Annotated in this window: 45 protein-coding genes (2 of these 45 running past the window's edge); 17 read left to right on the top strand and 28 right to left on the bottom strand. The window is 36.7% G+C overall.

The features are described 5' to 3' along the window. The 6 genes from EG346_RS12205 to EG346_RS12180 all read right to left on the bottom strand — a co-directional run. Nucleotides 1-2,389, bottom strand: partial view of a type I restriction endonuclease subunit R gene (locus EG346_RS12205; RefSeq protein ID WP_123878927.1) — the 5' portion only. 665 nt of this gene lie to the left of the window's left edge; 2,389 of the gene's 3,054 nt are visible here — the first part of the coding sequence; it begins with the start codon at nt 2,387-2,389; its stop codon lies beyond the left edge, outside the window. Next, entirely contained in the window at nt 2,389-4,809 is a 2,421-nt protein-coding gene (locus tag EG346_RS12200) for a GmrSD restriction endonuclease domain-containing protein (RefSeq protein WP_123878925.1), read from the bottom strand. The genes EG346_RS12205 and EG346_RS12200 overlap by 1 nt, the downstream gene beginning before the upstream one ends. Then, nucleotides 4,806-6,611, bottom strand: a complete 1,806-nt coding sequence (locus tag EG346_RS12195; RefSeq protein ID WP_123878923.1) for a DUF262 domain-containing protein — start codon at nt 6,609-6,611, stop codon at nt 4,806-4,808. Before EG346_RS12195 ends, EG346_RS12200 begins: the two co-directional genes overlap by 4 nt. A gap of 20 nt (nt 6,612-6,631) precedes the next feature. Beyond that, on the bottom strand, nt 6,632-7,810 hold the full coding sequence (locus tag EG346_RS12190; RefSeq protein ID WP_123878921.1) for a restriction endonuclease subunit S: 1,179 nt from the start codon (nt 7,808-7,810) through the stop codon (nt 6,632-6,634). Beyond that, nucleotides 7,804-10,242, bottom strand: coding sequence for a type I restriction-modification system subunit M (locus EG346_RS12185; RefSeq protein ID WP_123878919.1), 2,439 nt, complete (start codon nt 10,240-10,242; stop codon nt 7,804-7,806). The genes EG346_RS12190 and EG346_RS12185 overlap by 7 nt, the downstream gene beginning before the upstream one ends. Nucleotides 10,243-10,688: 446 nt before the next feature. Then, complete coding sequence (locus tag EG346_RS12180; protein ID WP_123878917.1) at nt 10,689-10,976, bottom strand: helix-turn-helix domain-containing protein; 288 nt, start codon at nt 10,974-10,976, stop codon at nt 10,689-10,691. Between the two features lie 137 nt (nt 10,977-11,113). On the opposite strand from EG346_RS12180, the gene EG346_RS12175 reads away from it, so the two are divergent. After that, on the top strand, nt 11,114-11,929 hold the full coding sequence (locus tag EG346_RS12175) for an RNA polymerase sigma factor (protein WP_123878915.1): 816 nt from the start codon (nt 11,114-11,116) through the stop codon (nt 11,927-11,929). 1 nt (nt 11,930) lies between these two features. After that, entirely contained in the window at nt 11,931-13,025 is a 1,095-nt protein-coding gene (locus EG346_RS12170; RefSeq protein WP_123878913.1) for a hypothetical protein, read from the top strand. A gap of 348 nt (nt 13,026-13,373) precedes the next feature. Here the strand turns inward: EG346_RS12170 and EG346_RS12165 are convergent, their stop codons facing one another. From EG346_RS12165 to dnaK, 11 genes are all read right to left on the bottom strand, one after another. Continuing rightward, the gene (locus tag EG346_RS12165) at nt 13,374-14,477 is read right to left on the bottom strand and encodes a Fic family protein (RefSeq protein WP_123878911.1); all 1,104 of its coding nucleotides are present in this window, start codon (nt 14,475-14,477) and stop codon (nt 13,374-13,376) included. Nucleotides 14,478-14,636: 159 nt separating this feature from the next. Next, nucleotides 14,637-15,248 (bottom strand): hypothetical protein, encoded by a 612-nt coding sequence (locus EG346_RS12160; RefSeq protein ID WP_123878909.1) that lies wholly within the window; start codon nt 15,246-15,248, stop codon nt 14,637-14,639. 23 nt (nt 15,249-15,271) lie between these two features. Next, nucleotides 15,272-16,420, bottom strand: a complete 1,149-nt coding sequence (locus tag EG346_RS12155) for a relaxase/mobilization nuclease domain-containing protein (RefSeq protein ID WP_123878907.1) — start codon at nt 16,418-16,420, stop codon at nt 15,272-15,274. Continuing rightward, nucleotides 16,413-16,862, bottom strand: a complete 450-nt coding sequence (locus EG346_RS12150) for a plasmid mobilization protein (protein ID WP_123878905.1) — start codon at nt 16,860-16,862, stop codon at nt 16,413-16,415. Before EG346_RS12150 ends, EG346_RS12155 begins: the two co-directional genes overlap by 8 nt. Nucleotides 16,863-17,009: 147 nt before the next feature. Further along, on the bottom strand, nt 17,010-17,888 hold the full coding sequence (locus EG346_RS12145) for a DUF8464 domain-containing protein (RefSeq protein ID WP_123878903.1): 879 nt from the start codon (nt 17,886-17,888) through the stop codon (nt 17,010-17,012). Nucleotides 17,889-18,109: 221 nt separating this feature from the next. Further along, nucleotides 18,110-19,339, bottom strand: a complete 1,230-nt coding sequence (locus EG346_RS12140; RefSeq protein WP_123878901.1) for a primase-helicase family protein — start codon at nt 19,337-19,339, stop codon at nt 18,110-18,112. After that, nucleotides 19,336-19,713, bottom strand: coding sequence for a helix-turn-helix domain-containing protein (locus EG346_RS12135; RefSeq protein ID WP_123878899.1), 378 nt, complete (start codon nt 19,711-19,713; stop codon nt 19,336-19,338). The genes EG346_RS12140 and EG346_RS12135 overlap by 4 nt, the downstream gene beginning before the upstream one ends. Nucleotides 19,714-19,825: 112 nt before the next feature. Beyond that, entirely contained in the window at nt 19,826-20,617 is a 792-nt protein-coding gene (locus EG346_RS12130; RefSeq protein WP_123878897.1) for a DUF2214 family protein, read from the bottom strand. Nucleotide 20,618: 1 nt separating this feature from the next. Beyond that, a complete protein-coding gene (locus tag EG346_RS12125) occupies nt 20,619-21,860 on the bottom strand; it encodes a site-specific integrase (protein ID WP_123878895.1) in 1,242 nt (413 codons plus the stop codon). After that, nucleotides 21,857-22,486: a helix-turn-helix transcriptional regulator gene (locus tag EG346_RS12120; RefSeq protein WP_228425844.1), complete on the bottom strand. Its 630-nt coding sequence runs from the start codon at nt 22,484-22,486 to the stop codon at nt 21,857-21,859. Before EG346_RS12120 ends, EG346_RS12125 begins: the two co-directional genes overlap by 4 nt. Nucleotides 22,487-22,664: 178 nt before the next feature. Beyond that, the gene (gene dnaK / locus EG346_RS12115; RefSeq protein ID WP_073336136.1) at nt 22,665-24,569 is read right to left on the bottom strand and encodes a molecular chaperone DnaK; all 1,905 of its coding nucleotides are present in this window, start codon (nt 24,567-24,569) and stop codon (nt 22,665-22,667) included. 256 nt (nt 24,570-24,825) lie between these two features. Here dnaK and ppk1 point away from each other — a divergent pair, with 256 nt between their 5' ends. From ppk1 to EG346_RS12090, 6 genes are all read left to right on the top strand, one after another. Continuing rightward, nucleotides 24,826-26,898: a polyphosphate kinase 1 gene (gene ppk1 / locus EG346_RS12110; RefSeq protein ID WP_123878893.1), complete on the top strand. Its 2,073-nt coding sequence runs from the start codon at nt 24,826-24,828 to the stop codon at nt 26,896-26,898. Beyond that, nucleotides 26,895-27,779, top strand: a complete 885-nt coding sequence (locus EG346_RS12105) for a Ppx/GppA phosphatase family protein (protein WP_073336132.1) — start codon at nt 26,895-26,897, stop codon at nt 27,777-27,779. Before ppk1 ends, EG346_RS12105 begins: the two co-directional genes overlap by 4 nt. Before the next feature lie 276 nt (nt 27,780-28,055). Beyond that, nucleotides 28,056-28,709, top strand: coding sequence for an NAD-dependent epimerase/dehydratase family protein (locus EG346_RS12100; protein WP_123878891.1), 654 nt, complete (start codon nt 28,056-28,058; stop codon nt 28,707-28,709). Further along, entirely contained in the window at nt 28,706-28,858 is a 153-nt protein-coding gene (locus EG346_RS24810) for a hypothetical protein (protein ID WP_164466118.1), read from the top strand. Before EG346_RS12100 ends, EG346_RS24810 begins: the two co-directional genes overlap by 4 nt. A 201-nt stretch (nt 28,859-29,059) precedes the next feature. Beyond that, nucleotides 29,060-32,098, top strand: a complete 3,039-nt coding sequence (locus EG346_RS12095) for a choice-of-anchor I family protein (RefSeq protein ID WP_123878889.1) — start codon at nt 29,060-29,062, stop codon at nt 32,096-32,098. A gap of 110 nt (nt 32,099-32,208) precedes the next feature. Then, nucleotides 32,209-32,601, top strand: a complete 393-nt coding sequence (locus tag EG346_RS12090) for a hypothetical protein (protein WP_073336127.1) — start codon at nt 32,209-32,211, stop codon at nt 32,599-32,601. 57 nt (nt 32,602-32,658) lie between these two features. Here EG346_RS12090 and EG346_RS12085 read toward each other — a convergent pair whose 3' ends face one another. Continuing rightward, nucleotides 32,659-34,227: a flotillin family protein gene (locus EG346_RS12085; RefSeq protein ID WP_073336125.1), complete on the bottom strand. Its 1,569-nt coding sequence runs from the start codon at nt 34,225-34,227 to the stop codon at nt 32,659-32,661. A gap of 31 nt (nt 34,228-34,258) precedes the next feature. After that, nucleotides 34,259-34,825 (bottom strand): NfeD family protein, encoded by a 567-nt coding sequence (locus EG346_RS12080; protein ID WP_073336123.1) that lies wholly within the window; start codon nt 34,823-34,825, stop codon nt 34,259-34,261. 172 nt (nt 34,826-34,997) lie between these two features. Between EG346_RS12080 and EG346_RS12075 the strand changes: the two genes are divergently transcribed. After that, nucleotides 34,998-36,383 (top strand): T9SS type A sorting domain-containing protein, encoded by a 1,386-nt coding sequence (locus EG346_RS12075; RefSeq protein ID WP_123878887.1) that lies wholly within the window; start codon nt 34,998-35,000, stop codon nt 36,381-36,383. Nucleotides 36,384-36,719: 336 nt separating this feature from the next. Here the strand turns inward: EG346_RS12075 and EG346_RS12070 are convergent, their stop codons facing one another. Together EG346_RS12070 and EG346_RS12065 are read right to left on the bottom strand one after the other, a co-directional pair. Then, on the bottom strand, nt 36,720-36,968 hold the full coding sequence (locus tag EG346_RS12070) for a NifU family protein (protein ID WP_073336119.1): 249 nt from the start codon (nt 36,966-36,968) through the stop codon (nt 36,720-36,722). Between the two features lie 47 nt (nt 36,969-37,015). Continuing rightward, a complete protein-coding gene (locus tag EG346_RS12065) occupies nt 37,016-38,125 on the bottom strand; it encodes an Mrp/NBP35 family ATP-binding protein (RefSeq protein ID WP_123878885.1) in 1,110 nt (369 codons plus the stop codon). Nucleotides 38,126-38,282: 157 nt separating this feature from the next. On the opposite strand from EG346_RS12065, the gene EG346_RS12060 reads away from it, so the two are divergent. Together EG346_RS12060 and EG346_RS12055 are read left to right on the top strand one after the other, a co-directional pair. Next, nucleotides 38,283-38,738, top strand: a complete 456-nt coding sequence (locus tag EG346_RS12060; RefSeq protein WP_123878883.1) for a hypothetical protein — start codon at nt 38,283-38,285, stop codon at nt 38,736-38,738. A gap of 163 nt (nt 38,739-38,901) precedes the next feature. Further along, on the top strand, nt 38,902-41,724 hold the full coding sequence (locus EG346_RS12055) for a GH92 family glycosyl hydrolase (protein ID WP_123878881.1): 2,823 nt from the start codon (nt 38,902-38,904) through the stop codon (nt 41,722-41,724). A gap of 61 nt (nt 41,725-41,785) precedes the next feature. On the opposite strand, the gene EG346_RS12050 is transcribed toward EG346_RS12055, so the two are convergent. Both EG346_RS12050 and EG346_RS12045 read right to left on the bottom strand, forming a co-directional pair. Beyond that, complete coding sequence (locus EG346_RS12050; RefSeq protein ID WP_123878880.1) at nt 41,786-42,508, bottom strand: phytanoyl-CoA dioxygenase family protein; 723 nt, start codon at nt 42,506-42,508, stop codon at nt 41,786-41,788. A gap of 7 nt (nt 42,509-42,515) precedes the next feature. Continuing rightward, the gene (locus EG346_RS12045; protein WP_073336109.1) at nt 42,516-43,766 is read right to left on the bottom strand and encodes a dicarboxylate/amino acid:cation symporter; all 1,251 of its coding nucleotides are present in this window, start codon (nt 43,764-43,766) and stop codon (nt 42,516-42,518) included. A gap of 221 nt (nt 43,767-43,987) precedes the next feature. On the opposite strand from EG346_RS12045, the gene EG346_RS12040 reads away from it, so the two are divergent. The 4 genes from EG346_RS12040 to EG346_RS12025 all read left to right on the top strand — a co-directional run bounded on the left by EG346_RS12040 (nt 43,988) and on the right by EG346_RS12025 (nt 49,757). Beyond that, a complete protein-coding gene (locus tag EG346_RS12040; RefSeq protein WP_073336107.1) occupies nt 43,988-44,473 on the top strand; it encodes a BON domain-containing protein in 486 nt (161 codons plus the stop codon). Between the two features lie 8 nt (nt 44,474-44,481). Beyond that, entirely contained in the window at nt 44,482-44,901 is a 420-nt protein-coding gene (locus EG346_RS12035; RefSeq protein WP_073336105.1) for an SH3 domain-containing protein, read from the top strand. Between the two features lie 94 nt (nt 44,902-44,995). Next, entirely contained in the window at nt 44,996-47,731 is a 2,736-nt protein-coding gene (locus EG346_RS12030; protein WP_123878878.1) for an outer membrane beta-barrel protein, read from the top strand. A gap of 166 nt (nt 47,732-47,897) precedes the next feature. Beyond that, entirely contained in the window at nt 47,898-49,757 is a 1,860-nt protein-coding gene (locus tag EG346_RS12025; RefSeq protein WP_123878876.1) for a CocE/NonD family hydrolase, read from the top strand. Nucleotides 49,758-49,974: 217 nt separating this feature from the next. On the opposite strand, the gene EG346_RS12020 is transcribed toward EG346_RS12025, so the two are convergent. Both EG346_RS12020 and EG346_RS12015 read right to left on the bottom strand, forming a co-directional pair. Continuing rightward, nucleotides 49,975-50,586, bottom strand: coding sequence for an alpha-ketoglutarate-dependent dioxygenase AlkB family protein (locus EG346_RS12020; protein WP_123878874.1), 612 nt, complete (start codon nt 50,584-50,586; stop codon nt 49,975-49,977). Between the two features lie 371 nt (nt 50,587-50,957). Next, nucleotides 50,958-51,818 (bottom strand): bifunctional helix-turn-helix domain-containing protein/methylated-DNA--[protein]-cysteine S-methyltransferase, encoded by an 861-nt coding sequence (locus EG346_RS12015; protein ID WP_123878872.1) that lies wholly within the window; start codon nt 51,816-51,818, stop codon nt 50,958-50,960. 160 nt (nt 51,819-51,978) lie between these two features. Here EG346_RS12015 and EG346_RS12010 point away from each other — a divergent pair, with 160 nt between their 5' ends. Continuing rightward, on the top strand, nt 51,979-53,517 hold the full coding sequence (locus EG346_RS12010) for an IS1182 family transposase (protein ID WP_034751733.1): 1,539 nt from the start codon (nt 51,979-51,981) through the stop codon (nt 53,515-53,517). A 79-nt stretch (nt 53,518-53,596) separates the two neighbouring features. On the opposite strand, the gene speB is transcribed toward EG346_RS12010, so the two are convergent. Then, nucleotides 53,597-54,475 (bottom strand): agmatinase, encoded by an 879-nt coding sequence (speB, locus tag EG346_RS12005; RefSeq protein WP_123878870.1) that lies wholly within the window; start codon nt 54,473-54,475, stop codon nt 53,597-53,599. 328 nt (nt 54,476-54,803) lie between these two features. Between speB and EG346_RS12000 the strand changes: the two genes are divergently transcribed. Beyond that, nucleotides 54,804-55,463, top strand: coding sequence for an HAD family hydrolase (locus EG346_RS12000; protein ID WP_073336588.1), 660 nt, complete (start codon nt 54,804-54,806; stop codon nt 55,461-55,463). Between the two features lie 203 nt (nt 55,464-55,666). Here the strand turns inward: EG346_RS12000 and EG346_RS11995 are convergent, their stop codons facing one another. Next, nucleotides 55,667-57,061, bottom strand: a complete 1,395-nt coding sequence (locus EG346_RS11995; protein WP_123878868.1) for a type III PLP-dependent enzyme domain-containing protein — start codon at nt 57,059-57,061, stop codon at nt 55,667-55,669. A 107-nt stretch (nt 57,062-57,168) separates the two neighbouring features. After that, nucleotides 57,169-57,671: the 3' portion of a tyrosine-protein phosphatase gene (locus EG346_RS11990; RefSeq protein WP_228425835.1), read on the bottom strand. It continues 301 nt past the right edge of the window; 503 of the gene's 804 nt are visible here — the last part of the coding sequence; its start codon lies beyond the right edge, outside the window; the stop codon is at nt 57,169-57,171.

Here is a 57,671-nt window from a genome sequence, read left to right as displayed (position 1 = left end):
TGTCATTAAATCTTTTGATTTCAGCATCGGTAAATTCTGCCGCGATAAAATCTGCTTTCACGTTAGCATAAGCTCGAATGTATTCTACAATCGCTTTGTAGAGTGCCATTCTTTTATATTCTGTTGCTTTTAAATCTTCGGGATTTTCTGTATTTCCACAGAAATAATGAATGTATGCCAAATCATTTTTTGGTGAAGCCACATTTTCACAAATGCTTTCCACAGTTTCCAATGCTGTAAATAGGCGGTCTTTGGCTATTTTCAAACGGTCTTTCAATTGAATGCCAACTTCTTCTTTTGTAAAACCTTCGCTGTCTAATTCAGAAGTGTAAACATTAATGGCGTCTGTTACATTGCCAAACAACTCCATATAATCAATGATATAGCCAAAATCTTTATCATCTGTATCTAATCTGTTCACCCTGCAAATCGCTTGAAACAACGTGTGATCCTGCATTCTTTTGTCAATGTAAATATAGGTGCAAGGTGGCGCATCAAAACCTGTCAACAATTTAGAAACAACAATCAGCAATTTCATTCTTGCAGGTTCTTTACGGAAACTTTCTTTGGCATCAGCTTCGTAAGTTTCTGTTTTCGATTTATTACCTTTTACGCTTACTTCTTTTAGTAAATCGGTGTAGGTTTTAAAGATAAATTCTTTGTCGGTTTCATTGTCTGCACCTGTATCTTCCAAAGAGACATCGCTTGCATTTGGATTGTAGGAAGTGATGATGGCACATTTATTTTTCAGTTCTGTATTCAGAAACAGATTGTAATATTTCGCCGCTTCATAGATGCTGGAAGCAACCAATATAGCATTTCCATTTTGTGACCTTAAGCGTGGTTTCACGGAAAAGTCACCAACAACATCTGCAACAATCTTCTCCATCCTGCTTTTAGAACTGAGCACATTTTGCATTGTGCCCCATTTCTTCTTCAGTTCGTTCTTTTGGAAATCATTTAAGCCAGCTGTTTTAGCTTCAAACCATTGGTCAACTTTTGTTTGCGAAGTCAGATTCTGTTCTATGGAACGACCCTCATACATTAAGTCTTTTACGACACCATCTTCAACTGCTTCATTAAATTTATAGGTATGAATGTATCTACCAAATACATCCATCGTTGTTTTTTTATCCTCCTTTAATAAAGGTGTTCCGGTAAATCCAATAAACACTGCATTGTGTAAAACAGCTTTCATTACCTGATTTAATTTACCACTTTGAGTACGGTGACATTCATCTATAAAAACAAAAATCTCCCCTTGCGTTTGCACAGGATTGTTCTGCAATTCTTTGATGAAAGCGTCAAAATCGGTCTCTGTTTTATTACCGAATTTATGAATGAGCGAACAAACCAATCTCGGTCTTGATGAAGTTAAAAACTGCATCAATTCTTTTCCTGACCTTGTTTTAGCTACGTCGGTTTCACCCACATCTTTAAAGACCCTTTCTATCTGGTCATCTAATTCTGTTCGGTCAGTTAAGATGACAATTCGTGAATTGGCAACATTCTCCAAAATCCATTTGCCAAGCATTACCATCATTAATGACTTTCCGGAGCCTTGTGTATGCCAAATAATACCGCCTTCTTTTTTACGCACAAATTCCTGTGCTTCTTTCAAAGCAAAATACTGGTGCGGACGAGGCAATTTCTTTACACCTGCATCGAACACTACGCCGTTGTAAATGATATCAAGAATTCGCTCTTTATTACATAATTTTTTTAGATACTTATCTAATTTGTAACCTTCATTATCTATTTCATCTTCTTTCCACGACAAGTAATATTTTGACTGCGTTTCTATCGTTCCATATTTCAAACCCTGCGTATTGTTTCCCGCCATCAGCAACTGCACCGTGGTATAAAACCATTCGTTAAACAATACTTTTTGGTTGGAAATCGATTGATTGATGCTTTCCGAAATATCAGTCGTTCCTCTTTTCAATTCCAATACACCAATGGCAATCCCATTGATGTACAACACCACATCCGGACGGCGGTTATTTTCACCTTTCGTTAGCGTTACTTCTTCCGCAATACCAAATTCATTTTTATCAAAATCTTGCCAATCAATCGGGAAAATGGTATCGAATTGCTCACCCAAATCTGGTCTAGCTTTTACACCATAGCGTAATAACGAATACATCGCTTTGTTGCGGTGGTACAAATTACCGGAATTTGTAGTTGCCATATCATACACTTCTTTTACGGCTTTGTCTGCCAAAGTTTCTGAATAGCCACGTTTCATCAAATTTTGTTTTAGAATTTCTTCTTCTACATTGCTGTTGTGTTCTCTCTTTTCCCAATTGCCATAGTAGGTGTAACCCAATTCTTTTTTAAAGAGCTGGATAATGCGGTTTTGGGTTATGCGTTCTATGGGGTTAATCATTATGCTATTACTTTTATTAAATTAAGTGATTGGAAAACAACATCATCTATTACCTCTATCATTTTGTTATTATTATCTATCATAGACAATTTATTATCGTAACTATAAATTACTTCTTTATCTAATGTCAATCTATTATTTTTTACTATCCAATTTTCTTGTGAATGACCAAAGTCTTCAGAAATTTCACTTGCTCTCTTAAAAAGTGAAAACGTCCAAGACTTTAAACTAGGATTATAAACAAAATCTAAAGCGAATTCTCCTTCTAACGGTTTATTGAAAATGATTTGTTTTAACACTGAATCAAAGGTGAAATCAAGAACAGAACAATTGTTATCAGCAATCCATATATGTTTGTTTGGATAAGAAGCTTCTAATAAGGCACATTGAATTTCTTTTGATGCCTGCACACCATAATTTGTCTGTTTTAGCAACACAACCCTCTCTTCATTCTGATAGAGAAATTTGTTATTTGCGCAGTATTTCAGTAAAGCTGGATAATTTATAAGTGCTTCTCTATAATCTTGGGTTTGATTTACAGGGATAGCTTGAAGGAAAAGCACATCTAAATCTAATTCTTTTTCAGAATGTATCCAATTAAGAACATTGATGAAATCTACACTTTTAAATACTTCACGCCATTCTCTCAGAACATCCCAACCATTCCCCACACCAATTAATGAATACTTATCAATACCGTTTCCAGTACCAGAAGAAAGACTAAAGTCATAAAAAGATAATAAGAATCGTCTTAATTTATTGCTATCTTTTTTATTGAAAATTACTTGTTTAATAATTATTTTATATTGTTCAAGTAACTGAATTTTTTCTTCAACAGACGTTGTAGCGTCAATATCAATACATTTTAACAATACAGAACTTTCTCCCATTAAAAATTCACAAATCTTATCTTCAAGTGTAATGTCCCAAAAAAAATGTTCCCAACGAATTCGTTCTTCGACTAGTGAATTCTTTAATAATCTTAACTTTTCTATTTCATTATCGGTTCTAATTGAAGTACTTACATCCATTAATTCCAAAATTCCAGTCACATCAGAACTATCTCCATAAAGTTGATTAGTAACAACTATAAGGTCAATAACAAACGTGTCTGGATTTTTTGCTATAGCTTCGAAATAAGTAATATTTTTCAAAAACATCGCCATCCTTTCAATTTGTTGAATGTGAGCAATATCGTTATAGAAATTATTTTTCAAGCAATAGTTCAATACAGGAAGCAATGTAACATAATCTATCACTTTTGATTTCGTAGCCAACCATTCTTTTTTTAGTGGTATATATTTAGATTTTATGCTAAAAACAAAAGATACGACCTGAAATAACTGACTTAAAAAATCAGCGTCAACATAAGAGCTTAAGTAATTAATTATTGCATTTTTTTGTTTTGAGGTATCTGAGAATTGTCTTACAAATTGCTCTTTTAGCTCTTTGCTTTTATAATCTTTTTCTTTGTCTGTAAAATTTTCAATTTCTACGTTATCATTTGCTGATATGTGTACAATAACAGTCCATTTTAAAAATTCTTCAAAACCTAAATCTGCATTTTCATTTTCACCACGATGTATCCAGAAATAATTTTGCCAGCTCTCCCACGCTTTTCCCAATTCTATTTTTCCTTCTGCCGAACCAATCTTTTTCATCATTTCGGCTCTTACAATTTCTTGAAAAGACAGTTGTTCACCCCTGCTATTCATATAGATGTATAATTGTTCACCTTGTTCACTTAAATGGGTGTCAAAATAATTAACTTCTATAAAATCTTCAATGTATTCTAATAACTCATCTTTTTTGCTATTGTTATGCAAGTAATGTGAAATAACTTCATAGTTTCTGATTAAGCTTACAATGGTTGCATCTTTTAGATATTCTGTACTGTAAAATTTTTCTGAGTTCCGATAATCATTTCCTATTATTACTTCATTTACAAATAACTTTAAAAAATCGTGCGACTGTTCTCTAACTTTGTAATCAAGCTTTAATATTGAATTATTATAGTATAAGGTTCTAAATGTTTCTTTTTTTTCCGGAATATCACAGTATAGATTTAAAAGCAAGAGAAATAAAGTTGTAAGCCTTTGTTGACCGTCTATTAAAAAGAATTTTCCAGCATATTCTTTATCGTGGTACGCATAAATAAATCCTAATTTCTGATGGTGCTTTAACCGCTCGTATTCTTTTGTTAAAAATTGATTAACAGAAACATTTTTCTCAACTATACCATTAATTTTTATTTCAAGACTATGGTTTTGCTTTTGATTAAACTTTAAGATAATATCATCTAACAGCTTGGTCACGTTATCCTCTTCCCAAACATAGTCTCTTTGGATTTCAGGTATAATTATTTGCTCAATTTCATTATGAGTAAGCAACTCCTTTAAACTATAGCGGCCTGTTTTCATACTAATGCATTTTTTTTCAATTGAATTAGTCTTGCTTGTATCCACTGAGAATGAAAGCTGGCGTCATTTTGAGACCATAATATTAAATCTTTATCAAACTGAATTTCGTTACCATTCTCATCTTTTTTTAACTCTAACATTTTTGAAAAGACATCAACAGTATGTTTTGGAACAAAACTGCCTCTATTTATTTTATTTAACAAAATCTTTCTTTTCGTATTAAACAATCCGTTGCTCAATGCAGCATTTACTCGTCCAGAAAGCAATGCCATATTACCTAGAATATGCACGTCTGGAAAATTGTCGTAGATAAAAGATATTTCGTCACCTGAAATCTCTTGCCCTGCTTCTATTTTTTTTGCGATATTCTCCTTTCCGTTTTTCCTACACATACTAAGCAGCCAATCAATATCATCATTATAATCAATTGTATTATTGCCAGGATTCTGCGGAAATATATGTTCCAAAGTCCACCCTTCAGACGCATACGAGTAGAAGTCAAATCTATAATTTGAGTCTTTTTTATTCTCACTATTTTCGGGAAAGACACTAATTGCAAGTAAAATATTTTTTATCCTTTTATCTGGATATTCTAATTTTTGTACATTTTCTATCTCACCCAATTGCTTATTCAAATGTTTTTTTAGAATACTCAATGCATCCGTATTATTCAAATACAAAAACGATGAAAGTTTTAATCCCGTTGTAAGGCAATATCCAATTAGATTATACAAAGAATTGTCTTCATACCAATTTCTAAGTCTTAAGTAGAAATGTTTGATTTCGCTTAGATAATGTAAGGCATCAGTCGCAGTTATGGTGTGCTCGTGAAATTGATTAAAAAGTTCATATTGTCCTGCATTATTCTTATTCACCACAACCAATTGGTCTTTAAACATTTTTAATACATCAGATATTTTATCGGTTTCTTTATGCTTGATAAATGTTAATGCTGTATCCATACCTGCTTTATCATTTCCGAAGAAATATTTACCAACCTCTTTTCTAGCGAACCAGCTTTGCATTTCGTCCCAGTTTTTAGCCATTAGACTACGTTGGTCCATAATCTCTTTGAAATGTTTATTACCACCATCTCTAGATGCCTTTGTAAGTAACAAGCCCTTGATAAGATAGGTATCAGTTAGTGGAACTTTGTTGGCATTTAAACTTGAAAAAACCTCTTCTGCGGATGTAAATTCATTTTCTTTATTTAATATAATTTTTACATTATCTGCAATAAATGATATGAATGGTTGGAAAGCTTCTGTGTTGTTTTCCTTCAGTATATCAAAAAAACTCTTTATGCAATGTACTGCGTGCAACATATAAAACTTATCTTGTTCTCTTACTGTCTCAATAGAAAAATTTTCAGTGTTGCTTAATTGAAATATTTCATCAAATATATTTACATCATTAAACTCATAACGTGAATAACTTAATAGATAATTGTCTTTTGGCTTTGCAATATTCATCTGACTATAATACCAGTTCAAAACACAAAATAGCAGTGTAATTGTTGTAAGCCTTTGCTGACCATCAATTACTTCAAAATAAAAACCGCTGCTATGCTCTACTCTTTTTACAGTGATATATTGCAGATAATATTCGCTAATTTCCGCCTTAGTATTACTTTTGATAAAAGCATCATACAAATCACAAAGTAAAACAGGTACTTGTCCGTGAATGGTCTCAGATTTCCATTTATAACCACGCTGATAAGGACCAATATAATAACCTTTCACTTTGTGGTCTTCAAGACACAGAGAAAAGATTTCACTAACGGAAAATATAAAATTATTCATTCTTTCGTTTCAGTTTAAAATTACACAAACCTCACTCTCCCCGTCAGCAATTCCTGCATCATCCCTTGTTTTACCTTTCTTGCTTTGCCCAGTTGCGCTTCCAAGGCTTCCAGCTCCGCATCCATATCCGATAATATCGTGGCGATGCGGGTTTGCTCAGTGAGGGATGGAAATGAAAATTCAATTTTTTCCAGAATGCTCTTATTTAATTTTGCTCTTGTACCGCCAACAAGTACATTTTGGAAATCAATCGATTTTAACAAATAGGACAAAAATTTCGTACTCAATATTGAAAGAATACCTTGTAATACGTGTGCGTGATTGTTAACCCAAATTTTTCCACTGACATAATTTATTGGATAATTATTTAAATCATTTGCTCCATCTTCCGCAACTAGTACGTAATCACCATTATGAGTGAAACCCTCAATATAACCTTGAATACCATTGGCACCATAGTAAGGTGTATCTCCTTTTATTCGACTTGATTCCTTGATTGGAATTCTTAAATTATTTAAAATAGAGCAAACCTCCCCCAACTTCTTCACTTCCCAATCCTCCTTAGGCGACAACAATTCCTGCATTGCCCCTTGTTTGATGAGGCGTTTTTTGGCGATGAGTTGCTCCAGGCTTTCGATCCACGCATCGGCATCACTCAAGGCTTCCGCTATCGCTTCTTGTTCGGGTAAGGGAGGAAGAGGAATACTAAAATCTCTAATCTTAGCCATTGAAAGACTAGGTTGAGCTCCAACACTAATCCTATCGTCAATTTCTTTCCTAATAAATTCGCTCAAAAAATAATTAAAAATATAGTCTGTATTAACATCTTTATCTTCAATTTTAATCTTAGCCGTATTTGGTCCTAAGTGAAATCTATTATTTTCTTTAATAAGATAAATTGGTCCAATTGTTCCAACATAGGCAAAGACTAAATCACCTTTTGATAATTTGCTTCGATGTAAAAAGTCGGAAGTCTTTCTTGGAATATATTTAGTGTCTGATAAATCTAGCTTATTATTTGTAATATTTGTTCCCCTAACAACAATGATTTCGCCACCATCTTTGTAACTATTAAAGTATTTGGAATATTCAAACCCAGCTAACTTGGTTATGAAAGCAACACTTCCCAACTTCTTCAAATGCCAATCCACCGGCAACAAACCAATCTCCGTCTGCTTCATCGTATTTTCCTTTACCATACCAATCCCATTTTTTGCAGGTGAGCCAATACTTTTCGTGAAGCTTCCGCTGTTTTGGTTTCCAAAGTAGGCAAAGCTTGTTGGTAGCGGTCGGCCAGTTCCTTAATGCGTTGCGTAAGGTTTTGGCTCAGCTTTTCCTGTTCGCTTTGCAATGCCTGTTGCAATACGGGTGTCCATTTGTGGTTAATCACCATATCTTTTATTTCGGCTTCGGTTAATAAAGGATATTGTGCCACCACTTTTACTTCCAAATTCTCCTTTGCAATTTTTATCAGTTTGGTAATGCCACCCAAAGCTTCCTGCGTATCAATATAGTTTTTAATGTATTTCAATTCTTCCTTAGCCACATTATCGGCTTTACGTTCTTTGTAAAAGTCTTTTACATTTTTAAGATTGATTTTTTCCAAATCACTGAAAATGCCTTCCTCTCCGCTGTTTTCTTCTTCTATTTCCGCAAGGGCTTCCTGCGTAAGGTTCAGTTGGTTTTCTAAATCCTGTAAACTGTCATTTTGTTCCTTAAAGAAATAATGTATCATCATTTCCGGCGTTACCATTCTGCCTTCAATACCTGCCAAACCTGCAATCTCCTTGTCCTGTGCAGTTTTACCATCTTTTCCTTTTTTACCTTTGATGACCAATCGGGTGTATTCGTTTCCAGCCTTCCAGCCGTCTAAAGCAATCGAATAAAAATCATCCTGCATCACCTCGTTCCAATATTGCATCAGGTGTTGGTACATCGCATAACGGTTTACCAAAGCATTATCTTCAAAATGTTCTAAGATGCCTTGTGCCGATGTTTCAATGGCTTCTTTCACGGCAAAACCTTTATCTAAATTATTCCACTCCGTTTGTTGTTCGTGCAACCATTTATCAAAAGCAGTGTGCATTTTTGTATTAAAGGCTACAAATTCGGGATGGTTGAAAATGGTGGTTTTAATGGTTTCCGCAGGTACTTTCAATTCAAAATAACCTGCTCTTGCTGGATTGAACAAATCGGCTTTCAGCGAAGGGAACAAATCCCAATACGCCTGCAGACCAGCCACATCTTTCTGCGGAATGCCACCCGACAAATGCCCCGCCAAATCCTGAATATCTTCGGCTTCCTGCGTATCAATATACCGTGGAATGTTGAGGTTGTAATCGTTTTTAGGGTCGGCAATTTCTGTCATCGATACCATTCTGCTAAACTTTGGCACTTCAGCTAAAGCGTCAAATACATCGGTAATTTTACGAATATCCTGCTCTCGTAATCGGTTTTTGTTGCCGTCTTTCACAAAGCCCTTGCTCGCATCAATCATAAACAAACCTTTGCGGTGTTCGGCATTTTCTTTATCCAGCACAATAATACACGCCGGAATGCCCGTACCATAAAATAAGTTGGCAGGCAAACCGATAATGGCTTTAATATATCCTTTCTTCAAAATATTTTTACGGATTTCTCCCTCTGCATTACCCCGGAACAAAACGCCGTGAGGCAATACTACTGCACCTTTTCCATTAGCTTTTAAGGATTGTAAAATATGCAACAGAAAAGCATAATCACCATTCTTTTCCGGCGGAACGCCTAATGCAAAACGGTTGTGTTCATCGCTGTCCACATTCACACCATTGCTCCAGCTTTTTAACGAAAAAGGCGGATTGGCAACCACGTAATCAAACTTTTTGAGCGAACCATTATCTTCTTTATAAAACGGACGACTCAATGTATTATCTGCAATAATGGTGGCGGTTTCGGCACCGTGCAGAATCATATTCATATGCGCTAAGTTGGCAGTGGTGGTTTCTTTTTCCTGTCCGTAGAGGTCAATGTTTTTGCCCGCTTCATTCATCACTTTCAGCAACAGCGACCCCGAACCACAAGTTGGGTCATAAGCCATTGTCTGGTGCGAAGAATTGTTCTGATTAATGCCAATCACTTTTGCCAACACTCTCGAAACTTCGGCAGGCGTATAAAACTGTCCTTTCGATTTTCCGCTTTCGGTAGCGAAATGGCGCATTAAATATTCGTAAGCATCACCCAGAATATCATCACCTTCGGCAGAGTTACTGGAAAAATCCAGACTCGGATCGTTGAAAATACGCACCAGATTAGAAACCGTATCCACCAAATCTTTTCCCTTACCCAATTTACTTTCGTCATTAAAATCGGGAAATTCATTGAGTTTATTGGCTTCCTTAATCGGATTTAAAATTTGCTTGTTGATTTTATCGCCAATTTCCGGGGAACCCACCAAATCGACCATATCGTCAAAAGTCGCTCCCGCAGGAACGGTGATGGCACCAAACGGGTCGCCTTTGTATTTATCTGAAATGTACTTTACAAACAACATCGTAAGTACATAATCTTTATATTGAGAGGCGTCCATTCCGCCACGTAGTTCGTCACATGAAGCCCATAACGAGCTGTATAATTCTGATTTTTTGATTGCCATTAATTGTCTGATTCAATTTAATTGTTAAATATAATCAATAAACCGTTTTTTGAAACTTGTTTTTAAGATTAGTATTATTTTTTGGTGTTATTTATTATCTATCAAACACTTTCCAACCCTTAAAATTATTCCTACATCATTTGGAAGAATACATATATTGGCTAAAGTCATTGAATTTGTAAACCTTATGAATTTTGTATAATTTATAATTTTCGTTTTTCAAATGTAATTAAATAACAAATTTACTTATTACGGGATTCCGTATTTTACTTTATTTTTTTTAAAACAATACTAAAAAAAACTACCTTCGAGAAGGCAGTTAGTAAAACTAAAAAGTCAGGTTTTCACTTTTTATTAGTATAAGGAAAATTATTAGTTTTAAAATTAAAATCAATTTCAATAATTTCTTTTATAAATACAAAACCCTAACTTCAGTTGGGATAAATTTATTCTTCAATTTTATATTTTGTAATATCAAGATCGAAATCGTATAATTCTTTTGGATGTACTTCTAAGGCGATAGAAAACCTCGATATTGTTTTCAAGGTTAAATTGATTTTACCCGCCTCATATTTACTGATATCTGCGCTATCAATTCCTGTTATTAATCCTAAGGTTTCTTGAGTCAAAGCTTTTTGTTTTCTAATTGCCTTGATTCTTTTGCCTATACCGATTGTGAGATCCTTCAAAATGTCCATTGTAGCTTTATTTAAAGCAAAATGCAATAAATTCATAATATTTCCATTGGGATATATCCCAAGTATTTAATAATTTGTTATATTTGTATAATAGGTTACAATAGTGTAACTGTGCGATAGTTCTAAGAAATACAGAAGCTATTTCTTAGATTCTCAACTGGAAAACGCTGCTTATGAAAAGAACAAACTCTTTACCTAGAAAACTGTCCAATCTTCAGTTATACGAACTGCTGAAAAAGGGCAACCCGATCGCTCTGGAACACATTCACCTGCGCTACAAAAGACTTCTTTTCTGGGTTGGATGGCAGGAGCTGAAGGATGATTTCATAGTGGACACTATTGTTCAGGATACCTTTCTCAAATTGTGGCTGCACCGCGACACCATTGAATCGCCTGATCATATTACCGGCTTTTTACGCTTTGTGATGAAAAGGGATTGCATCGCGTATGTGACTGCTCCCAGAAATAAATTCACCCGCCTGATGGCTTCTCTTGACAGTTTTGAGAATTACCAGGAATATCTAGCAGGTTACGACCCTTTGAAAGATAAAGAGTATTTACATAGCCAGGAATCCGATCAAAACAAATTCGATGAAATCACAAAGGTGTTACCCGTTCTGAATCCCAAAAGAAAACACCTGATAGAACTTTGCCTGGAATATGGCTTCCAGTACAAACCGATTGCAGAAGCTATGGGAAGCAGCGTGACAGGCATCAGCACGGAGGTGAGCAAAGCCATAGATGATCTTCGGAAAATTCTTAAAGTCACTTCCTTTGAGCAGCCGGAGGAAAAAGCTGCACTTAAAAAAGATCAGTCAGAACAACTCAGCAGTCAGCAGCTCGAGATCATCAAAAAACGGTTTGAACAGAAATCTTCGTTTGCGCTGATTGCACAAGAACTTCAACTACCGGAAAAAGAAGTTCATCGGGAATTTCTGTATGCATATCAACATTTACAAAATCAAAACACTTCTGAAATACCTCTTTGAAATGGAAAAATCCACGATAACATTGACCCGAAGAATTCAGCTGCTGATCGATCTTCCTGCAAATGAACAAAAAGAGATGTGGGAAAAACTCTATCGGTATCAAAACCGCTGTTTCCGGGCAGCTAATTTAATTGTTTCTCATCTATATGTTCAGGAAATGATCAAAGATTTCTTTTACCTCACAGAAGATGTCCAATACAAACTAGCGGACGTAAACAAAGATGAAATGGGAATATTTACACGATCGAAAACACACACAACTGCACGTATGGTTTTTGATCGCTTCAAAGGAGAGATTCCTACTGACATTTTGGGAAGTCTGAACAATACGATTCAATCAACCTTTTCCAAAAACAAAGTGGATTACTGGCAGGGATCAAAATCATTGCGAAACTTTAAGAAAGATATTCCAATTCCGCTTCCAGTTAAATGCACTACTAAAATGAGATATGATGTCGAAAAGAAAGCATTTTGCTTCAATATGTTCGCGATTCCTGTTAAAACGTATTTAGGAAAAGACTTCTCAGATAAGCGGTTGATAATGGAACGCCTATTAAGAAAAGAGATCAAGGTTTGCACATCGCAAATCCAACTGAAAGCCGGGAAAATCTATTGGCTTGCCGTATTTGAATTTGAAAAAGAAGACCACCTTTTAAAACCTGAAATCATTGCTGAAGCATCTCTGTCATTAGAACATCCTATCGTGGTAAAAGCCAACAATGCGCGAATGAATATTGGTTCGAAAGAGGAATTCCTCTACCGCAGACTGGCGATCCAGGCCAGTAATAAAAGGATTAGAGCAGGAGTCGCTTATTCCCGTTCTGGAAATGGAACCAAACGGAAACAGAAGGCACTGCACAAAACTGAGAATCTGGAAAACCGTTTTGTCAGTCATCATCTTCATCTGTACAGTCGGCAGCTGATTGATTTCTGCATCCGGCAGCAGGCGGGAACGCTGATTCTTAAAGATCAGGAAGACAAAATAGGGATTGCAAAAGAACAAGAGTTTGTACTTCGCAACTGGAGCTATTATGAATTGCAGACCAAAATAAAATACAAAGCAGAAAAGGCCGGTATCGAATTGATCATCGGATAGCTAAAATAAATGAGGGTGCTTGTAAACCCGTAGGGTGAGGTTTTGAACGCTCACTAAATGCTGGAAACTAAATACTTTTTCTGGTATATACAATGGCGTGGGTTTCTTTTTTCACCTAAACTTTAGCACTAAAGTGTTGAACATCCAATGTCTGTTCTTTCAAAAACCTGTAAGTCTGTGAGTCTTACTCGCCTTCTTGCGAGCTTATAATTTTTTCCTATTTGCTGTAACAGTTGTTTGAACATCGGAAGGTTTATCTGTGGTTTAATAATACGAATGATTGCTATTTCATACAAAAACATCTATTTTGATTGACATAACGAACATCCAGAAATAACACTTGATTATTTACAAATTCAATTGATAAGAAATGGAACGGCCACCACCCGATTTTAGAAAAACTCCAATTTCGGAAAGATGTTGTAAATCTCTGGTTGCAGTAGCTTTAGAAATTTTGTTGATAGACATATACTTTTTCGCATTCATTCCGCCAACAAAAGAATTTTCTCCCATTTCTGTCATTTTCTGAATAGCCTTCAATTCTCTTTCATTAAGTTGGCTTTTAAATTGATCGAAAAACAAAGTTTTCTTCAAAGTAAAAAGTGCTTGATTTTTAGAATCGAGTAAAGCATCCTGCAATATTGAGCAAAAATAAAGCATCCAGCTGTTTACCTCAAGATTTCGCTGAGCCTGCTTTAATTCTTCGTAGTAACGGTTTTTATCCTTTTCAATAGATTTTGAAATGCTAATAAAAACAGGGGTTTCAAGTTTCTCGGACAAAGCTTTTTCCGCCAAAGCACGTCCTATTCTACCATTTCCATCTTCAAAAGGATGCAGCGTCTCAAAATATAGATGCCCTAATGCCGAAAGCACGACACCTTCTCCGATTTTCCCAATGTCGCTCATTTCAAAGTCATTATACCATTTCAAAAATTGCGGTACCATCAGTGGCAAATCCTCAGAAGGTGGTGCTTCATAATGGATGACGAAATCACCAAATTTACCAGAGACCACTTGCATAGGCTCTATTCCTGTTCGAAATTGTCCGGCATTAATTCCTTTTTCATTATCCATCAAGATATGGTGCCAGTCCAAAAGTATTTTTTCGGAAATTGGCTTGTGATAGCTGTTTTGAACTTCTATCATCAAATGTGCAATGGCATTTGCCTTTTTGTTCCGGTTGCTTTGATGGTAATCTTTGATGCCTAAATTGGCTTTCAGTGAGGACATCACATCTTCCCGACTAAAATATTCGCCTTCAATTTCTGATGTTTTTAGTGCTTCAGAAAGCATAATTTCAGCAAATAAATCTCGTTTATTTTCTTCAGAAAAGCCCATCACAATTCCAGATATTTCGCCCAAATCGTGCGCAAACTGTTGAATCAGCGGAACGATTTCTGGCTTATTAAATACGAATGTCGGGAAATTTTCTGATTGCCAAATATATTCCATGAGCTGATTAAATAATTTATTTGGCTCAAATATACTAAAAAATATGAGCCGATTAGCGTTTTTAATCGGCTCACTATTTTGCTTTTTTTGAAAGAATCAGCATTTTTAGAACTATATCTCTTGAGATTTATTTGGATTCGTTATCCACTTTTTATTAATTTATTTTGATTTCATACTCGCTTCATACCCATCTTTAAACCTCAGGAAATCTTCTGCTTTTTTAGGATTGTTTTTAATCCAGAATTGTACCACTTGAGTATTTTCTCTCAATAATCTGATCTCCTTTTCATCGTAGATTTTTTTTCCTTCCACAGCAATCTCATTTAAAATATCTTGGCGTAGTTCACTTTTGGCTTTGATGCTTTCTTTGTACCAATTGGTTGCGAAATTTATGGAGGCAATCAGCACTACAACAGAAAAGACAAAAATTCCAACTCCGCTCCAAATAAATATCTTCTTCCATTTTATATCCTTCTCAAAACCTTCCAAATCATCTTTAGTTTCTTTTGAAAGAACTGTCTCTACCTGAGAAGGAATACTGTCAAGAAATTCAGTTCTTTTGGCTTCCTCTAATTTTGAAAATCTAACTGCATCATCATAGATCGAATGCATCTCTTGCAAACTCATTTGTATCTCGTTCAGCAGATTCGTATGGTCTTCGATATCAGACTGAAGTTTGATATTTTGTTCAATATTTTCAATATTTGATTTGATTACATTTTCTAAAAGTTCCATTCCGTTACTTTTAGATTCTTTATTTTCATTTTCCATATTTATTTTTATTTAATTTTTGACTATCTTTTTATTTTCCGCTTCTTTTTCCAGAGTTCTTCTTCCTCCTGAGAAACATAGGTTGGATTAAGAAAGTCACCTAATAATCCACCTGCAATCTCTATTAAACTTTCATTTTTTTCTGTTTTCAAAAGATTACCTGCATCATTATTTACACTACTTTGACTTAATAATTTTCCCAAATCACCAAGATCAGAATCTATTGCCGACAGGGAGAATCCGACATTTTTCCGAAAAAAGAATCCGTTTTTCTGTTGATTACTATCAACTTTATTGATCCATATATCCTGAATTTCATTTTTTTGACCAGCTTTAAAGTCTCCATTATATTGGATCTTTAAAGAAAATCCTTTCTGTCGTAAATTTTCCCGAAATACCTTTAAGTTGTCAGCATTTCTTTGTACTTCCATAACCGCTTTTTTAACTTCAAACAGAGATTTTATCTCAGAAATTTTCAATTGATTTGAGATTTCAGATAATTTGTAACCAGCTTTATAAATCCTTTCGGTATGAAAATTTTTGTCTTTTTCCATCACAATCCGCATTCCCGAAATCCCGTCCTTGACATTTGAAGACAATTGAACTTCAAAACCTTTTTTCTTCATTCCTGAGATGAGATCGTCAAAATTATTTTCTAACCTAATGGCTTCGGTCAAGCTTTTCAGCATCTCAGCTTTTTTTTGAATTCCAATTTCAACATCGGTTAATAATCCTTTCTCTTTGCAAACTTCTCTGACAGCTTTACCAAATCTCTTTCCGATATCGTGTGCTTTCACAGTGCACTTTCCCGAAATATCAATCCTATTGGCGACAAAATGAATATGTTTATGTTTTGTACTGTTGTGAATATCCAGTCGATATTGATTTTTGTTTGTCAAACCTACTTTTGCAAGAGCTTCTATCGCAATTTGTTTGAATTCTTCATCCTTCAATTTTCTACTGATCTCGTCCGGTTGAGAAATATAACCAGTCAATGCCCATTTCTTTACTTTGGTATTTCTTTCAGCTACGGTTTTCATTTCGTTAAACTGACCTTCAGCAGTATCCCTTAGAAGATAATTCGAAGCCACCATCTCCGCTGTTCCTTTATCATTGCCATTGTATTCCAAAGCAATCTTTGTGATAGATCTTGTGGTTGCGGAATTATTCATTTTTCTGAGTTTTAGAATATAAATATTGATGAATCATTTCGATCAGATTTTCAATTCTAGCTAAAATTTCTTTCTTGTTTTCAAAAACATTCCATTCCCGATTTCGCAAAAGATTGGTTATCTTTTTGAAATTGTTTCCAAATTGAAGTAAGACTTCATCGGTTTGAAATTCATTGATTTTTAATTCTTTTTCGAACAAAATATTCCGGATATAAGTAGACAATTTTAGCGGATATTTTTTTTGTTTTTGAATTAGGGTTTCATATTCGGAATTCGTCATTCTGATTGAAATAACCTTATCCAATTTTTTATTTTCTTTGGTCTTCAAGCCACCTTTTCGACCTAATTCCTGGAAATATTTTTTTCTCTTTTCCTGAGCAATCTTTGCTTCATTTTCTTTGGCGACTTGCTGTATGAATTCTTGTAAAAAGTCTCTTTCCATTGTGTATATTTAATTGTGTTTCAAAACATTTCTGACGATAGGAAGAAATCAAAAATCCCAATTTTGCAATCAGCGGCTACGCTTATTGTAAACTTTGGGTACTTTTTGCACTAACATACCACCATATTTTACCTGTATTTATTTTACTCACCTTCGCCTTTGTTTCACTTGTCTTTCAGGTGATGGATTTTTATGAATCATCCAATCATTTAAGTCTTTGAAATCTGAATATAAAACCCGACAATCTTCTGCGTTTTTATTTTCATTTCTAATAATGTCAACTGCACGATTTCCAGCTTCATCATTGTCAAAATAAAGCTCAATATTTTCATAATTTAGTAGTGAACTTTTAATATTGTGAAGCATCGAAACGGAATTCAAAATGAGATAATCAGCAGGTTCTTTTTCTAAAAAATTCTCTACACTTTTAAATGAAAGAAAATCGAAAAAACCTTCGAAAATCCTAAGTGAATTCGAATCGTTTTTAATTGTTGAAATATCTTTTTTGCCCAAACAAATTTTAGAATATTTATTGCGGATTTCATAACCGCCAGAATCGTTCTTGAAACCAATTCCGAAATAGTTTTTATCATTCATTCGGTAATGAATTTCGTGTAAGAACTGAGTTTGATTTCCAACTTTTCTTTCTCTTAAATATTCCAAAAGTGCAGGATGGTGGATTCCATTCACGTCAAGTATCTCATAATTTTTAGTTGGGTTTTCGAACTTCTGATCAGGAATGTTTTGCTTTTGAAAAGAAGATAAATTCTGATCTTCAGCCCATAGTAAAACTTCATTGACTGAAGCGTTCAGATATTTCTTCATAAAGTCAGTATTGTTTCCACCGATTCCTTCTGAAAATAAGTACCACTTGTTTAAACTTTTATTGATTTTAAAAGATGCTTGGGATTCGGTGGCAAAGGGATTGAGATACCAAGCTTCTTTTTCATTTTGTTTCGTTGGAAGGTGTCCGAGAGAAAGGAGGACTTCTTCCAACGGGATTGTATTAAATTGTTTGCAATTCATAGCTGTAAATTTTCCGTGTTTTGAGTTAGAAATTTTTTGTTGAATTGTTGAGAAAACCTTGTAACTTATTGATTTAATAATATTTAGTTACTCAACAAATGCTCAACAATTCAACAAACTAGAGTTTTTCCGCTCAACAAACATTCAACAAAAAGTGAAGTTTAAAAGTTTGTTGAGGATTTTGTTGAGTTTAAAGTGTTTGATTTTCTATTCATTATCAATCAATTCAACATTTCAACACGTTTATTAAGAATAAAATCCTTTTTTATGGTGAAATAGCGACCAACTGAATTGTTTTGGTAAAATATTCCTGCAAAATCAAGGTCGTATCTGATGTAAGTCAAACCATTATTTTGTGGATTTAATTTCCAAGTTTCCTTTAATAGAGTTCGAATATCATTTCTCGTCCAATAAGTAAGTCTAAACATTCTGATTATCATATTCAGCAAGTCTTGCGGAACGACATTAATTTCTTCATCGTCATTGGTTTCAAAAAACTCATAAAGCAATTCTATTATTTTAGATTCGAGTTTATTGTTGTTTTTGAAAACTAATTTTTGAAGTGCTTTCGTTCTGATCTCATCGGCTGAAAACCACATTCTTGTTTTCTTCTCCGTTGAAAATGGTCTTTCGATTAAAAACCGAAGAAAGTTGGGGATTTCGGAAATGAGGTTATTCAAAAATTCAGTGTTTTCGGTTTTGATCGGATTGATTTTCAGAATCCAAAATCGAATTTCGTTTTCATCAATTTGAATAAAATTCTCCTCATTATTGGAACAAAGAATAAACTTGGCGAAAAAATCGATTTCTTCTCTGTCTTTTCCTTTGGCTTCTAGTTTATCTTTATTAGTTGTCGATAGATATTTCAATCTTTCTGTAATTTCTTTTTTATCAAAGAAAACTTCATCGATTGCCACCAACAACATTGCTGCCCAATCGGAATTGAATTGACTTCCGAATGAATCTCCTTTGATGTAAGTCATATTCAATCCGAAAATCTCTCTCAGCCACTTGATAAAAGTTGATTTCCCGGTTGCTCTTTCTTTGGACACCAAACATAAAATAGGTAAAATTTGTGTTGGAAATTGCAGGAGAATTTTCAAATAATCCAAACCCATTTCCAGTTGTTCACCGAAAATATGCGCTACAAAATTCAAAGAAAATGGAATTTTAGATTTCAAATCTTCCGTTTCAGATGAAGGATGAAATGGAATTTCATTGTAAATATTATAGAAACCTTGAACGATTTGTTGATAATTTAAATGCTCCGGAATGCAACAGAAACCATCAAATTTTGGCACAGTTGACACATATGTTTTTCCGTGATCACTTACGATTGTTTCTCGATTCCATCTAACCAAAACTGAAGTTTTATCTCCAGAAATTAATGGCTTTTCTATTACTTTATAATAGGTTGTTCCAACTCGGATGTAGGGGATTTTTTGGCTCATCTTTGTAGATTTTGGTTAGAATCCACATTTGCCTTTCTCGAATTTTTTCTGAAACTGGCTTCCGCTTCAGATTGGATTTCCTGTAATGTTTTCTTCTTTCCTTTCGAGATCCAATCCAATAGTTCATCCTCAAAAAAGTAGAGTTTCTTGCCATTTTTATAACAGGGAATCAATCTTTTCCGCACTAGAGTATAAACAGTAGGTTTTGCCTTACCTATAATTTGGCAAGCTTCTACAATATCAATCGGAATTCTTTTTACTGGAATTATCGGAGGTTCCTTCCTTTCTACCAGAAATTTAATTTCAGCTATTTCGCTAACCAGATGCGCTACTGCTCTTGGCAGGTTTTCAAATGAAATGTCATTGCTATCCATAACTATTGTTTTTAATTGTTATGATGCAAAGAAAAAAAGTGATTCCTCTGTGATCGCTATAAACACGCAATCACAGAGGAATCACTAAACATACACTTCATTTTGTGATTTTTTATGTTTTTTGGTAGTCTGTCAAGTCTTCTTGAATTTTGATATTACCTTTTTGAGGTTCATCTTTCAAATGTGACTTGATACTATCTAAATCAATATCATCAAGCGAAACAAATACAGTTTTTAATAATTTTGAAATTTCTTCCTGTTTTATTGGTCTAAAATAATTCCAAAGATTCCAACCGAAATGATAAAGGTCTAGATTAGATAATTCTTTGGTATGGACAGAAATACCGTTAGGAATCTCTTCTTTTTTTGAGTAAAAACATACGGCATTACAGAGTGTATCAAGATCTTCATCTGTTACATATAATGCAAATTGATTCCGAGTGTAATCTAGAGCGATTTGTAGTTTTACACTTTCATTCTGTTGCTTTTGCTGCAGTTGAGTTTTTCTTATAGATTCCAGATTTACGGATTCTGTAGTTTGATTCACAATGTTTTCCTCCGAATTTTCGACTAAATAGATTGGCGTATTTTCATCAATTATTTGTTTTTGCTTCTCCCCTACATTCTCAGGATTTTTAGATGGAAGCAAATCTTCAGTAGAATTTTCGGAACTACCTTTTTTAGGGAAAATCTTTCTGAATAAGACAATTATACCATCGAGAAATAAGATAATAAGTGCATAAAATAATATACTTAATGCTGTGATTGACCAAAATACAATATTTGCGGTATATTCGTCACCACCTTTTCCGAGAAAAGAAATTCTTGCTAACGCTCCCCCTATTACACATACTAATAGAACGGAAAGGTAGATGACAATATATTCGAAATATTTCAAGTGCATTTTATAAGTTTTTTAAATGAATAGCAGTCGAAGCTTTATTTTTCTTTTCATCAACAACCTTTGCGTAAACCTGCGTAGTTTTTACGTTCGTATGACCAAGCATTTTACTCACTGTGTAAATATCAGTTCCACTCGAAAGCTGAAGCGTTGCAAAAGTGTGTCTAAAATTATGGAAAGTTATTTTTTTAGTAATTCCAGCACTTTCAATCCACTTCTTCAAAGGACGGGAAATCCAAGCCGGATTAGTCAGATTTTTAAAAATCAAATCATTTGGAAGACCTACTTCACCACAAAGCTGTAATGCTTGCTTAGACATTGGCATATATTCTACACCTTTAGTCTTTTTTTGAGTAAAATTTATTTTTGCCTGATCGTTTTCAATACTTATCTCGTTCCACGTTAGTTTTTGAATATCGGAATGTCGCAGACCTGTTAACGCTGAAAAAAGTGCTGCTCTTTTAAGAACTTCAAGTTCGCAAGGCGTTTCAACTAAGGTATTAAGTTCATCAAGTGTTAAATATTCCCGTCGTGATTCCTCGTGCGGAATCGCTTTTATTTTAGCAGAAATGTCAGTCGTAAAATATCCATCAATAAAAGCTTGTTTTAATGCAGCTTTGAATACAGAAAAATAAGTTGAAGCCGTATTTTGAGAAATAATCTCTTCCTTATTGCTGCCACTTTTTGCAGTCAACAAATATGATTTAAAGTGTTCACAGAATTTTGTATTGATCTGCGAAAACATAATTTTTTCGCCTCCAAAATCTTTTAGAAATTCTATCGAACGATACCAATTTATTTGAATAGATTCGGAATTGTTTCTATGTCGTTTACTAACCAGCAGATCAAAATATCTCACAAAATTCTCTTGGGATTTTTCTTTTTGCTCTACTTGAATTTTGTCAAGTTCGCTGTAAAGTTCAATATTGTCATATTCTCTCTGACGTAATTTACGCATAGAATCTGCATAGAACATTGTTTCCCGATCATTTTCGCTTTTGCAAACGATAATACCATTGTCATCTCTTTTAGGTTTAAATGAAACGGATTCTTGGGTTGTTCTTGCAGGTCTTTTCTTATCAAAATCTACGGTTGTGACGCTTCGGTTCAAATATTCCCGGATTCTCTGAACTTTATCTTTACCAGGAATCATCACAGGATAACTTTCCAAATAAATAAACCATTCTTTTCGGAATTCGGATTTTCGCAATCGTACGGTAACTTTGGTTTTTAATAACTCTTTCATTTTCCGTCAAAAATTTTATCAATTAAATCTTTAGGAACATACACAAAACTTCCAACTTTCTTTGTCGGAATTTTGTTTCTTTTAATTAGGTTCGTTACAGTTCCTGGATCAGCGTAGAATTTTGAACTAATTTCGGAAATTGTATAACAATTACCAACTTCAAAATTGGGTTTCTCAATTATTACCTCCTTTTCTTCCGGTATTTCAACTGCTGAAAATAAATTTTCCAGATCTGATCGCTTCACACGAGTCAGTCTTGAGCCTAGATTAATTCCAGTAATGATTCCTCGTTTTATACATCTGTGCACAGTATCTTTGGAAAGTCCAAACATAACAGTTGCTTCTGCAACTGAAATAAATTCCCTATTCTGAACTTCGGCAATCTTGTTCTTATATTTTTGTAAAAGAGTGTCTTTTTCTACTTTTTCTTTTTCAAGTTTTTTCTTCTCTTTTAATGCTTTATTATTACAAGATAAAGAGCAAAAACGAGTCATAACTGTTTTTGCTTCAAAGGGTTTGGAACACTGCTCACATACCCTAGGTATTTTCAATTTACTAAATCCCATTCTGAAATAACATCCTGAACATTTTCCGTTTTTTGAGTTTTTTTTATATTTAAGGCGCATAAGACGCACATACTACCCAAATAACACGCGGTACAAGTATGATACAAAATTACAACAAAAATCGATTAAAATCAACAATTAATAAAAAATACAAAAACAAAAAAAATCGCTGTAAACATTACGTTTACAGCGATTTGCTAATTTATTTCGATCGATATTAATCGATGATAATTGCTACTTATTTGACTTCTTCGAAGTCTGCATCCTGTACATCATCTGCACCTCCTGCATTACCTCCAGGGTTTTGAGCGCCTGCACCTGCATTAGCACCTTCAGCCTGTTGTCCTGCTGCATACATTTCTTCTGAAGCGGCCATCCATGCTGCATCTAAAGCTTCTGTTTTAGCTTTTACTTCGTCAACATTTTTAGTTTCAAAAGCTGCTTTCAATTCTGTGTGAGCTGCTTCTACAGCTGCTTTTTTGTCAGCAGAAAGTTTATCACCGAATTCTTTTAACTGCTTTTCAGTCTGGAAGATCAATCCGTCAGCTTTGTTGAAGATTTCAACTTCTTCTTTTTTCTTGGCATCCGCTGCAGAGTTTTCCTGAGCTTCTTTCTTCATTCTTTCGATTTCTTCGTCAGAAAGACCTGAAGAAGCCTGAATCTTGATCGTTTGTTCTTTTCCGGTTCCTTTATCTTTAGCAGAAACGCTTAAGATACCGTTAGCATCAATATCGAAAGTTACTTCGATCTGAGGAACTCCTCTTGGTGCTGGTGGGATATCTGCAAGATCAAATCTTCCGATCTCCTTATTGTCGTTGAACATAGCTCTCTCTCCCTGTCCTACTCTGATGCTTACAGCTGGCTGGTTGTCAGAAGCTGTAGAGAATACTTCAGATTTTTTAGTTGGGATCGTAGTGTTGGCATCAATTAATTTAGTGAATACAGACCCCATTGTTTCGATACCTAGAGAAAGTGGTGTAACGTCAAGAAGCAATACATCTTTTACGTCTCCTGTCAATACTCCTCCTTGAATAGCAGCTCCTACAGCAACTACCTCATCCGGGTTAACTCCTTTTGAAGGTTTTTTACCAAAGAATTTTTCTACTTCTTCCTGGATGATCGGGATTCTTGTAGAACCTCCTACCAAGATTACTTCGTCGATATCAGAAGTTGATAAACCTGCGTCTTTCAATGCTTTTGCTACCGGCTCCATAGATCTTCTTACAAGATCAGAAGCTAATTGCTCGAATTTAGCTTTAGTTAAAGTCTTTACCAAGTGCTTAGGACCTGTAGCTGTAGCTGTGATGTAAGGTAAGTTGATCTCAGTCTGAGCAGAAGAAGATAACTCGATTTTTGCTTTTTCAGCAGCTTCTTTCAGTCTTTGAAGTGCAATAGCATCAGTTTTTAATTCTACTCCTTCTTCAGCTTTGAACTCATCTGCCATCCAGTTGATGATCACATCATCAAAGTCATCCCCTCCTAAGTGCGTATCACCGTTTGTAGACAATACTTCGAATACACCGTCACCTAAATCAAGGATTGAGATATCGAAAGTACCACCTCCAAGGTCATATACAGCGATCTTCTGATCTTTATGACTCTTATCCAAACCGTAAGCTAATGCAGCAGCGGTAGGCTCGTTGATGATTCTTTCTACGATAAGACCTGCAATTTCTCCGGCTTCTTTGGTAGCCTGTCTCTGTGCATCATTGAAGTAAGCCGGAACAGTGATTACCGCTCTTGTTACTTCCTGTCCAAGATAATCTTCTGCCGTTTTCTTCATTTTCTGAAGGGTCATTGCAGAAATTTCCTGTGGCGTATATTCTCTGTCGTCGATTTTTACTTTTACGGTATCGTTGGGTCCTGCTACTACTTCATAAGGTACTCTTGAGATTTCTTTAGCATCTTCCTTGAAATGAGTCCCGATAAATCTTTTGATAGAGTATACCGTTTTCTTTGGATTCGTTACAGCCTGTCTTTTTGCAGGATCCCCTACTTTTCTTTCACCATCTTCTGTAAACGCTACGATAGATGGAGTCGTTCTTTTACCTTCAGCGTTAGGGATAACAACAGGGTCTTTTCCCTCCATTACAGCAACACAAGAGTTGGTTGTTCCTAAGTCAATTCCAATTATTTTACTCATAATATTTATATTTTTTCTAATTTTTAAATTTTAATTTACACTCTCAATTTCTCAATATCTGTACCATTTAAAATTTTGTGACAAAATGACAGAATCAAAAATATCTGTAGTTAGTATCGTCTTCCAGATTATGTTAAATTGTACTATTCAAGACAGTTTGAACATCGGATATCTAAAAAAATTAATCAAAGTTTAACTTTAGAAACATGAATTAAACTGTACGAATTGCTATTTTTGATAAAATATACACTTTAGAATGTCAGTACACTTTAATCCGCGAGATATTACATGGCTTGCCTTCAATGAAAGGGTCTTACAGGAGGCCATGGACGAAAATGTCCCTTTACATTTAAGAATACGTTTTCTGGGAATCTTTTCCAACAATTTAGATGAGTTTTTCAGGGTACGGGTAGCGGGATTAAAGCGTGCGATGGATTTTAAGGAAAAAGTAATTGCAGAATCTTTCTATCAGCCCCCTTCAAAAATCCTTCAACGGATTAATGAAATCGTGATGAGACAGCAGCTGAATTTTGATAAAACCTGGAAACATATTCAGGTAGAAATGGGTAGCCTTAAAGTTTCTATTAAAAACTCTAAAAACCTCACCGCCAAGCAGAAAGAATTTGTAAGACAGTATTTTGATGAAGTGGTGGAATCCAATGTCATCCCTATCCTTCTCCATGAAAATACTCCGATGCCTTATCTTAGGGACAAAAGTCTTTACCTGGGGGTAGCCATGAGAAAGAAAGACTGGCAGTATTCCAGCAATTATGCAATTATTGAAATTCCGTCACGATTTGTAGGAAGATTTGTCTTACTGCCAACGGAAGATCCGGAGGAAAAAAATGTCATGCTGCTTGAAGATGTCATCACCTTCAACCTTCCGCATATTTTCTCTTATTTCGGGTATGACGAATTTGCCGCTAATGCTTTTAAAGTAACAAAAGATGCCGAACTTGACCTGGATAATGATATCCGAACCAATTTCGCAGAAAAAATAGAAAAGGGGCTTAAAAACAGAAGAAAAGGAAAGCCTACCCGTTTTGTTTTCGATAAAGATATGGACAAAGCGCTATTGGAGCTTCTGATCCGAAAATTAAATCTAACCAAAAAAGACAGCATTATCCCAGGAGGAAAAATTCATAACTTCAAACATTTTATGGATTTTCCGGACGTTTTTGAAACCTATGAAAGACCGGCCGAAAGATCTTCTTTTACTCATCAGGCTTTTGAAAATGGTGAAAGAGTGACCGACGTTATTTTAATGGAAGATGTTCTTCTTTCTTTCCCCTATCATAAATACAATCCGGTGATTGATCTTCTGCGTGAAGCAGCCATGGATCCTGATGTAAAATCGATTCAAATTACGGCTTACCGTCTGGCGAGCAACTCCAAGATCAGCAACGCTTTGATTTACGCCGCGAGAAATGGTAAGGAAGTAACGGTGATGCTGGAACTTCAGGCAAGATTTGATGAAGAATCCAATCTTAAATGGAAAGAAATGTTTGAGCCCGAAGGAATTACCGTACTCGTAGGTCTTCCGAATAAAAAAGTGCACGCTAAACTGTGCATCATTAAAAAAAGATCTCATAACAAAACACTTCAGTATGGCTTTGTGAGTACCGGAAACTTCAACGAAAAGACCGCAAAGATTTACGGCGATCACTTATTAATGACATCGGATCGTGGAATTATGGCAGATATCAACAAGGTATTTAATGTGTTGAAAAAACCAAAAGATGATTTCCTTCCGGTTTTAAAGACCTGCAAAAATTTACTGATCTGCCCGCAGTTCATGCGTGAAAAAATTGTCCATCATATCGATAAGGAAATAGAAGAAGCCAAAGCCGGACGAAGAGCAGAAATCATTGTCAAAGTCAATTCTATGAGTGACCGGGCCTTGATTGAAAAACTTTATGAAGCAGCAAAAGCAGGAGTGATCACAAAAACCATTGTAAGAGGAATTTACTGCCCCGTCAATCAGAAAGAATTTAAAGAAAAAATAAAAGCAATAAGTATTGTAGATGAATACCTGGAACATGCCAGGGTGATGTATTTCTATAACAAAGGGGCGGAAGATCTTTACATCTCATCTGCCGACTGGATGACGCGAAATCTCGACTATAGAATTGAGGCGGCTGCTAAGATCACAGACAAGAATCTAAAGAAGGAATTGAAAGATATTCTCGACATTCAGTTGAGAGATAACGTAAAAGCTCGTATTTTAGACAAAAAATTGAGCAACGAGTATGTCAGGAATGATAAAAAGGAATGCCGTTCTCAAATAGAAACCTACAAGTATTTAAAAGCTAAAACAAGCAAGAAATGAAGATTGCAGCGATAGATATAGGAAGCAACGCCGCCAGACTTCTGATCAATGAAGTAAAGATCAGCAACAGAAAACCGGAATTTATAAAACTTAATCTCTTAAGAATTCCTCTAAGACTGGGTATGGATGTTTTCACCATGGGAATGATCGGAGAGGAAAGAGAAAAAATGGTCATCGATTCCATGAAGATTTTCAGTGACCTGATGAAGATTTATAAAGTAGATCACTACAGAGCCTGTGCCACGAGTGCGATGCGTGATGCCTCCAACGGTAATGAAATCATCAAACAGGTAAAGGAGACTTCCGGGATTAATATAGAAATTATTTCCGGTGATGAGGAAGCCACTCTTATTTATGAAAACCATGTTGCAGAAGGGCTTGATAAAGAATTTGCCTATCTGTATATCGACGTGGGCGGAGGTTCCACAGAGCTGACCTTCTATGAAAACGGAAAAATGGTGTATGAAAAATCCTTCAACATAGGAACTATCCGACTTCTGAACAACCTCGTCACTCCGGAAAACTGGCAAGAAATGAACGACGAAATCAAGAAGAATATTGTCAGTAAAAAACCGATCGTTGCCATCGGTTCAGGAGGAAATATCAACAAGGTTTTCTCGATGAGTAAGACCAAAGACGGAAAACCGATGACTCTGGCGCATCTTAAAAAAGTGTATAAAGAGTTCAATGAACTTTCTGTAGAGGAAAGAATGACCAAACATACCCTGAGAGAAGACAGAGCCGATGTTCTGGTGCATGCTTTGAGAATCTTTAACAATGTCATGTCATGGTCTGATATCAGCAGAATCTTTGTACCGAAGATCTCCGTGGCAGACGGGCTTATCCACAACATTTTCAGTCAGCTGCACGAAAAGAAATAGATTTCTGACACCTATATATTAAAAACCAGCTATCCATTAGCTGGTTTTTGCTTTGTATACACTGCCATTGCTAGCAAAACAAAGCCTTTGCCAACTTATATTTTAAAAAGTAAGAAGGATTTGAATATGTAAAACAATACAATAGGTTACAGATCCATCCTCTCCATCTCTAAAACTTCAACAGATTCATATTATTTTCAAAAATGTAGATTTTTTGCTGTAAATTTAAAGTAATACTAAAAGTTAATACGTCATACATACTATCAAGAGAAAAAAATGAATCCGATCAAAATAATTCTTACAGGAGCAACCGGTATGGTAGGTGAAGGTGTTTTAATGGAATGCCTTGAAAATCCTGCCGTTTCTGAAATATTAAGCATAAGCAGAAAACCTTCGGGAAAAACACATGCCAAACTCAAAGAATATTTAGTTCCGGATTTCCTGGCCATCGATCTTCATGATAAACATCTGAAAGGCTATGATGCGTGCTTTTTCTGTGCCGGGATCAGCAGTGTAGGAATGAATGAGGAAGATTATACAAAGATTACCTATGACACTACCCTTCATTTTGCTCAGGCCGTTCTGAATGAAAATCCGGATATGGTATTCAACTATGTTTCAGGCGCTCATACCGACAGTACGGAAAGCGGAAAGCTGATGTGGGCCAGAGTAAAGGGCAGAACTGAAAATGCTCTGAAGAAACTGGGTTTTAGAAATGCCTTCAATTTCCGTCCCGGATTCATGAAACCTGTTGATGGTCAGACCCATGTAAAATGGTTCTTCAAACCATTTATTTGGTTTTTTCCTGTTTTTTTTCCTTCAAAATCATTAACTTTACACGAAGTGGGCAGAGCTATGATTAATGCTGTACATAAAGGCTATCCTACGTCTGCTTTGGAAATTAGGGACATCAAAAACTTAACTATATGAGAGAAATGGTAAAAAGAATTGTTCTGGTGATTTTTGTACTATTGGTTCTGACTGCAATTTCAGGATTTTTCTATATGCAGAAAAATCCCCTGGACGGAAAATCCTCCGTCAATAAAGCATCAATTTTGTCAGGAAATCATTCAAAATAAATAAAAGACAATCCGCTCTGAAAATGCAAATAAGCTCATTTGCTGTTTTGCTGATTCATTTTTTATATTTTCCCATTTAATGTTTTCTATTTTCACCTCTTTGTAATATTTGTTCCCTTTTTATTAAACATTTATTAAAATTCCATTAAAATACTTGCGAAGTATAAAGTTCATTTTTGCATACATCTAATTGTAAGTAAAATGATCAACAACTATTTTTTAAAAGGATCTGTCATTGCCGCATTTTTCCTTCAGGGCGGACTTTTCGGACAGACCCTTATCCATTACTGGAATTTTAATAACAATGCATCTTCAGCATCCATTACAACTCCTTCTTCCACTTTAGTCAGCGGATCTCTTGCTGCGATACCTGGAGGCACCAGTGAAATAGATTTTGCAGGCGGCACCGGACAAAATTTTAGTGATGCCAATTTAAATACGAGAAACGGCGATCCTTCGGGAACTCATTTAAGATTCAATAATCCTATTGGCGGAGCATTACAGTTTAATCTTCCTACCACAGGGTATCAAAATGCTGTTGTAAAATTTACAACCAGAAGATCGGGACAGGGCGCAGGAACCCAGACCTGGTCTTATTCAACCGACGGAACTACCTTTGTTCCGTATCAAACCGTCAGTCCGCAGGATGCCAGTCCTCAACTGATTACTTTTAATTTTTCTGCGATTTCCGGAGTTTCCAATAATCCGAATTTCAAATTAAAAGTAGAATTTTCGGCTACGGGAGGCGGAAGTGGAGGCAATAACCGTTTTGATAATTTCACGGTAGATGCTACTCCTGCGGGAGGACCAGATACGACCGCTCCTACAACTTCATATCTTCCGTCACACAACACAAATAATGCTTCAACATCTGTAAATCCAACCATCTCTTTTAATGAAAATGTAAGACGTACAGACAATTCCGCGATCAACGATTCTAATGCACAAAATCTTGTAGATTTCCGTATCGGAAATGCTTCAGGTACTCCAGTTCCCTTTACAACAACTTTTAACAATAATAAGATTACAGTCATTCCGGTATCATCCCTTAGCCCAGGGCAAACTTATTATCTGGCTCTTAAACCCAATACCGTTGAAGATTTAAGTGATAATGCGATTACAACCACAACATCCAGCACCTTTACAACGGCCGGAACAACAGTTTCTCTGGATAAGAATTTTATTAAAGTGAATGAAAATGCAGGAACTCTGGCATTCAAGATCAATGTTTCCAATCCTTCTACGGCAACGGTCAATCTTGTGATAAAACCTGCTCCTTTCAGTACTGCCAACAGCGGTGACTTTACATTATCCAACCAAACAATTAATATTACACCCTCCACAACCAGCTATACCGTTAATATCCCAATCATTGATGATACCCTTCAAGAACAGCAGGCAGAATATTTCGTGGTAAGTTTAGAAAACCCAGCGGGAACAACTATTTCAGGAGATAATTCGGCGACGGTTTACATTGTGGATAATGATCAGCCTGCACCGGTTCCTTCCGGACAAATCCAGCTGAACTATATCGGCAGCTTTGATCCTTCCGGAAATAATAACAGTTCTACCGAGATTGTAGTTCATGATCCTGCTTCACAGAAACTGTTCACCATCAGTTCGATTACAGATGTTTTTGATATTATTGACTTCAGCACTCCAACTGCTCTATCGGTGGTAAAAACCGTCAATATGGCTCCATATGGTGGAATCACAAGCATTGCGGTTAAAAATGGCATCATTGCTACGGCTTCTCCGAATGCAGACCCACAACAAAATGGTTCTGTCGTTTTCTTTGATATTAACGGAAACTTTCTGAAACAGGTAACTGTGGGTGCTCTTCCAGATATGGTGGCTTTCACTCCGGACGGAACAAAAGTGATCACGGCTAATGAAGGTGAGCCGAACGATGCCTACACGGTAGACCCTGAAGGAACAATCAGTATTATTGATATTTCAGGTGGTATTGGAAATCTTACCCAAGCCAACGTCACGACTATGAATTTCAATAGTTTCGATTCTCAAACCGCTGCTTTAACAGCAACAGGACTACGCAAAGTGAGAACCAATAATACGCTTTCTCAGGACCTGGAACCTGAATATGTTACGGTAAGCGCAGACAGCCAGAAAGCATGGGTAACGCTTCAGGAAAACAATGCGATCGCTGAAGTTAATTTAGCAGCGAAAACGATTACAGGCATCTGGGGATTAGGAAAAAAAGATATGAGCCTGCCTGGAAATGGTTTTGACGCTTCTGATAATAATGGAGAAATCTTAATTGCCAACTGGCCAGTGAAAACATATTACACGCCGGATGCCGTTCAAAATTTTAAAGTTGGAAATACCCATTATATTGTAACAGCCAATGAAGGTGATGAAAAAGATCTTTCCGGTTTCAGTGAAAGAACTACTGTTGGAGCCAATGCTTATACTTTAGATCCTGTTCTTTTTCCTCAGGCGTCTGTCTTAAAGGCATCTCATAATCTAGGCAGATTCAGGGTTTCCAGTGCAACGGGAAATACAGATGCAGATTCAGATTTTGAAGAAATTTCAGCTTTGGGCGCCCGTTCATTCTCGATTTTTAATGCTGACACCAAACAATTGGTTTATGACAGTGGTGATCGGTTTGAAAGATATATCGCAGCCTATCATCCACTGATCTTTAATGCCGATAATGAAGGCAATGGTGCCAAAAACCGAAGCCGGGCCAAAGGACCTGAACCGGAAGGAGTTGCTCTGGGAACGATCAACGGCCAGACGTACGCTTTTATTACCTTAGAGAGAACCGGCGGAGTGATGGTTTATAATATCACCGATCCTAACAATCCTACGTTTACAGATTATAAGCATTCCCGATCTACGTCAGCTTACGGTGGTGATAATGGCCCTGAAGGCATCACGTACATCGCTCCGGGAAACACCACCACCGGAAAGGGTTATGTCATTATTGCGAACGAGATCAGCGGAACATTATCCATGTATCAGGTTGCTTTCCCTGCTACCTTAGCAACGGGAGAAATAAAAACGGAGAAAGCTCCATTTAATGTATTCCCCAATCCGATAACGAAAGGAAATATCCTGTATTTCAACAGGTCTCAGGATTATGAACTGTACGATATGTCAGGAAAAATGCTTGGAAAAGATAAAAACGCATTAACCATCGACACTTCAAAACTATCTGCAGGCGTTTATCTTTTGAAACCTTCAGAAGGACGCATTAAAAGGGTTATTGTAAAATAGCCTATAAATATAATTCAGTTGATAGGGTCCCGGATTTTCCGGGGCTTTTTTTTGATCTGCAAATTCAGTAGATTTAAGGCCGTACTATGTCTTGAAATAATTAAAAAAAAATGTTTGGATTTACCTTTGATAGTGAAACAGAGCCGGAAATCATTGCACTTATGGATGATGTAAGAAATATTGAAAGCCCAGCGGGCATTATTTACCGTACCATACGATTAATTAATGTTGACGACGCTCACAATCTTTTATCAGCAATAGAAAATGCTGCAAAAATCTATGAAAACAATGGTTTCATTTGTATGCTTGATGATACAAAATCTATTGTAGCCAGAACTTTTATTAGTAATATCAGAATATTAAAGTCCAAAAAAAATAATATCACTTTATATGGACAGGTATGGTGTCATCCAAATCAAAGAAGTAAAAAATTATTTAAAACTAAGTTTGATGAAATACTTGAAATTTTTGAAGATTACCGTGTACAGGTTGTTTTAAAATAAAAAGTTCCGGTCGGAAAGCTTCGCTTTCCGACCGGAACTTGTCTCTATACTTCAATATTATGCTTTCGGAACTTCAGTTTCCGGATTCATATCATCAAAATTCTTTTTCTCTTTTTTCTCTGGAACGATTACAATCTCCTGTTTAGCCTCATCCGGCTTTCCTTTTAAATACTCCGGTAAATTAAGTCCGGCCATATTAAACAGGTCGTTCAATGGAGGTACAGATTTCATCATTCCCGAAACAAAATTGGCGGTAGAACCATTTCCATCCTGTCCGTTTCCACTATCCCAAACCGTGATTTTATCGATTTTAATATTTTTAACAGCTTCCACCTGGGTTTTAACCAATTCAGGAAGTTTTTCAATTAAAAGCAACTGGAAAGCACTGTTGGTATCTCCACCTGCAGCCTGTACGATTTTGTCATACCCCTGAGCCTGTTTGGTGAGGATTTCATAAAGCCCTTTTGCTTCGGCTTCCATTTTAGCAAAAATAGCATCTGCCTCTCCTTTCGCCTGCAATCTTATCTTTTCAGCTTCTGCCTCTGCGTCAATGATGGCTTTCTGTTTAGCAATTTCTGCATGTACTACAATATTGGCCTGTTGCGTAGAACGTTCTCTTTCTCCTCTGGCAACTTCCGCTTTCTGTTCTGCAAGGTAAGATTCTTCCAAAGATCTTGCAGCCTGTACTTTTTCCGCAGCGGTAGCAATTCTTAAGGCTTCCGCTTCTTTTTCTCTTCTTTCAGCATCAGAGTTCGCGATGGTGATCTTGGCTTCATTTTCCCCTTTTACCGCAATAGAGTTGGCTAATGAGGTGGCAATTCTTGATTCCTTTGCGGCTTCTGCTTTACCGATAGACTCATCTTTTATGGCCGAAGCAATACTGATTTCTTTATCTTTTTGAGTGATAGCAATCTTCACATCTCTGTCTCTTTGGGTTTCGGCAATCTGAGTGTCTTTTTCCCTGTCGGCAATTGCTTTACCCGTTTCCCCGATTTTAGTCTGTTCCGCAACACTGATGATCGCTTCGTTAATCGCTTTTGCAGCGGCTTCTTTACCCAAAGCTTCAATATATCCGGATTCATCTCTGATATCCGTAACGTTCACGTTGATCAGCTTTAAACCAATTTTCTTTAATTCGGTATCAACGTTTTTAGAGATATTGTCCAAGAATTTATCCCTGTCTGAATTGATCTCTTCAATGGTCATTGTTGCAATAACCAAACGGAGCTGACCGAAAAGGATGTCTTTAGAAAGTTCCTGAATCTGCTCCTGAGCCAGACCTAGTAATCTTTCTGCAGCATTTCCCATAGAATCAGGTTCTGTAGAGATGGCAATGGTGAACCGGCATGGTACATCTACCCGGATGTTCTGTCTGGATAAAGCATTGGTAAGATTAGCCTCAATGGAGATCGGTTTCAAATCAAGATAAGCAAAATCCTGAATAACAGGCCATACGAAAGCACCACCTCCGTGGATACATTTTGCAGAGCTGCCTCCTGTTTTACCGTAAATCACTAAAATTTTATCCGAAGGACATCTTTTGTACCTTGATATAAGGGCCAAAAACGTGACGAATAGTACAAGTACAATAACTAATGTTAAAATAAGACTTCCTGGTATTGCCATAAATAGTTTTTATAAAATGGTTGATAATGAATTAAATTTTTGAAACGACAAGGATCTTGTCATAAATGTAAGTAACCCTCACAGAATCGCCGGACGGGATCTTTTCTTTTTCTTCTGTCATAGCCGGAAGTTCGTGGCTGGTGCCATTGACAGAAATGGTAATCTTTCCTTTACCACTCATATCCGGAGGAATGGTAAGATAAACTTCACCTGCCCTGCCAATGAGATTTTCCATCTTAAAGGTATTATCTTCCGTAAGTTTCATGATCTGAAGGATCAAAATAAAGAATAAAAATATAAATCCTGCCCCAACAATGACGGCAACAAATACCAGCAGCGATTTGTTTCCTATGGAATGATAAAATGCAACACCACTCCATCCAAATCCTAAAAGGAAATTGATAAGGTTTCTGAAAGAAAATAACTGAAAAGGGCTGTCAGCATGACTGTCTCCGCTAAAATCAGAATGCATTACGTCTCCATGACTGCCTCCGACAAAAGTAAGAACTGTTTGAATTAAAAAGATAAAGCTGGCAGCTATGGCTGTATACCAGAAGCCTTGCTGAAGGGGTTCTAAATTTTGAAGAAATTCAAACATAAGATGCGTTTTTAACAAATATACTTAAAAAAAACTGATTTTTTAAATTGAAAATAATAAAAAACGAGAAGGCCTGATGGGATAATAAAACGTCACTATTTAAAGCTATCAGTCAATATATCATGTTTCAAACAGGATTGGTTTTTAATATCTTCGCTGCTTTAAGATAACTATGAATAAACTTTTTACAAGTGTAGCAATGGTGGCTTCTTTTTATAGCAACATCAATGCTCAGACAATCAATTTAGACCCCAATTTTGGAAGTGGAGGAATTGTCTCACTTCCATTAAATGGAGAAGCAGATGACCTGCAAATTACCCTAAGTTCTGATAATAAAATCCTTGCGTATGGAAAGGACATTATAACATCCGGGAATGTCAATCCCAATAAAATTTATAAATTAAATCTTGACGGGACTTTAAACACAAATTTTGGAAATGCCGGAATACTCACACTTCCCGACTACATAGGTGATTTTATTGTCCTACCTCAGGGAAATGGGAAAATTCTTGTGACCTTCCAAAGAACATCCGGTAGTGCTTCTTCTGAAACAAGTATTCTGAGATATGACCTAAATGGTATTTTGGATAACAGCTTTGGAAATAATGGGGAGTTTAAAACTTCTTATAACGGACCAAATGGTTTCAGATCTAACAATGCGGTTGTTCTTTCTGATCTTTCTATTATTTTAGCAACCGGAAGCCAATTCATTAAATTAACTCCGAATGGAAGCATTGATACTTCTTACGGAAATAATGGAAGCATCAGTCAGGTTAACAGTGGGAATATCCAACTATCAAATTCCAATATACTCGCCTTTTACGATCATAAGATTGATAAAATAACTTCCACCTTAACTCCGGTCAGTACATTTGGAACCAATGGAACCTTTACGTACCCTGACTCAGGAAGCTACTTTTCAAAACAGGCTACAGATAACAGTATCTATACTTTAGATTTAGATGGTAACACTTTCTACAATATCAGTTCCAATGGAAACTTATCCAGTACCGTTTTATTGACTGATGACAATAATAGTCTTGATTTCTACAGCAATTTTGACTTTTCAGGAAATAAAATATACTTTGTAGGAACAACATCTGCAGAGATTCCATTCATTGTAAGCTATGATCATTCAGGCAATCTTGTTCCTCTTAATTCCCAAAATTCTTACAAGGAGACATCTTTAGCACAAGGAAATTATACTTCTGTTTTAGCAAAAGACAATGTCATTTACGTAGGAGGTGACCAAAAGGATCTTTCAACCAATAAGTGGTATTATGTAGTGACAAAATACAATGTATCAACATCTACTTTATCAGCGAATGGAATCCAGCCTGAAAATTCCATTTCATTTGAGAATCCTGCTCAATCCCATTTGGTGTATTCCTCAAAAGAGAAAGTAAGAAAAATTGAACTCTATTCTACAGATGGAAAATTGTTAAAAATAATAACTGAAAATCATTCCAATATTTCAGATCTATCTAAAGGTGTTTATCTTTTAAAGGCTGAATTTGATCATGGAAAAATAGTGACCCGGAAACTGATCAAAAACTAATGCTGTTATAAAAGGACATTAAAGTTTATCATCCATTAGTTTTGAGTCAACACAAAAGCGCAGGGAATTCTGAATAAATCTATTTTAAGGGGAAATCCTTGTGCCTTTTGTTTAAAAGTTTTTAGCAAAGAAGTGATCGTCTACAGTCATCTCATCTTTTTATAAAATGTTTTTATACTTTTAATATCATTCATTTTGTACAAATTATACAACCTGAAAAAGGTAAAAAAATTTAGGTGATCCGTAGGAGATTTTACACTTATACTCTAAATGAAATCAGAACAAAAAAAGACAGGCTGAAAAAACCTGTCTTTAAAAAATATTTCGTGTAATTTTTTACTCTACATTGATTACTTTTTGAATCTCCGGAGCATGTTGCTTGATGGTATTTTCCACGCCCAGTTTCAGGGTTGAAAAATTCAGCGAACATCCGGAACAGTTACCCAAAAGTTTTACAAAAACCTGGTTATCCTTCACGTCAATAAGCTCGATATCACCTCCATCCTTATTCAGGAACGGTCTGATGCTTTCCAGAGCTTCCATTACTCTTGTTACTGTATCTTCGTGTTTTATATTTGTTTCCATATTTCTTTAATTCAATTCGGTTTTTTTTCAAACTTAATTGAAAATCATTATTTTTTAGCTTTCGGCGAGCATCCTGCCATGGTGGAAATCTTTACCGCTTCTGTAGGGGGAAGATTTTTATTTCTTTCCAAAAGACTTTCTACCATTTTTCTTGCGGTTTCTGTGTAGATTTCTGCAATTTTAGAACCTTCCTGAAGGGCTGCAGGTCTTCCTACGTCTCCAGCTTCTCTGATGCTTTGAATCAACGGGATCTCTCCCAATACCGGAATTCTCAGATCTTCAGCAAGATACTGAGCGCCCTGCTGTCCAAAGATGTAGTACTTATTGTCCGGTAATTCTTCCGGCGTAAAATACGCCATATTTTCGATTAATCCAAGAACCGGAATATTAATACTTTCCATCTGGAACATCGCAATCCCTTTTCTTACGTCTGCTAATGCCACGTGCTGAGGGGTACTTACGATCACCGCACCCGTTACAGGCACTTCCTGAATGATAGACAAGTGAATATCTCCTGTTCCCGGAGGAAGATCGATCAATAAAAAGTCAAGTTCTCCCCAGGCTGCATCTCTGATCATCTGGTTCAGCGCTTTTGAAGCCATTGGGCCTCTCCACACCACTGCCTGATTGGCACCTGAGAAATATCCTATAGAAAGCATTTTTACCCCGTAATTTTCAACAGGTTTCATCATGCTTTTTCCGTTGACTTCTACAGAGATGGGTTTTTCACCTTCAGTATCGAACATCGTAGGAACTGATGGTCCGTAAATATCGGCATCCAGTAATCCTACTTTGAAACCCATTTTTGCTAAGGTAACTGCCATATTTGCAGCAACCGTAGATTTTCCTACGCCTCCTTTTCCGGAAGCAATAGCAATAATATTTTGAATTCCCGCGATCTGTTTACCTTTGATCTGGCTAAGCTGAATCTCACTGGGCTCCGGAGAAACTATTTTAAGCTTCAGATGAATATCTTCTCCAAACTCACTTGCAAAAGCCTGCTTCATCGCTGCTTCCAGCTTTTTCTTTTCGTGCATCGCAGGAGAATGGGCAGTCATGTCAATATAAACATCATTACCCATGATCTGAAAGTTATTCACCAAATCATCTACCTCTATCTCTTTAAGGAAATCTTGAACCTTTTCTTTCGTCAACATACTAAATATAAATTGTTCACAAATTTACGGATTTTTTTGATAATTTAGAATCAATAAAATCTATAACCCAATGTGATAAATAACATGACAAAACAAACTTTCTCTATATTCTTATGCTCATCTTTAAAACACATTTTCATCATTAAACATATCACCTATGAATTCTACGATCTACCCCTCTAAACATGTATCTTCCAAAGGTATTTTCGCGTTGGGAACAACCAGATTCAAATGGTATGACCTCGCAGAAAATCTGGCTGACATCTCACCTCTGGATATCAGTAATGCTAAAATCTGTATTGAAAATGCTGTCGAAAATTTTCAGAATAAAGAAGATCTGGGATTTGTCATACTGCACAGATGTGGCAAAAACTATCTCTTGCTGGTCTGTACCTGGAGAAGTGAAAATGAGCTTTGGGAAAGTGTTTATTATGACGGTTCCGGAACATTTGAAGTCTGGGACAGAAATACAATTCATCTTCCTACGTATTGTGTCTGGGAAATGGGAATTGTATACCACGAATCCCAATCATGGAAAAAATTCCTGGGAACAGACCGTTCGGAAATTCATCAACAGCATTATCTGGATGACCTTTTCGAGGGAAAAGTTTAAGACCGTCTTTCAATTCAATAGCAACGGGCTTTAGCCCGTTTAGCAAATATACCGCCATTCATCTGGCTTTAGCCAAAACCTATTCAAACACAACCATTGTCATATCATAATTACATTCTGTTCTGCCGTTTTTTCAATATATTCGTTGACATAAATTGATGATATGAAAAAAAAACTGGCAGTTTTCTCCTTATTCATTGCTCAGATCATATATTCCCAGAATTACGCTCAATATGTAAACCCTTTTATAGGAACCGGGGGCCACGGCCACACCTTTCCCGGAGCCATTGTTCCTTTCGGAATGGTACAGCTTTCACCCGATACCAGGATAGACGGAAGCTGGGATGGATGTAGTGGCTATCATTATTCAGATGCGGTGATCTATGGTTTTTCGCATACCCATCTGAACGGAACCGGAGTTTCCGATTACGGGGATATCATGCTGATGCCTACGATGGGAAATGCAAGCTTAAACAGCAAAGACTATTCTTCAAAATTTTCGCATAAAAATGAAAAAGCATCGGCCGGATTTTATGCTGTGAAATTAGACAAAAACAATATTGATGTTCGCCTGACGACGACGAAAAGAGTCGGTTACCATGAATATACATTCAATAACTCAGGGAAGGCCAATATCATTCTAGACCTCAATCACAGAGATAAATTGCTGGAAGGTGAAGTAAAGATCATTGATGATAAAACCATTGAAGTTTTCAGGAGAAGTGAAGCATGGGCTACCAACCAATATATCTACGCCAGAATAGAATTTTCAAAGCCGATGCTTGAAACAAACGTATATGAAGCACATGCTGCAGTGCAAAAAGGTAGTATACAAGAAAATAATTTTTATTACGGAACTCAAGTAAAAATCGCTTTTTCCAATAAAGTTAAAAAAGGAGAGAAAATTCTTGTAAAAGTTTCAATTTCCCCGACGGGTTATGAGGGAGCCAGAAAAAATATGCTGGCAGAAGGCCAATCTAATGATTTTGAAATGGTAAAAAAGCAGGCAGAATCAGACTGGAACAAAGAGCTTTCAAAAATTGAAGTTAAGTCTGACGATAAGGATAAACTTTCTGTCTTTTATACAGCCCTTTATCATGTTTTTACCCAACCGAACATCAATATGGATGTGGATGGAAAATACAGAGGTCGGGACAACAAACTATACACCTCCACAGGGTTTGATTATTACTCCGTCTTTTCACTTTGGGATACATTCAGAGCTGCCCATCCGCTGATGACCCTGATCGACAGAAAGAAAACAGCCGATTTCATCAATACTTTTATCAAACAGTATGAACAGGGTGGAAAACTTCCGGTCTGGGAGCTGGCTTCCAATGAAACGGAATGTATGATCGGTTATCATTCTGTTTCTGTGATTGCAGATGCAATGGCTAAAGGAATTAAAGGTTTTGATTATGAAAAAGCATTCCAGGCCTCTAAAAATTCTGCCATGCTGGATATTTTTGGGTTAAATGCTTACAAGCAGAACCATTATATCAGCATCGATGATGAACATGAAAGCGTTTCCAAAACGGTGGAATATGCCTACGATGACTGGTGTATTGCCCAAATGGCTAATATTTTAGGCAAAAAGGAAGATTATCAGTACTTCATGAAACGTTCTCAGAACTGGAAAAACCTATACAATCCAAACAGCGGCTTTATGCAGCCCAGAAAGAATGGAAACTGGTATGAGCCTTTTGATGCAAGGGAGGTAAACAATAATTATACGGAAGGAAATTCATGGCATTATTCCTACTCCGTTCAGCAGGACATTCCAGGATTGATCGCAGCACATGGCGGAAAGGAAAAATTTGAACAGTTCATTGATGCTATTTTTGCAGCACCGGATAAAACCACAGGCAGAGAACAGGTAGATATTACAGGATTGATGGGCCAGTATGCTCAGGGGAATGAGCCGAGCCATCACATTGCTTACTTATATAACTATGTAGGCAAGCCGGAAAAGACCGATGCCAAGATCAAATATATCCTTGATAATTTCTATAAAAATACTCCGGACGGGCTTATAGGAAATGAAGACTGCGGCCAGATGAGTGCCTGGTATATCCTAAGTTCACTGGGAATCTATGCGGTTACTCCGGGGCTACCTGAATGGCAGACCACGACACCTTATTTTGATGAGGTTAAAATTCATTTAGAAGATGGCACCACAAAAGTAATCACAAAAAACACCAGTCAATCTGAGCTTCAAAAATTAGGGTTTGAAAATAGCAAACCTGTAAAAGATTTCAAATATACACAGCTCACCGCATCACCCATTATCGCTTCCGACAGGATTTTCGATTTCTCTTCAAAAGTACAGATCACTCCACTGAATTCTGGTGATAAAGTTTATTATATGACCCTTAATTCAGATGATGCGAATGTTAGAAAAACGTTTACGGCATACAAAGGTCCTTTCACCATTAGTAAAACCACTCAGGTTCTCGCGTATTCGGAAAGAAATGGTGAAAAGAGTTCAGTGACCGTAGCCAATTTTAACAGAAGGCCTAATTATTGGGATATCGACATCCACTCAAAAGCAACGCCGCAGTATACGGCTAATGGAAAACTGGCCCTGATCGACGGGATCAACGGTGATGTAAACTGGAGAAAAGGTGAATGGCACGGCTATCAGGGACAGGATTTTGAAGCCGTGATTGATTTAAAATCGCCTCAGCAAATCACCCAATTATCCTCTACTTACCTTCAGGACAGCAGAGCATGGATTCTGATGCCTAAGAAAGTGGAATATTATGCTTCCATGAACGGGAAAGACTTTGTTCTTCTGAAAACTACAGACCATACCATCGATCCAAAAGATGAAAAAGTACAGATAAAAGATTTCGGAGCAGAGATCCTCCCGACGGAAGCCCGCTACATTAAGGTAAAAGCGTACTATTTCGGAAAACTTCCCGAATGGCACCAGGGAGCCGGAGGCGAGGCGTACATCTTTATTGATGAGATTTCTGTGAAATAAATGATCAAACTCAATAGTATAAAAATTCCCCTTTGAAAAGTTCAAAGGGGAATTTTGTTTTTTAATTCATTCTCTCGGACCACTGCAATTCTTCAGGCAGCTCCATATCAGAAAATTCTATATGAATCACTCTTCTTCTCCTGCCATCAGTCGTTCTGTTGGAGCCGTGCAGGGTAAGGGGCTTCATGATCATGATACCCCCCTTCTGTACATCGCAGAATTTTTCGATTTCCGTTTTCCAGTTCATGGTTTCCGGTCTGTAGATTCCTTTGGTGTGAGATCCCGGAATGACTTTCAGTGCTCCGTTGTACTCATCCGTATCATCCAGATGGATCCTGATGGTACAGATATTTTCAAGAAATGGTAGTGGCGGCTGAACAGCAAACTGATTTTGCTTGGCCGTCCAGGGTCCGAAACCCGCTATTTCCATTTTTTTATCTACTGAAATTGTGAGATCCTGATGATAGGCCACATACCAGTTGGACGTTTCGGGTTTGTCAAAATAAATACTTTTTACAGCAAAATATTTGTCTCCGAAGAGTTTTCTGACAATGGTTTTAATGGTATCATTGAATATCAGATCTTTAATTTCCGGAATTTCTTTCAGGAACTGTCTTATGGCAAACACGTCAGCAGACTTTCTGAAATTTTCTTTTGATGCATCGGCCTTTGCGATACTCTTTGTTATCTTTTCAATCTCATCATCAGAAAAGATCGAATTGATTACGGTAAGACCTTTTTCAAGGAAGTATTGTTTATGGTTCTCTAAATATTGTTTTGTCATGTGCGTTTTAAACTTCCTGAGGTGTATTTTCAAGCTGTCCTTCCCATTTGGAGACAGCAGAAGTGGCGAGGGCATTTCCTAATACATTGGTCATACTTCTTCCCATATCACAGAAGTGATCGATTGGCAGGATCAAAGCGATCCCTTCCGGTGGAATACCAAACATCGAGCAGGTCGCTACGATGATAACCAGTGAAGCTCTTGGAACTCCGGCAATACCTTTGGAGGTAAGCATCAGTACTAAAAGCATGGTAATCTGCTGACCCAATGACATTTCAATACCGTAGATCTGAGCAATAAAGATGGAGGCAAACGTCATATACATCATACTTCCGTCAAGATTAAAAGAATAACCTAATGGCAGAATGAAAGATACAACCCTGTTATTGCATCCGAATTTTTCAAGCTCTTCGACCAATTTAGGGAAAACAGCTTCTGAACTCGTTGTAGAGAAAGCGATCAGCAACGGTGCCTTGATTCTTTTAAGCAGTTCGAAAAGGCGGTTCCCCAGGATCAGGTAACCTACCAACAGAAGAACCAGCCAAAGAACGGCTAATGCGAAGAAAAAGTCCCGCAGATAGACCGCATAAACGATAAATATCTGGAATCCGTTCATCGCTACTACTGCGGCAATTGCTCCCAAAACTCCAAGGGGCGCAAACCACATAATGTAGGCTACCATTTTAAGAATAGCATGGGCAATAATATCAAAAAGTTTAACCACCGGTTTTGAATATTCTTCACCCAAATTGGCAAGTGCTACCCCAAACATAATGGAAAAAACCACGATCTGAAGTACTTCATTGGTGGCAAAAGCTTCAAATAAACTTTTAGGGATCATGTGTTTTACAAAGTCTTCCAGAGAAAAACCTTTACTGCTTTTCAGAAGATCTTCTGCTGCAGCAGCATCCTGGATGGGAAGTTTGGTCACATGACCAGGCTCAAGCCAGTTTACAAGTATCAGCCCGATAAACAGGGAAACCAGTGAAGCAGAGATAAACCACAACATGGCTTTTGTCCCTACCCTTCCGATCATTTTGATATCGCTCATTTTGGCAATTCCTACCACAAGCGTGGTAAACACCAGCGGTGCGATGATCATTTGTACGAGTCTGATAAAAACAGTTCCCAGCAGTTTGATATTCTTGGAAAAAGGTTCCGCACTTTCAGGATATTGTGTGTGTACAACACCTCCAATGACTACTCCCAGGATAAGCGCAACGATAATGGCTACAAAAAGTTTATTTTGTCCTTTCATATATATAGTTCAATTCCCACAAATATAGCAGTTTTTCAATTGGTACAAGATTTTGTCCGAATCCGGTGAAGTTGAGATTAAGTTTATGATCCATTAAAATTAAATCCCTGATTTATAAAATATTGCAAAAAACTTAAGAAACATTTATTGATTTTTTATTCTTTTGGTACAAATTTTATTATTACATTTGATTGTATTAACAACATTAATAAATATACAATATGAAAAAAACTATCGCAATGGCTGCCTTAGCTGTAGCTGTATCTTTCGGAGCAGTTTCTTGTAAAAAGAAAGTTTCTGATGCCGATCTTCAGACTCAGGCTACAACCATCGTAACTTCTAATCCCAATGCTTCTGTAGAAGTAAAAGAAGGAGTGGCTCATTTAAGCGGAACTTTCGCTGACCAGCAGTCTAAGGATGCTATGATTACACAATTAAAAGCGATCAGCGGAGTAAAGGAAGTAATGGACATGTCTACTGTAGCTCCTGCTGCACCAGCACCTGTTGAAACGACATCTGCTGTAGATCCTGCAGTTCAGAAAAAAGTTCAGGATGCTGTTAAAGATTTCCCTTCTGTAAAAGTAGAAGTTGTGAACGGACAGCTTACGCTTACAGGAAATGTTTCAAGCCTTCAGGCAAGAAAGATCAAAGAATCTGTAGATGCTTTGAAAATCGGAAAGTATAACAATAACCTAGTCGTAAAATAATTTTAGAGATGAGTACATTACAAGATAAATATTCAAGCGTAGTTTCAGCAGCACAGTCTGCAGGAATTTCTAACCTTCAGGTTCAAGAGCAGGATGGTATTCTTTATGTTTCAGGAAGTGCTTCCAATACAGCCGCAAAAGATGCAGTATGGAATGCTTTAGGAACTATTGACTCTACTTATTCAGCTTCCGATATCAATATTGACGTACAGGTTTCAGGATTAGCTTCAGGTGCTGCTTTAACAGTAGCTACAGAAGATTCTAATCTTAACATCAGACAGGAGCCTTCTACTGAAGCTGCTGTAGTAGGAAAAGCGGCTAAAGGTACATCGGTAACTTTGATCGAGCAGACTTCTGATGACTGGTGGAAAGTAAAGACTGATGATGGTCAGGAAGGCTATGCTTATTCAAGATATTTGAAAGCATAATTTTTCAAAATATAAACTTTTGAAAAAATCAATACAGACATCCCCGATCGGGGATGTTTTTTTTATATTTTTACGCCTTTAAAGAAAGCACTGAATGAAGAAAATCTTATGGCTGCTGTTACTGGCATTCAATGGTATGATCCTGTATGCACAAAATTTACAGATCAACGGGAAAGTGTCTGATTTTGATCAAAAGCCGGTGGAAAACGCCACCATTTACCTCCTTAAAGAAAAAGATTCCTCCATCATCAATTATACCGCTACGAATAAAGAAGGTAAATTTTCTCTAAAAACAGATGCCCTGAATGAGCCTTCTATTTTAAAAATCAATGTTGAAAAGCTTTCGCCGTATTCTAAAAAGCTTGAAAAAATCAGTCAGTCCCTTAATTTGGGGGATATCGAACTGGAAAAAAATAATGTGAAAAACATTGATGAGATCAAAATTACGGTGTCCCCTGTGAAGATCAGGAAAGACACCATAGAGTTCAACGCTTCATCCATCAAAGTCCGTCCGGACAGTAAAATTGAAGAATTATTGAAAAAAATCCCGGGTGTGGAGATCGACAACGACAAAAAGATTACGGTGAACGGAAAAGAAGTCGATCAGATCATGATCAACGGAAAGCCGTTTTTTGATAAGGACGGTAAAATTGCTCTTCAGAATCTTCCGGCCGATATCATTAAAAATATTCAGTTTACAACTACCAAGACGAAAGAGGAAGAATTAAGCGGTAAGAAACCTAAATCCAATACGACCACCATCAATTTTAATATTGACGAAAAAAAGAACAAGGGACTCATGTCCAGACTTACACTGGGCTACGGTTCAGACAAACGTTATGAAGGCAGCGGGCTGCTGAGTTACTTTAAAAATGACACCAAAATAAGTCTTATCGCTTCATCGAACAATATCAATTCTCAGGGCTTTTCCAATGATGATGTGTTTGATAATATGGGGGCAGGCAGAAATTCGTCGGGAATGCAGGGTGGAACTTCCTCAACAGGCAGAGGAAGCAAAGGAATTCAAAAATCTACGACCATCGGAATCAATTACAATGATAAATTCGGAAAGGATGCCGATCTGGACAACTTCAGTTTAAGCCATTCCAATTCTGACACGGAAACAGCATCCAAATCTTCAAGAACCACTCTCCTTCCGGAATATACACTCACTACGCATTCTGAAAGTAAGGGTGAAAGTGAAACCCAGCAGTACAGTGCAGATGCATCCGCAAAAATTGTACTGGATTCTTTAAGTACGATTTACATTTCACCTCGATTTAACAATAGCCGCAGCACCAGTATTAGCAATTCAAAATCATCTACGCTAAGGGATAATAAACTGCTCAACGGCAATACGTCCTACACGGGCAGTGAATCCGAAAGTAATTCATTTAATCCCTACCTCTATTTTTCAAAACAATTCAGAAAGGAAAGACGTTCGCTGAATGCTAAAATGAACAGTACACTTTCTGAATCCAACAGAGATAACCTGAACAGATCGGAAACTTTATTTTATCAGGGTAGTGAACAGAATGACAACAGAAACCAGCTGTCAAAAACAAAAAACCAGAACAATACCTATAATTTCAGTGCCGGATATACTGAACCTGTTTCAGATTCTGCAACCGTAAGTTTTGAAGTCACTTATAATTCAAAAATTTCAAGAGACTCTAGGGATGTTAATGATTTCAATGCTGCCACAGGACGATATTCTGATTACAATTCACCTTTATCCAACAGTTTGAGGCAGAAAATCAATCAACTAACTCCAGAACTTTCTTTTGATCTCAATAAAAAGAAATTCAGCATCTGGGCTTCTTTGAATTTTGACATCTCAGAGATGAAGGTCAATTCTGTCTACAATGGAAAGCACTATCGTCTGCAAAAAGATTTTGTACTTCCGGGATATAATTTTAATTTACGTTACCAGTTTTCTGAAAGTAAAATTCTGAATCTTTCGAACTACGCCAATTTTACGATTCCCGGAGCCGAGCAGCTTACTCCCTATGAAGACACTTCAAATCCCCTGGTCACTTCTACCGGAAATCCTAATTTGAGAAATACATGGACTAATAGCAGCTCTTTATTTTTTAATAATTACAATCTGATAAAAAACATGAACTATTACGTCAGTCTTAGCTTCATGTACAGAAATAATGATGTGGTTAATTATTCCCGATATGATAATTCAGGAAAACAGCTTGTGACGTATGACAATGTGAGTGGAAATAAAAACATGAATCTTGGAGGCGGATTTAGCAAAACTTTTAAATGGAAAGACAGTAAACTGACTATAAACCAAAGGTTTAGCATGCAGTACAACTACAATAAAGGGTTTATAAACGGACAGTTTTTCACGAACGAGTCTTACAGCCTTAATCCTGGTTTGAATGTGACCTACGAGCTTAAGGATAAACTGAGCATAAAACCTTCTTACAGGCTTGGCTATAATTTCTCGAAATACAAGAATTACAGCATTGACAATGTAAATACCGCCAATCAAACCCTGAAACTGGAACTCACCCAGTATCTTTTCGACAGCAGAGTGGTTTTTGGAAATGATTTTGAATACAATACGAATTCTAATATTGCCCCCGGTTTCAAAAAAGATTTTTACTTTTGGAATACGAGTTTAGGATATTCGTTCTTTAAAAAACAATTGACGGCAAAAATGAAAATCTATGATGTTCTGAATCAAAATCAAAGTGTCAGGAGAACCATTTCGAATTCTTATATTGAAGACCGGGAAGATCTTATTCTGAAACGGTATATCATGTTCTCTCTGAGTATGAAACTGAACAGATTTGCAGGAAAAAAGATGCAGTAAAAAATCCCTTTAATCTATAAAATCAGCAAGTGTAAAAAATCTCCCGCAGATCGCACAGATGAAAATCAAACTTCTTTTTTAGATTCTTCTGTATTTTCATTGAAAGTTTGAGCATAGGTAGTATACCGGAGCTATTTTATTTTTAAATTAGCTGCAAATTTTATTTATGAAGATCCATATTTCAATTTTATTTATTTTCTTTTTTATCCTTGGACGTTCGCAGACTCCAGATCAGAAGGATACATTCGTAAAAGATAATTTCACCAAAAAGGAATTTTACATTCCGATGCGTGACGGAGTAAAGCTTTTCACAGCAATCTACGTCCCGAAAGATATCTCAAACAAAAACAAATATCCTTTTCTGATGCAGAGAACCTGCTACAGCATTGCTCCTTACGGTGAAAATGAATACAGATCCAAACTGGGACCTAACCAGTATCTGATGAAGGATAAGTATATTTTCGTATTCCAGGATGTACGCGGAAGATATATGAGTGAAGGAACTTTTACCAATATGACCCCTCAGGTGGACCGCAAAACAAAAAAAGATGTAGATGAAAGTACGGATACGTACGACACGATAGAATGGCTTTTAAAGAATGTTAAGGACAACAATGGTAAGGCGGGACAATATGGAACTTCATACCCTGGATTTTATACTGCGGTAGGAATACTGGCTCAGCACCCGGCATTGGTAGCTTCCTCTCCTCAGGCGCCTATTTCTGATTTCTGGAATGATGATTTTCTTCACAATGGCAGATTTATGCTGGGCTATTTCAGAACGTTCCCTGTTTTTGGGATTCAGAAAACAAAACCTGAAAACAAAGCCTGGTATATGGATACTTTCGTGAAGCAGACTTCGGAAGATGGTCTTAAGTTTTACAGAGATATGGGAACATTAAAAGATGGCTACGAAAAATACTACAAGAACAATTTCTTCATGACGGAGATCATGAATCATCCTAATTATGATGAGTTCTGGCAAAAAAGAAGTCTTCTTCCTCATTTAAAAAATGTCAACCACGCAGTAATGACTGTTGGAGGCTGGTTTGATGCGGAAGATCTTTCAGGACCTCTGAATATCTATAAAACGATAGAAAAGACCAGCCCTAAAGCTAAAAACACGATTGTGATGGGACCTTTCTCTCACGGAGCATGGGCACAGGAGCAGGGGAAACATTTCCATAACCAGATTTATTTTGGAGACAGCATTGCAACCTATTACCAGAAAAATATTGAAACTAAGTTTTTCAGTCATTATTTAAAAGGAAATACAAAAGAAGATGCGGGGCTTCCGGAAGCTTTGATGTATGATACAGGATCCAAAGAATGGAGAGAATTCGCTTCTTATCCTCCAAAAAATGCCCAAAAGGTTAATTTCTACTTAGCTGACGGAACATTGAAGAATGCTTCAGGACAAGGTTTTTCAGACTACTACAGCGACCCGAACAATCCTGTATTGAGTTCTGACAATCTGAAAGATTTTAATGGATTCACTCCTAAAAATTATATGTCGGAGGATCAGAGATTTGCAGTAGGCAGACCTGACGTTTTGACGTTCACTACAGATGTTTTGACAGAAGACATGAGTTTCGCGGGAGAGATCATGGCTAAACTGAACATCGCTTCGTCTTCTACCGATGCAGATTTTGCAGTAAAACTGATTGATGTTTATCCTGAAGATTTTAAACCAAAAGAAAAGAAAGACGGGGTGATCTATCCTAATTATCACCAGATGGTAAGAAGTGAGATCATGCCTGCCAGATTCAGAAATTCAAGAGAAAAAGGCGAAGCTCTGGTTCCTAACCAGAAAACGGCTGTCAATTTCAGACTGCAGGATGTGATGCATACTTTTAAGAAAGGACACAAAATCCAGATCCAGATCAGCAGTACATGGTGGCCGCTTTTCGCGATAAATCCTCAGAAATTCATGGAAAACCCTAATTTCGCCACGAAAGCAGATTACACGAAAGCTTTTATCAAAGTATATAATGATAGCTCTATTGAAGCTGAAGTATTGAAATAAATTAATGTGTCTAAAGCCACAAATGGCAATAGACACTTGTTTATAAAACATAAAATCCGGTCGCTTCGAGAAATTGGGCGACCGGATTTTTTTATGTCATTTGGAGAGAGTAGCTTGGAGTGCCAACATTCGTAACACCTTCTTTACTAAAAGAGATGATCGTAATGCCATTCTTAACAGAAAAATGCTGATGAAGGCTCCCGAGATCACCATTATCTTATTCTTCAATCGTTCTGAAAGTAAGATTCACTCTTGGGGTTTTCACTTTGGTTGTTGGCGGAAGTCTGTGCAGCCAGTTTTCCTGCGTCGTCCCTTTCATGATCAAAAGGCTTCCGTTTTCGAGGAAGATTTCCACTTTTTCTTTCGTGGTTTTATGTTTAAATAAAAACTTCCTTTCTGCACCGAAAGTCAGGGATGCGATGGCTCCGTGTTTTTTAAGATCCTTTTCTCCGTCGCTGTGGTAGGCCATTCCTTCGCTTCCGTCATGGTATAAATTGAGAAGACATGAATTGTATGTTTCTCCTGAAACGTCCTCGCATTTTTTCTTCAGTTCGAGTAATTCCGGTGTCCAGAATTTCGCATATTTTGTCCGTTTTGAATAGGTATATTCAAAGGCTTTTTCGCCGAACCAGGCTACTTTTCTCTTCGTTAAAATTAATTTTCCAAAGATCACTGCTTCATCATTTTCCCATGGGATTTGATTGAGTAGATAATCATAAAAGAAATCTGATCTTTCTTTGTTAAATACTGTTCCGTAATAATGGACTGTTCCGTCATTCGGAAGAATATTCAAAGGATATTCTGATATTTCTTCAAACAGGTTATTCATGATTTTGAGTTTGTAAAAAGTATGAATGAGTCATTAGATTTTATAATTACAGTTTTATTTAAACCACAAAAGTCGCAAAAGTTTTTAACACTTAAGTTTTTTAAGTTATTATTAAAACGTTGAATAAAGCGCACTTAAGTTTTTTTGAAAATCAGAGATTTTATTCAGTACTCATCTTTCTAAATATATGTATTCTCTGTTTTATAAATAAAAAACATCCAATCAGCCTTTAGCCAAAACTTAAATCTGATATTCATATAAACGAAAGCTAAAAAACTCCAGGTTATATTTTGTGAACTTTTTTACTTAAAAATATTCAACTTTTAAAATAAAACGTAACGCTTTTGTGACTTTTGTAGTTTAAATAATAATTAAAGCAAAATAGAATTTTCAGAGTAAACATGGGAACTTTCCCAGCCTACCATTAGCTGCTTCCTTTCACTTCCCCATCGGTAGCCACCCAGATTTCCTGTAGATTGTATCACCCGGTGACAGGGAATAAGAAAAGCAACAGGATTACTTCCAATCGCTGTTCCCACCGCTCTGGACGCTTTCGGATTTCCAACCTTTTGTGCCAGACTGCCATAGGTAGAGAGCTTTCCCATTGGGATAGAAAGCAGACTTTCCCAGACTTTAAGCTGGAAATCTGTTCCTTTTAAATGAAGTTTAATCGTGCTGAGTTTCGTCCAGTCTTTATCAAATATAGAGAGTGCATTTTTTTGAAGAGTATCCTGTCTTTCAAAAAAAGAAGCATTGGGAAAAGTATGTATTAAATTTCCCAATGCTGTTTGTTTATCGTCTTCAAAAGCCATGTAGCAGATCCCTTTTTCAGTAGATGCTGCCATTACAGATCCAAAAGGACTGTTGGAAAAACTGTAATTGATGTTCAGGCTTTTTCCGCCGTTTTTATATTCCGCCGGAGACATTCCTTCAATGTTCACAAAGAGGTCATGAAGCCTGCTTGTGCTGGAAAGTCCCGTCTCGTAGGCGGTATCAGATAAAGTTGCTTTGTCTTCCTTCAGTAAATTTTTAGCATGTTCAAGACTGATGAACTGTAAAAATTTCTTCGGACTTGTTCCTGCCCATTCCGTGAATATCTTCTGAAAGTGAGCCGGACTTAAGTGAATATTCTCTGCCACTTCCTCCAAACCTGGCTGAAGCCTGAAATTGTCCTGGATATACGCTATCGCTTTGGCAATTCTGTTGTAATCGATCTGACTTTGTGCGGACATACTATTTCTTTTTTACCTCACAAATTTCCGAAGAATACAGGGCAGAAAAAATCTGATTCTTGCGGAATTTTAGTTGTTGTTATAAATATGGTGCTTGTTGCACAACTCAAATATAGTAAAAAACTCTTTGTGTTGTGATGTTTTTTTGGTAAATTTATATATGCAGGGACGAAAAAATTTTACACCACAATTATTCTATGAACTCAGCTTAGATCGGCTGGTTCCCATGGATAATTTTTATAGAAAAATCAGTTTTGAATTAGATTTTCAATTTCTATATTCAAGCACCAAAAAATATTACGGCACAGAAGGTCATCAAAGTATTGATCCGGTTGTGTTTTTTAAAATCTTATTGGTAGGTTACCTCAATAATATCAATAGCGACAGGGCTTTGCTTCGCTTTTGTAGTAATTGCTTAGATGTGCGGTTGTTTTTAGGATATGATCTGGATGAAGAACTTCCTTGGCACAGCACTATTTCTCGTACAAGAGGTCTTTTGGGAGAGGATGTTTTCCTTCAGCTTTTCCGGAAAATCCTGAGTTTATGTATAGAAAAAGGAATGGTGAGAGGCAAACGTCAGGCGGTAGACTCCGCTTTCATCAAAGCCAATGCGAGTATGGATAGTTTGGAGGAGAAAGAAGTTTTAGACGATGCGAGTGCTTTTGTTAATGAACTGGAAGAAAATTCTGAGTATAAAGTGACGACCACGCGTAAAAAACTCGTCAATCAGCACCATAGCTGGAAAGAAGAAGCTTATAAAGGCATGCCTGGTAATACTAAAAGCGAAAGAAAAGATGAAGATGGTAACGCAATTAGGCCCAAATTTTTAAGTAACCATACGCATTATTCTCCCACAGATCCCGATGCAAAAATCTCTGTAAAACCAGGGAAAGCCAGACAGTTGAATTATTCTGGACAAGTTTCAGTAGACGATGCTTATCACGTGATTACAGGAGCCTGCGGAAGTACTTCTGGGAGTAAAGATTCAGCAATTTTTAATGAAATTATGGATCAGACTTTAGCCAATTTTAAAGAAAACCACTTACAACCCGATGAAATTTTAGCCGATGCGGGTTACAGCAGTGGAGAAAGTTTAAGCTATTGTCAAAAACGCGGTATTAATGCTTTTATCCCCAATTTTGGACAGTACAAATCTCATCGTGATGGTTTTGTTTTTAACCAATCAGAAAACCGCTACGAATGCACAAAAGAAGGAGGGAACAAGGCTTTTTTACCATTCAAAAAAGAAGCGATTGATTCTAAAGGCTACAGAAAAAAAGTCTACCGAAGCAGCGAAAAAGATTGTGGGAAATGCCCACTTAGAGAGGTTTGTTGTGGTAAAGTGACGAAATTTAAAAAGCTTGACGACAGCATTCATAAACCCCTTTACGATGCCATGCACGAAAAGCTGAACAGAGATAAAAACTACACAAGATACCTCACCAAACGCCGGAGTTCTACGGTGGAGCCTGTTTTAGGCACGCTTATCAATCATCATTCGATGAAACGCATCAATGCTCGCGGCATAAAATCTGCCAACAAGCATGTTTTGATGGCGGCATTATCTTATAATTTAAAGAAACTACTGAAATTTTCTGCCCGAAAAGTAAAAATCAAAGCTCAAATTCAAGACCTTCCCAAAGTAAAGTCTTGGTTTTTGTCCAAACTGCAAAATACGAGTGTTATATCTCTGAATTAAGAGCCTCAAAATATTAAAAATCTACCTGCCAAAAAAGCAAAAACCTCTCTAAAATCGCTTCTAAAGAGGTCATATTTATTTATAAGTTTTGAAAAATAGGAGTTGTGCAACGGTTACTATGGTTGTAAGCAAGCATTTTGTAGTATAACTTAGCCGCTAAGAAAGCAGTTGGCTTCGCCATCGGAGAATCCATTAATTCTACGATATCAAAGGCTACCACATTACATTTTTCAAATACTTTTCTCAATAATTCCAATGTAGGATACCACTGAAGACCGCCTGGCTCAGGCGTCCCTGTAGATGGAGCAATAGAAGGATCGAAAGCATCAAGGTCAATGGTAATATATACATTTCCTGAAACTTTTTCCAAAACATCATTCACCCAGTTGTCATTGTTTGCGATCTCATGGGCGAAAAACACTCTTCCTTCCGGCAGATATTCCGCTTCTTCAGCATCCATAGAACGGATTCCCACCTGAACTAAGTTATGCTTCTGATTCGCTTCAAAAACCGCACAGGCATGGTTAGAAGTAGAACCATGGAATTCAGGACGTAAGTCGGTGTGGGCATCCAGCTGAAGAACAGTAAGGTTTTCAAACTTCTCTCCTACCGCACGGATAGAACCGATAGATACAGAATGTTCTCCTCCAAAAAGGGTAAATACTTTTCCTTCGTTGTTCAAAAGCTCTTTTGTTTTTTGGTATACCGCTTCTGTCATTGCTTCAGGGCTTGAGTTTTCAGAAATTTCTCCTGCCAGATATACTCCGTCAAGGAAAGGCTCCGTTCCTGTTTCAATATCATAAAGCTCCATATTTTCGGAAGCATCAAGGAATAATTCCGGGCCTTTATCAGCTCCTTTTCCCCAAGTTGAAGTTCCATCGTAAGGAACGGTTACCAGCATTACTTTAGAGTTCTCTAACGTTGCATTTTCTTCAGGAATTCCTGCGTATGTTCTCATGTTTTATTTAAAAATTTAAATGATTTAAAGATTGAAATATTCGGGGCAAAGATACGAAATACTGTTTGAGTTGAATTATGAGTTATGAGTTATTAATTATTAGTTATTAGTTTCGGGGTGCAGGATCCGGGTTTGTGAGTTTGAGAGTAAGAGGGTTTGAGGGTTTTAGAGTTTCAAACTGGTTGTCAGTTGCTGGTTAGTAGTAATTAAGCTGATGAATTATCATCTGATGTCTTGTGTCTGAAATCTAAAATCTTGATTCTTGATTCTTGACTCCCCTCTTCTTTCCCCTTTCAAACCAATTCCCTACTTTTGTAAAAAACAAAATATGCCTTTAAAAGCTGTTCTTTTCGATATGGACGGGGTTATTGTAGATACGGAACCACTTCACAGAAAAGCTTATTTTAAAACGTTTAACGAACTGGAAATTAGTGTTTCTGAAGAATTATACACCTCTTTTACCGGAGCTTCCACAAAAAGAGTGGCTGAAACGCTGATCCAGAAATATAATTTAGCCCATTCCTACGAAGACATTGCCGCGATCAAAAGAGCTCATTTTAAAGATTATTTTGATAATGATGATGAGTTTGATCTTATTCCGGGAGTAAGAGAATTGATCAAACATTACCATGAGAACGGAATTAAGCTTATTCTCGCTTCCTCGGCGACGATGGTTACCATCAACATGGTTTTTGAAAAGTTTGGTCTTGAGCAGTATTTCAGTGGAAAAATTAGCGGTGCAGCTTTGAAAGAGTCGAAACCTCATCCGGAGGTATTTCTTTTAGCATCAGAAATGGCAGAAGAGCCTGTTACAAACTGTATGGTGATTGAAGACTCTACGAACGGAATTCTGGCGGCAAGCAGAGCAGAAATTTTCTGTGCTGCCTACAGAAGTCCACATTCAAAAAATCAGGATTATACCTTAGCGGACATTGTCGTTTCAGATTATGAAGAACTGGAACTGGATAAGCTTTCAAAATATTTTTAAATGAAAAAAGCTCTCAAAATTTGAGAGCTTTTATCTTTATATTTTGGTCTTATCATCTGAAGCGAAGAGAAGATTCTTAATGGTTCTTAATCCTTAATAAAAAACTTAATGGTTAAAATTTAAAACATTAAGAAACAATTGAGTTGTTAAGATCATTAAGTTGAGATGGCTTCGTCACTTCGTTCCTCGTAATGACAGTAGTTTTATTTGTACCCTAAGATTTTCAAAATATCTTCCGGTTCCTGTTTCTCGCGGAAAACTTCATACTGAAGCTCACCGTTTTCATCTTTCTGGATCAGGACGTGTCTTGGCTGAGGCATCAGACAGTGGTGAACACCTCCGTACCCTCCAATTGTTTCCTGGTACGCTCCAGTATGGAAAAATCCGATATACAGAGGTTTTGTATCACTGAAAACAGGCAGATAAATGGCATTTGTATGCTGTTCAGAATTATAATAATCATCAGAATCACAGGTAAGTCCACCCAGAAACACCCTTTCATAGGTATCTTCCCATCTGTTCAATGGAAGCATAATGAAGTGTCTGGAGATCGCCCATGTATCAGGAAGTGTAGTCATGAATGAAGAATCAATCATATTCCACTTTTCTCTGTCGTTCTGACGTTTCTGAGAAATGATCTTATAAAGGTTTGCCCCACTTTCTCCAACCGTAAAACTTCCGAATTCCGTATAAATATTTGGTTCTTCCACTCCTTCCTCTTCACAGAACTTTTTGATCTGAGAAACGATTTCTTCAACCATATACTGATAGTCGTACTCGAAGTTTAAAGAAGTTTTGATAGGGAAACCTCCACCAATGTTCAGTGAATCCACTTCCGGAGCAATTTTCTTCAAACGTGCATATACGCGAAGACATTTGTACAATTCATTCCAGTAATACGCAGTGTCTTTGATCCCGGTATTAATGAAGAAATGAAGCATTTTCAGTCTCGCATTCGGGTGTTCAGCGATTTTCTGGCTGTAATAAGGAATAATATCTCTATATCCGATCCCTAACCTTGAGGTATAGAATTCAAATTTAGGTTCTTCCTCTGAAGCAATTCTGATCCCGATATCGAATGTGGTATCAATACTTTCTGTAAGCTTATCCAGCTCACGGTAGTTATCCAGGATCGGGGTAATATTTTCAAAACCACTGTTAATCATCTCGGAAATTTTCGCCAGATAATCGTCAGTCTTGAATCCATTACAGATGACCTCAATATTTTTATCTACTTTACCTTTCCCATATAGAGATTTGACAATATCCATGTCGTATGCTGAAGAAGTTTCGATAGAAATATCATTCTTTAGAGCTTCTTCAAGCACAAAATTGAAATGACTGGATTTTGTACAGTAGCAGTAGGTATAATTCTTTTTATATTCGGCTTTCTCAAAAGCTTCCCTAAACCAGCTTTTCGCCTTTTGGATATTTTGAGAAATTCTTGGCAGGTAGCTAATTTTTAGCGGGGTGCCAAATTTTTCAACGACTTCCATTAAAGGAATATCGTGAAATAACAAATTGTTCTCAGAAACATTAAATTCCTCTGTAGGAAAATACAATGTCTGATCAATAAGTTCCGAGTACTTTATTTTCATTTCTTGACAAGTGAATTACGAAATGCAAAATTGCTAAAAAAGTTTGATTTTTAAGCGTTAAATTTATTATAAATTTAAAAATGACATCCTGTAAAAACCTCTACAGATTATTGATTCGTGAACTTCTTAACATATTCCTCCCTCTTATTTTGTGAAATACCCAGAACCTGTTGAATATAAGCATCCGTTGAGCCATATTTCTTATTGATTTCATCAAAGGCTGCATCCAGGTAAGCAGGCTCCACCCAGCTTAGTTTTTCCAAAACTCTGATATCCATTTCAGGATAGAGAAAATGGAGATGGTCTGCCAGTTTCAGCCTTTTAACAACCAGTTTACTCCTGTAATTATTGGATAAAAGATAGTCATTGTAAATAGTGGCCTTATCAAATTTTAAAATCGTTAAAATTAAAGCCGTAGTAATTCCTGTTCTGTCTTTTCCGGCAGTACAGTGATAAAGAACCGGATGATCGGACTCCAGAATTTCAGTAATTATTTTTTTGATTACTTCAGGGTTCTCCGTAACGTATTCGCGGTAGAAATCAATCATTCTTTTATCTGCATCAGAACCGTTTACTTTTCCCTTTAAAACCAGCTTTTTGGCCTTGGTAA

Source organism: Chryseobacterium carnipullorum, from assembly GCF_003815695.1.
Lineage (GTDB): Bacteria > Bacteroidota > Bacteroidia > Flavobacteriales > Weeksellaceae > Chryseobacterium > Chryseobacterium carnipullorum.
This window is presented reverse-complemented; position numbering and strand designations above follow the sequence as displayed.

What these genes read in the sequence shown, in the direction of transcription:
- EG346_RS12190 (WP_123878921.1), bottom strand. Translation starts at nt 7,810, where the DNA reads ATGGTAAAGGAAAATACGATGAAGCAGACGGAGATTGGTTTGTTGCCG.
- EG346_RS12050 (WP_123878880.1), bottom strand. Translation starts at nt 42,508, where the DNA reads ATGACAAAACAATATTTAGAGAACCATAAACAATACTTCCTTGAAAAA.
- EG346_RS12025 (WP_123878876.1), top strand. Translation starts at nt 47,898, where the DNA reads ATGAAGATCCATATTTCAATTTTATTTATTTTCTTTTTTATCCTTGGA.
- EG346_RS12045 (WP_073336109.1), bottom strand. Translation starts at nt 43,766, where the DNA reads ATGAAAGGACAAAATAAACTTTTTGTAGCCATTATCGTTGCGCTTATC.
- EG346_RS11995 (WP_123878868.1), bottom strand. Translation starts at nt 57,061, where the DNA reads ATGAAAATAAAGTACTCGGAACTTATTGATCAGACATTGTATTTTCCT.
- EG346_RS12085 (WP_073336125.1), bottom strand. Translation starts at nt 34,227, where the DNA reads ATGGCAATACCAGGAAGTCTTATTTTAACATTAGTTATTGTACTTGTA.
- EG346_RS12185 (WP_123878919.1), bottom strand. Translation starts at nt 10,242, where the DNA reads ATGGCAATCAAAAAATCAGAATTATACAGCTCGTTATGGGCTTCATGT.
- EG346_RS12200 (WP_123878925.1), bottom strand. Translation starts at nt 4,809, where the DNA reads ATGAAAACAGGCCGCTATAGTTTAAAGGAGTTGCTTACTCATAATGAA.
- EG346_RS12055 (WP_123878881.1), top strand. Translation starts at nt 38,902, where the DNA reads ATGAAAAAAAAACTGGCAGTTTTCTCCTTATTCATTGCTCAGATCATA.
- EG346_RS12120 (WP_228425844.1), bottom strand. Translation starts at nt 22,486, where the DNA reads ATGCGCCTTAAATATAAAAAAAACTCAAAAAACGGAAAATGTTCAGGA.
- EG346_RS12030 (WP_123878878.1), top strand. Translation starts at nt 44,996, where the DNA reads ATGAAGAAAATCTTATGGCTGCTGTTACTGGCATTCAATGGTATGATC.
- EG346_RS12075 (WP_123878887.1), top strand. Translation starts at nt 34,998, where the DNA reads ATGAATAAACTTTTTACAAGTGTAGCAATGGTGGCTTCTTTTTATAGC.
- dnaK (WP_073336136.1), bottom strand. Translation starts at nt 24,569, where the DNA reads ATGAGTAAAATAATTGGAATTGACTTAGGAACAACCAACTCTTGTGTT.
- ppk1 (WP_123878893.1), top strand. Translation starts at nt 24,826, where the DNA reads ATGTCAGTACACTTTAATCCGCGAGATATTACATGGCTTGCCTTCAAT.
- EG346_RS12040 (WP_073336107.1), top strand. Translation starts at nt 43,988, where the DNA reads ATGAAAAAAACTATCGCAATGGCTGCCTTAGCTGTAGCTGTATCTTTC.
- EG346_RS12060 (WP_123878883.1), top strand. Translation starts at nt 38,283, where the DNA reads ATGAATTCTACGATCTACCCCTCTAAACATGTATCTTCCAAAGGTATT.
- EG346_RS24810 (WP_164466118.1), top strand. Translation starts at nt 28,706, where the DNA reads ATGAGAGAAATGGTAAAAAGAATTGTTCTGGTGATTTTTGTACTATTG.
- EG346_RS12145 (WP_123878903.1), bottom strand. Translation starts at nt 17,888, where the DNA reads ATGAATTGCAAACAATTTAATACAATCCCGTTGGAAGAAGTCCTCCTT.
- EG346_RS12130 (WP_123878897.1), bottom strand. Translation starts at nt 20,617, where the DNA reads ATGCACTTGAAATATTTCGAATATATTGTCATCTACCTTTCCGTTCTA.
- EG346_RS12065 (WP_123878885.1), bottom strand. Translation starts at nt 38,125, where the DNA reads ATGTTGACGAAAGAAAAGGTTCAAGATTTCCTTAAAGAGATAGAGGTA.
- speB (WP_123878870.1), bottom strand. Translation starts at nt 54,475, where the DNA reads ATGAGAACATACGCAGGAATTCCTGAAGAAAATGCAACGTTAGAGAAC.
- EG346_RS12100 (WP_123878891.1), top strand. Translation starts at nt 28,056, where the DNA reads ATGAATCCGATCAAAATAATTCTTACAGGAGCAACCGGTATGGTAGGT.
- EG346_RS12160 (WP_123878909.1), bottom strand. Translation starts at nt 15,248, where the DNA reads ATGGAAAATGAAAATAAAGAATCTAAAAGTAACGGAATGGAACTTTTA.
- EG346_RS12155 (WP_123878907.1), bottom strand. Translation starts at nt 16,420, where the DNA reads ATGAATAATTCCGCAACCACAAGATCTATCACAAAGATTGCTTTGGAA.
- EG346_RS12080 (WP_073336123.1), bottom strand. Translation starts at nt 34,825, where the DNA reads ATGTTTGAATTTCTTCAAAATTTAGAACCCCTTCAGCAAGGCTTCTGG.
- EG346_RS12095 (WP_123878889.1), top strand. Translation starts at nt 29,060, where the DNA reads ATGATCAACAACTATTTTTTAAAAGGATCTGTCATTGCCGCATTTTTC.
- EG346_RS12020 (WP_123878874.1), bottom strand. Translation starts at nt 50,586, where the DNA reads ATGAATAACCTGTTTGAAGAAATATCAGAATATCCTTTGAATATTCTT.
- EG346_RS12015 (WP_123878872.1), bottom strand. Translation starts at nt 51,818, where the DNA reads ATGTCCGCACAAAGTCAGATCGATTACAACAGAATTGCCAAAGCGATA.
- EG346_RS12165 (WP_123878911.1), bottom strand. Translation starts at nt 14,477, where the DNA reads ATGGAATATATTTGGCAATCAGAAAATTTCCCGACATTCGTATTTAAT.
- EG346_RS12105 (WP_073336132.1), top strand. Translation starts at nt 26,895, where the DNA reads ATGAAGATTGCAGCGATAGATATAGGAAGCAACGCCGCCAGACTTCTG.
- EG346_RS12170 (WP_123878913.1), top strand. Translation starts at nt 11,931, where the DNA reads ATGGAAAAATCCACGATAACATTGACCCGAAGAATTCAGCTGCTGATC.
- EG346_RS12140 (WP_123878901.1), bottom strand. Translation starts at nt 19,339, where the DNA reads ATGAGCCAAAAAATCCCCTACATCCGAGTTGGAACAACCTATTATAAA.
- EG346_RS12010 (WP_034751733.1), top strand. Translation starts at nt 51,979, where the DNA reads ATGCAGGGACGAAAAAATTTTACACCACAATTATTCTATGAACTCAGC.
- EG346_RS12090 (WP_073336127.1), top strand. Translation starts at nt 32,209, where the DNA reads ATGTTTGGATTTACCTTTGATAGTGAAACAGAGCCGGAAATCATTGCA.
- EG346_RS12125 (WP_123878895.1), bottom strand. Translation starts at nt 21,860, where the DNA reads ATGAAAGAGTTATTAAAAACCAAAGTTACCGTACGATTGCGAAAATCC.
- EG346_RS12135 (WP_123878899.1), bottom strand. Translation starts at nt 19,713, where the DNA reads ATGGATAGCAATGACATTTCATTTGAAAACCTGCCAAGAGCAGTAGCG.
- EG346_RS12175 (WP_123878915.1), top strand. Translation starts at nt 11,114, where the DNA reads ATGAAAAGAACAAACTCTTTACCTAGAAAACTGTCCAATCTTCAGTTA.
- EG346_RS12035 (WP_073336105.1), top strand. Translation starts at nt 44,482, where the DNA reads ATGAGTACATTACAAGATAAATATTCAAGCGTAGTTTCAGCAGCACAG.
- EG346_RS12070 (WP_073336119.1), bottom strand. Translation starts at nt 36,968, where the DNA reads ATGGAAACAAATATAAAACACGAAGATACAGTAACAAGAGTAATGGAA.
- EG346_RS12180 (WP_123878917.1), bottom strand. Translation starts at nt 10,976, where the DNA reads ATGAATTTATTGCATTTTGCTTTAAATAAAGCTACAATGGACATTTTG.
- EG346_RS12150 (WP_123878905.1), bottom strand. Translation starts at nt 16,862, where the DNA reads ATGGAAAGAGACTTTTTACAAGAATTCATACAGCAAGTCGCCAAAGAA.
- EG346_RS12000 (WP_073336588.1), top strand. Translation starts at nt 54,804, where the DNA reads ATGCCTTTAAAAGCTGTTCTTTTCGATATGGACGGGGTTATTGTAGAT.
- EG346_RS12195 (WP_123878923.1), bottom strand. Translation starts at nt 6,611, where the DNA reads ATGAATAATTTTATATTTTCCGTTAGTGAAATCTTTTCTCTGTGTCTT.